The organism is Streptomyces sp. NPDC101191 (assembly GCF_044767915.1).
Classification (GTDB): domain Bacteria; phylum Actinomycetota; class Actinomycetes; order Streptomycetales; family Streptomycetaceae; genus Streptomyces.
Genome location: NZ_JBIWOU010000004.1, coordinates 537,884 through 594,071, shown reverse-complemented (window position 1 = coordinate 594,071; position 56,188 = coordinate 537,884). Strand labels below are relative to the sequence as shown.

Annotated in this window: 51 protein-coding genes, 2 tRNA genes and 1 riboswitch (2 of these 54 cut by a window edge); of the genes, 34 read left to right on the top strand and 19 right to left on the bottom strand. The window is 72.7% G+C overall.

The window, feature by feature from the left end; translation table 11 throughout:
• The 7 genes from ACIRQF_RS19290 to nudC form a co-directional block, all read left to right on the top strand.
• On the top strand, positions 1 to 45 hold the final stretch of the coding sequence (locus ACIRQF_RS19290; RefSeq protein WP_404093516.1) for a hypothetical protein. 87 nt of this gene lie to the left of the window's left edge; only the last 45 of its 132 coding nucleotides appear in the window; its start codon lies off the left edge, out of view; it ends in the stop codon at positions 43 to 45.
• 89 nt (positions 46 to 134) lie between these two features.
• The gene (locus ACIRQF_RS19285) at positions 135 to 476 is read left to right on the top strand and encodes an MGMT family protein (protein WP_389756642.1); all 342 of its coding nucleotides are present in this window, start codon (positions 135 to 137) and stop codon (positions 474 to 476) included.
• A 206-nt stretch (positions 477 to 682) separates the two neighbouring features.
• The gene (locus ACIRQF_RS19280; protein WP_404093513.1) at positions 683 to 4,261 is read left to right on the top strand and encodes an ATP-dependent helicase; all 3,579 of its coding nucleotides are present in this window, start codon (positions 683 to 685) and stop codon (positions 4,259 to 4,261) included.
• A 205-nt stretch (positions 4,262 to 4,466) separates the two neighbouring features.
• Positions 4,467 to 5,327: a hypothetical protein gene (locus ACIRQF_RS19275; RefSeq protein WP_404093511.1), complete on the top strand. Its 861-nt coding sequence runs from the start codon at positions 4,467 to 4,469 to the stop codon at positions 5,325 to 5,327.
• A 52-nt stretch (positions 5,328 to 5,379) separates the two neighbouring features.
• On the top strand, positions 5,380 to 8,973 hold the full coding sequence (locus ACIRQF_RS19270) for a UvrD-helicase domain-containing protein (RefSeq protein ID WP_404093508.1): 3,594 nt from the start codon (positions 5,380 to 5,382) through the stop codon (positions 8,971 to 8,973).
• 10 nt (positions 8,974 to 8,983) lie between these two features.
• A complete protein-coding gene (locus ACIRQF_RS19265; protein WP_376632194.1) occupies positions 8,984 to 10,402 on the top strand; it encodes a dipeptidase in 1,419 nt (472 codons plus the stop codon).
• 65 nt (positions 10,403 to 10,467) lie between these two features.
• The gene (nudC, locus tag ACIRQF_RS19260) at positions 10,468 to 11,415 is read left to right on the top strand and encodes an NAD(+) diphosphatase (protein WP_376632196.1); all 948 of its coding nucleotides are present in this window, start codon (positions 10,468 to 10,470) and stop codon (positions 11,413 to 11,415) included.
• A gap of 142 nt (positions 11,416 to 11,557) precedes the next feature.
• Here the strand turns inward: nudC and ACIRQF_RS19255 are convergent, their stop codons facing one another.
• The gene (locus ACIRQF_RS19255; protein WP_376632198.1) at positions 11,558 to 11,815 is read right to left on the bottom strand and encodes a mycoredoxin; all 258 of its coding nucleotides are present in this window, start codon (positions 11,813 to 11,815) and stop codon (positions 11,558 to 11,560) included.
• A 155-nt stretch (positions 11,816 to 11,970) separates the two neighbouring features.
• On the opposite strand from ACIRQF_RS19255, the gene ACIRQF_RS19250 reads away from it, so the two are divergent.
• The 5 genes from ACIRQF_RS19250 to ACIRQF_RS19230 all read left to right on the top strand — a co-directional run bounded on the left by ACIRQF_RS19250 (position 11,971) and on the right by ACIRQF_RS19230 (position 15,839).
• Positions 11,971 to 14,154: an ATP-dependent DNA helicase UvrD2 gene (locus ACIRQF_RS19250; protein WP_382483443.1), complete on the top strand. Its 2,184-nt coding sequence runs from the start codon at positions 11,971 to 11,973 to the stop codon at positions 14,152 to 14,154.
• A gap of 171 nt (positions 14,155 to 14,325) precedes the next feature.
• Positions 14,326 to 14,670, top strand: a complete 345-nt coding sequence (locus ACIRQF_RS19245; protein ID WP_376632202.1) for a hypothetical protein — start codon at positions 14,326 to 14,328, stop codon at positions 14,668 to 14,670.
• Positions 14,671 to 14,844: 174 nt separating this feature from the next.
• Positions 14,845 to 15,213, top strand: coding sequence for a WhiB family transcriptional regulator (locus tag ACIRQF_RS19240; RefSeq protein WP_376632204.1), 369 nt, complete (start codon positions 14,845 to 14,847; stop codon positions 15,211 to 15,213).
• Positions 15,210 to 15,533 carry a hypothetical protein gene (locus ACIRQF_RS19235; protein ID WP_376632206.1) on the top strand — a complete coding sequence of 108 codons (324 nt, stop codon included), beginning with the start codon at positions 15,210 to 15,212 and terminating at the stop codon, positions 15,531 to 15,533. Before ACIRQF_RS19240 ends, ACIRQF_RS19235 begins: the two co-directional genes overlap by 4 nt.
• A 123-nt stretch (positions 15,534 to 15,656) precedes the next feature.
• On the top strand, positions 15,657 to 15,839 hold the full coding sequence (locus ACIRQF_RS19230; protein WP_376632207.1) for a hypothetical protein: 183 nt from the start codon (positions 15,657 to 15,659) through the stop codon (positions 15,837 to 15,839).
• Between the two features lie 12 nt (positions 15,840 to 15,851).
• Here ACIRQF_RS19230 and ACIRQF_RS19225 read toward each other — a convergent pair whose 3' ends face one another.
• Complete coding sequence (locus ACIRQF_RS19225) at positions 15,852 to 17,198, bottom strand: ABC1 kinase family protein (protein WP_404093502.1); 1,347 nt, start codon at positions 17,196 to 17,198, stop codon at positions 15,852 to 15,854.
• Between the two features lie 40 nt (positions 17,199 to 17,238).
• On the bottom strand, positions 17,239 to 18,396 hold the full coding sequence (locus tag ACIRQF_RS19220) for a TOMM precursor leader peptide-binding protein (RefSeq protein WP_404093499.1): 1,158 nt from the start codon (positions 18,394 to 18,396) through the stop codon (positions 17,239 to 17,241).
• A 158-nt stretch (positions 18,397 to 18,554) separates the two neighbouring features.
• Between ACIRQF_RS19220 and ACIRQF_RS19215 the strand changes: the two genes are divergently transcribed.
• The 4 genes from ACIRQF_RS19215 to ACIRQF_RS19200 all read left to right on the top strand — a co-directional run bounded on the left by ACIRQF_RS19215 (position 18,555) and on the right by ACIRQF_RS19200 (position 22,374).
• On the top strand, positions 18,555 to 19,133 hold the full coding sequence (locus ACIRQF_RS19215; protein WP_382483449.1) for a M48 family metallopeptidase: 579 nt from the start codon (positions 18,555 to 18,557) through the stop codon (positions 19,131 to 19,133).
• A 115-nt stretch (positions 19,134 to 19,248) separates the two neighbouring features.
• Positions 19,249 to 20,907 (top strand): TerD family protein, encoded by a 1,659-nt coding sequence (locus ACIRQF_RS19210; RefSeq protein ID WP_404093496.1) that lies wholly within the window; start codon positions 19,249 to 19,251, stop codon positions 20,905 to 20,907.
• Positions 20,908 to 20,918: 11 nt separating this feature from the next.
• Positions 20,919 to 21,599, top strand: coding sequence for an AIM24 family protein (locus tag ACIRQF_RS19205; RefSeq protein ID WP_376632217.1), 681 nt, complete (start codon positions 20,919 to 20,921; stop codon positions 21,597 to 21,599).
• Positions 21,600 to 21,618: 19 nt separating this feature from the next.
• Entirely contained in the window at positions 21,619 to 22,374 is a 756-nt protein-coding gene (locus ACIRQF_RS19200; RefSeq protein WP_382483451.1) for an AIM24 family protein, read from the top strand.
• A 116-nt stretch (positions 22,375 to 22,490) separates the two neighbouring features.
• Here the strand turns inward: ACIRQF_RS19200 and ACIRQF_RS19195 are convergent, their stop codons facing one another.
• Together ACIRQF_RS19195 and ACIRQF_RS19190 are read right to left on the bottom strand one after the other, a co-directional pair.
• A complete protein-coding gene (locus ACIRQF_RS19195; RefSeq protein ID WP_389756674.1) occupies positions 22,491 to 23,015 on the bottom strand; it encodes an NUDIX hydrolase in 525 nt (174 codons plus the stop codon).
• Complete coding sequence (locus ACIRQF_RS19190; RefSeq protein ID WP_376632223.1) at positions 23,012 to 24,448, bottom strand: zinc-dependent metalloprotease; 1,437 nt, start codon at positions 24,446 to 24,448, stop codon at positions 23,012 to 23,014. The genes ACIRQF_RS19195 and ACIRQF_RS19190 overlap by 4 nt, the downstream gene beginning before the upstream one ends.
• A 210-nt stretch (positions 24,449 to 24,658) precedes the next feature.
• Here ACIRQF_RS19190 and ACIRQF_RS19185 point away from each other — a divergent pair, with 210 nt between their 5' ends.
• The 4 genes from ACIRQF_RS19185 to ACIRQF_RS19170 all read left to right on the top strand — a co-directional run bounded on the left by ACIRQF_RS19185 (position 24,659) and on the right by ACIRQF_RS19170 (position 27,974).
• A complete protein-coding gene (locus ACIRQF_RS19185) occupies positions 24,659 to 25,768 on the top strand; it encodes an SDR family oxidoreductase (RefSeq protein WP_376632224.1) in 1,110 nt (369 codons plus the stop codon).
• Positions 25,769 to 25,847: 79 nt separating this feature from the next.
• Complete coding sequence (locus tag ACIRQF_RS19180) at positions 25,848 to 26,321, top strand: molybdenum cofactor biosynthesis protein MoaE (RefSeq protein ID WP_376632226.1); 474 nt, start codon at positions 25,848 to 25,850, stop codon at positions 26,319 to 26,321.
• 273 nt (positions 26,322 to 26,594) lie between these two features.
• Positions 26,595 to 26,828, top strand: coding sequence for a hypothetical protein (locus ACIRQF_RS19175; RefSeq protein WP_376632228.1), 234 nt, complete (start codon positions 26,595 to 26,597; stop codon positions 26,826 to 26,828).
• 57 nt (positions 26,829 to 26,885) lie between these two features.
• The gene (locus tag ACIRQF_RS19170) at positions 26,886 to 27,974 is read left to right on the top strand and encodes a PDZ domain-containing protein (RefSeq protein ID WP_404093492.1); all 1,089 of its coding nucleotides are present in this window, start codon (positions 26,886 to 26,888) and stop codon (positions 27,972 to 27,974) included.
• 14 nt (positions 27,975 to 27,988) lie between these two features.
• On the opposite strand, the gene ACIRQF_RS19165 is transcribed toward ACIRQF_RS19170, so the two are convergent.
• On the bottom strand, positions 27,989 to 28,543 hold the full coding sequence (locus ACIRQF_RS19165; RefSeq protein ID WP_376632231.1) for a PPA1309 family protein: 555 nt from the start codon (positions 28,541 to 28,543) through the stop codon (positions 27,989 to 27,991).
• A 156-nt stretch (positions 28,544 to 28,699) separates the two neighbouring features.
• On the opposite strand from ACIRQF_RS19165, the gene ACIRQF_RS19160 reads away from it, so the two are divergent.
• The 4 genes from ACIRQF_RS19160 (at position 28,700) to ACIRQF_RS19145 (ending at position 34,079) form a co-directional block, all read left to right on the top strand.
• A complete protein-coding gene (locus ACIRQF_RS19160; RefSeq protein ID WP_376632233.1) occupies positions 28,700 to 31,669 on the top strand; it encodes a UPF0182 family protein in 2,970 nt (989 codons plus the stop codon).
• A gap of 50 nt (positions 31,670 to 31,719) precedes the next feature.
• Positions 31,720 to 31,793: transfer RNA gene (locus tag ACIRQF_RS19155), tRNA-Met, on the top strand.
• Between the two features lie 183 nt (positions 31,794 to 31,976).
• Positions 31,977 to 33,932, top strand: a complete 1,956-nt coding sequence (locus ACIRQF_RS19150; protein ID WP_404093487.1) for a sel1 repeat family protein — start codon at positions 31,977 to 31,979, stop codon at positions 33,930 to 33,932.
• Between the two features lie 73 nt (positions 33,933 to 34,005).
• Positions 34,006 to 34,079: transfer RNA gene (locus ACIRQF_RS19145), tRNA-Met, on the top strand.
• Between the two features lie 159 nt (positions 34,080 to 34,238).
• On the opposite strand, the gene ACIRQF_RS19140 is transcribed toward ACIRQF_RS19145, so the two are convergent.
• On the bottom strand, positions 34,239 to 34,658 hold the full coding sequence (locus ACIRQF_RS19140; protein WP_365338490.1) for a Fur family transcriptional regulator: 420 nt from the start codon (positions 34,656 to 34,658) through the stop codon (positions 34,239 to 34,241).
• Between the two features lie 157 nt (positions 34,659 to 34,815).
• Between ACIRQF_RS19140 and ACIRQF_RS19135 the strand changes: the two genes are divergently transcribed.
• Positions 34,816 to 36,267, top strand: coding sequence for a catalase (locus ACIRQF_RS19135; protein ID WP_404093485.1), 1,452 nt, complete (start codon positions 34,816 to 34,818; stop codon positions 36,265 to 36,267).
• Positions 36,268 to 36,349: 82 nt separating this feature from the next.
• Here ACIRQF_RS19135 and ACIRQF_RS19130 read toward each other — a convergent pair whose 3' ends face one another.
• Positions 36,350 to 36,736, bottom strand: coding sequence for a cyclic nucleotide-binding/CBS domain-containing protein (locus ACIRQF_RS19130; protein ID WP_376632239.1), 387 nt, complete (start codon positions 36,734 to 36,736; stop codon positions 36,350 to 36,352).
• A 160-nt stretch (positions 36,737 to 36,896) separates the two neighbouring features.
• On the bottom strand, positions 36,897 to 37,691 hold the full coding sequence (gene hisN, locus ACIRQF_RS19125; protein WP_382486443.1) for a histidinol-phosphatase: 795 nt from the start codon (positions 37,689 to 37,691) through the stop codon (positions 36,897 to 36,899).
• Positions 37,692 to 37,797: 106 nt separating this feature from the next.
• Between hisN and ACIRQF_RS19120 the strand changes: the two genes are divergently transcribed.
• Entirely contained in the window at positions 37,798 to 38,478 is a 681-nt protein-coding gene (locus ACIRQF_RS19120; protein ID WP_404093481.1) for a TetR/AcrR family transcriptional regulator, read from the top strand.
• Here ACIRQF_RS19120 and ACIRQF_RS19115 read toward each other — a convergent pair.
• The 4 genes from ACIRQF_RS19115 to ACIRQF_RS19100 form a co-directional block, all read right to left on the bottom strand.
• The gene (locus ACIRQF_RS19115; RefSeq protein WP_376632245.1) at positions 38,370 to 38,693 is read right to left on the bottom strand and encodes a DMT family transporter; all 324 of its coding nucleotides are present in this window, start codon (positions 38,691 to 38,693) and stop codon (positions 38,370 to 38,372) included. The genes ACIRQF_RS19120 and ACIRQF_RS19115 overlap by 109 nt on opposite strands.
• A 107-nt stretch (positions 38,694 to 38,800) precedes the next feature.
• Positions 38,801 to 39,811 (bottom strand): ribosome small subunit-dependent GTPase A, encoded by a 1,011-nt coding sequence (rsgA, locus tag ACIRQF_RS19110; RefSeq protein WP_376632247.1) that lies wholly within the window; start codon positions 39,809 to 39,811, stop codon positions 38,801 to 38,803.
• Positions 39,812 to 39,814: 3 nt separating this feature from the next.
• Positions 39,815 to 41,143, bottom strand: a complete 1,329-nt coding sequence (gene aroA / locus ACIRQF_RS19105) for a 3-phosphoshikimate 1-carboxyvinyltransferase (protein ID WP_404093477.1) — start codon at positions 41,141 to 41,143, stop codon at positions 39,815 to 39,817.
• A 42-nt stretch (positions 41,144 to 41,185) separates the two neighbouring features.
• Entirely contained in the window at positions 41,186 to 41,872 is a 687-nt protein-coding gene (locus tag ACIRQF_RS19100) for a M50 family metallopeptidase (protein WP_403517526.1), read from the bottom strand.
• A gap of 50 nt (positions 41,873 to 41,922) precedes the next feature.
• Between ACIRQF_RS19100 and ACIRQF_RS19095 the strand changes: the two genes are divergently transcribed.
• The 8 genes from ACIRQF_RS19095 to def all read left to right on the top strand — a co-directional run bounded on the left by ACIRQF_RS19095 (position 41,923) and on the right by def (position 49,536).
• The gene (locus tag ACIRQF_RS19095) at positions 41,923 to 42,738 is read left to right on the top strand and encodes an SOS response-associated peptidase (protein ID WP_376632253.1); all 816 of its coding nucleotides are present in this window, start codon (positions 41,923 to 41,925) and stop codon (positions 42,736 to 42,738) included.
• Between the two features lie 99 nt (positions 42,739 to 42,837).
• Positions 42,838 to 43,470 carry an alpha/beta family hydrolase gene (locus ACIRQF_RS19090; RefSeq protein ID WP_382486439.1) on the top strand — a complete coding sequence of 211 codons (633 nt, stop codon included), beginning with the start codon at positions 42,838 to 42,840 and terminating at the stop codon, positions 43,468 to 43,470.
• 255 nt (positions 43,471 to 43,725) lie between these two features.
• A complete protein-coding gene (locus ACIRQF_RS19085; RefSeq protein ID WP_376632606.1) occupies positions 43,726 to 44,382 on the top strand; it encodes a sigma-70 family RNA polymerase sigma factor in 657 nt (218 codons plus the stop codon).
• On the top strand, positions 44,379 to 44,690 hold the full coding sequence (rsrA, locus tag ACIRQF_RS19080) for a mycothiol system anti-sigma-R factor (protein WP_404093473.1): 312 nt from the start codon (positions 44,379 to 44,381) through the stop codon (positions 44,688 to 44,690). Before ACIRQF_RS19085 ends, rsrA begins: the two co-directional genes overlap by 4 nt.
• A gap of 168 nt (positions 44,691 to 44,858) precedes the next feature.
• Entirely contained in the window at positions 44,859 to 46,508 is a 1,650-nt protein-coding gene (locus ACIRQF_RS19075; protein ID WP_404093641.1) for an HD-GYP domain-containing protein, read from the top strand.
• The gene (locus ACIRQF_RS19070) at positions 46,505 to 47,776 is read left to right on the top strand and encodes an HD domain-containing protein (protein WP_376632259.1); all 1,272 of its coding nucleotides are present in this window, start codon (positions 46,505 to 46,507) and stop codon (positions 47,774 to 47,776) included. The genes ACIRQF_RS19075 and ACIRQF_RS19070 overlap by 4 nt, the downstream gene beginning before the upstream one ends.
• Before the next feature lie 79 nt (positions 47,777 to 47,855).
• Positions 47,856 to 48,836 carry a hypothetical protein gene (locus ACIRQF_RS19065; RefSeq protein ID WP_132913622.1) on the top strand — a complete coding sequence of 327 codons (981 nt, stop codon included), beginning with the start codon at positions 47,856 to 47,858 and terminating at the stop codon, positions 48,834 to 48,836.
• Positions 48,837 to 48,903: 67 nt separating this feature from the next.
• A complete protein-coding gene (gene def / locus ACIRQF_RS19060; RefSeq protein ID WP_404093470.1) occupies positions 48,904 to 49,536 on the top strand; it encodes a peptide deformylase in 633 nt (210 codons plus the stop codon).
• Positions 49,537 to 49,614: 78 nt separating this feature from the next.
• On the opposite strand, the gene ACIRQF_RS19055 is transcribed toward def, so the two are convergent.
• The 6 genes from ACIRQF_RS19055 to ACIRQF_RS19030 form a co-directional block, all read right to left on the bottom strand.
• Complete coding sequence (locus ACIRQF_RS19055; protein WP_376632263.1) at positions 49,615 to 50,631, bottom strand: ribonucleotide-diphosphate reductase subunit beta; 1,017 nt, start codon at positions 50,629 to 50,631, stop codon at positions 49,615 to 49,617.
• A complete protein-coding gene (locus ACIRQF_RS19050; RefSeq protein ID WP_382486433.1) occupies positions 50,631 to 52,982 on the bottom strand; it encodes a ribonucleoside-diphosphate reductase subunit alpha in 2,352 nt (783 codons plus the stop codon). The genes ACIRQF_RS19055 and ACIRQF_RS19050 overlap by 1 nt, the downstream gene beginning before the upstream one ends.
• 147 nt (positions 52,983 to 53,129) lie before the next feature.
• Positions 53,130 to 53,207, bottom strand: a riboswitch (cobalamin riboswitch).
• 81 nt (positions 53,208 to 53,288) lie between these two features.
• Positions 53,289 to 53,798 carry a GNAT family N-acetyltransferase gene (locus tag ACIRQF_RS19045; RefSeq protein WP_376632267.1) on the bottom strand — a complete coding sequence of 170 codons (510 nt, stop codon included), beginning with the start codon at positions 53,796 to 53,798 and terminating at the stop codon, positions 53,289 to 53,291.
• 120 nt (positions 53,799 to 53,918) lie between these two features.
• A complete protein-coding gene (gene mctP, locus ACIRQF_RS19040; RefSeq protein WP_376632269.1) occupies positions 53,919 to 55,538 on the bottom strand; it encodes a monocarboxylate uptake permease MctP in 1,620 nt (539 codons plus the stop codon).
• The gene (locus ACIRQF_RS19035) at positions 55,535 to 55,789 is read right to left on the bottom strand and encodes a DUF3311 domain-containing protein (protein WP_376632271.1); all 255 of its coding nucleotides are present in this window, start codon (positions 55,787 to 55,789) and stop codon (positions 55,535 to 55,537) included. Before ACIRQF_RS19035 ends, mctP begins: the two co-directional genes overlap by 4 nt.
• Positions 55,790 to 55,910: 121 nt before the next feature.
• Positions 55,911 to 56,188, bottom strand: partial view of a GntR family transcriptional regulator gene (locus tag ACIRQF_RS19030; RefSeq protein WP_365338744.1) — the 3' portion only. It continues 487 nt past the right edge of the window; the window shows 278 of its 765 coding nt (coding positions 488-765); its start codon lies off the right edge, out of view; its stop codon occupies positions 55,911 to 55,913.

Genomic DNA, 56,188 nt, shown 5'->3' with positions numbered 1-56,188 from the left:
GTGGCCGCCGATGCCGTCGTTGCCGTCGTCGTCTCGTGTTCTTGATCTCGTATCACCAGTCACCGCCCGGACGATGGTGGCACGAGAAGGGGCCGTACGGAGGCATCAGGGGGTTGTCGGTGCGGTGCGGCAGGATGGGCCGAATGGAGAACCAGGAGCTGCCCGAGCTGCCCGAGTATGCGGAACGGGTCCTTCAGGTCGCCGAGGAGATCCCGCCCTCGCGGGTGATGACCTACGGCGACGTCGCCGAGTGGCTCGGCGAGGGGGGTCCCCGCCAGGTGGGCCGGGTCATGGCACTGTACGGCAGCTCGGTGCCCTGGTGGCGTGTGGTCCGCGCGGACGGCACCCTGCTCCCCGGCCACGAGCGCCGTGCCCTCGGTCACTACCGGGCCGAGGGCACACCGCTGCGGGAGCCGAAGGGCGGCCCGGTCAGACTCGACATGCGGCGCGCCCGCTGGGACGGTACGGGCGGGTGAGGGCGCGGCGGACCCCGGTGCCACGCCTGACGGCACGACACGTGAGGGACGCGGGCGGGATCGCGTAACGTCGAAGCTCGCGTTTCTCACCGGAGCACCCCGAGCAGCGCGCGCGGCCCGACCGGCGACGCGAGCGACCCCAGCGGCGCGCGCGGCCCGAGCGGTCCGTGAAACCCGCACACCCACCAGCAGGACCGGCGACCCACGTGACTTCCTCCTCGACCCTTCGGCATACGCGGGGCCCCGGCGCGTACCGGCTGGTGCGGGCCGTCCCGGCGCCGGTGCGGCCCCCTGTGCTGGACGCAGCGCAGCGGGCGGTGGTTGAGCACGCGGACGGACCACTTCTCGTCCTCGCCGGACCCGGCACCGGAAAGACGACGACGCTGGTCGAGGCCGTCGCCGCCCGCATGGAACAGGGCGCCGACCCCGAGCGGCTCCTCGTCCTCACCTTCAGCCGCAAGGCCGCCGTCGAACTCCGCGACCGGATGGCGGCCCGGCTCGGCGGGCAGCGGCCCCCACAGGCCACCACCTTCCACTCGTACTGCTACGCCCTCGTCCGCGCCCACCAGGACGCCGACCTCTTCGCGGAACCCCTCCGGCTGCTGTCCGGACCCGAGCAGGACCTGGCCGTACGCGAACTGCTCGCCGGTCACGTCGACCTGGAGAAGCTCGGCCTCGGCCGGCTCCGCTGGCCCGACGAACTGCGCGCCTGCCTCACCACCCGGGGCTTCGCCGACGAGGTGCGCGCGGTGATCGCGCGGTCCCGGGAACTGGGCCTCGGGCCGCGAGCCCTGGACGCCTTCGCCCGCCGCGTCGGCCGCCCGGACTGGCGGGCCGCGGCCGGCTTCCTCGCCGAGTACCTCGACGTCATGGACCTCCAGGGCGTCCTCGACTACACCGAGCTGGTCCACCGGGCGGTGCTGCTCGTGGAGTCCGCCGCGCCCGGCACGCTCCCCGCGTACGACGCGGTCTTCGTCGACGAGTACCAGGACACCGACCCCGCCCAGGTGCGGCTGCTCCGCGGGCTGACCGCCCCCTCGGTCGTCGCCTTCGGCGACCCCGACCAGTCGATCTACGCCTTCCGGGGCGCCGACGTGAACGGCATCCTCGACTTCCCGGCCGCCTTCGGCGGCGGCGTCCGCGTCCTCGGCACCTCGCGCCGCTCCGGCGCGGCGCTGCTCGCCGCGACCCGGCTGGTGACCCAGCGCATGCCGCTGCCCCGCCTTCCCGCCGCCGCGGTACGGGCCCACCGCGCACTCGCACCGGTACGGGAGGGGGGCCGGGCGGAGGTCTACACGTACCCCACCGCCTCCACCGAGACCGACAACATCGCCGACCTCCTCCGCCGCGCGCACCTGGAGGACGGCCTCCCCTGGCACGAGATGGCCGTCCTCACCCGCGCCGCCGCCCACCTGCCCGCCCTCCGCCGCGCCCTCACCTCCGCCGGCGTCCCGGTCGAGACCGACGCCGCGGACACCCCGCTCCGCCACGAACCGGCCGTGGCACCGCTGCTGCTCGCCCTGCGCGCGGCGGCGGGGGGCGTGGCCGCGCACGGCGCGGAGGCGCGGGGCGAGGGCCCGGACGACGGGGAGGCGGGCCCGGGGGGTCGGGCGGACGCCGGTGTCGGTGTCGGTGCCGGTGCCGGTGCCGCTGTCGACACCGAGGGCGCCGAGGCGGACGGGGTGGCTGATGCAGTGGCTGAGGTCGACGCCTCTGCCGATGCCGGTGCCGGGGCGGACCTGGGCGCCGATGCCGGTGCCGGGGCGGACCCGGACGTCGATGCCGGTGCCGCTGCCGGGGCGGACCCGGACGTCGATGCCGGTGCCGGTGCCGGGGCGGACCTGGGCGCCGATGCCGGTGCCGGTGCCGGGGCGGACCCGGGCGCCGATGACCGCGGCGTCGCCGGATCCGGGTGGCTCGACGTCGAGACCGCCGTCGCGCTGCTCGCCTCGCCGCTCGCCGGGATGGACCCCGCCGACCTGCGCCGGCTCGGGCGGGCGCTGCGGGACGAGGAGCGGGCCGGCGGGAACAAGGTGCCGGCGCCGTCGGACGTGCTGCTCGCCCGGGCGCTGGCCGAGCCCGAGCGGCTCGTCGCGCATGACCAGGCGTACGCGCGCGGCGCGAAGCGGCTCGGCGAGCTGCTGCGGTCCGCGCGGAACAAGCTGGCCGCGGGCGGCACCGCCGAAGAGGCCCTGTGGCTGCTCTGGAACGGCACGCCCTGGCCCGGGCGCCTGGAGCGTTCCTCCCTGCGCGGCGGCCCGGCCGGGCGCAACGCCGACCGGGACCTCGACGCCGTGTGCGCCCTGTTCGAGACGGCCGCCCGCGCCGAGGACCGGGTCGGCGGCCGTGGCGCGCTCAACTTCCTCGAAGAGCTCGACGCGCAGGACATCGCCGCCGACACCCTCACCCGCCGGCACACCCGACCCGACGCCGTCCGGCTGATGACCGCCCACCGCTCCAAGGGCCTCGAATGGAGCCTCGTCGTCGTCGCCGGCGTGCAGGAGGGGCTGTGGCCCGACCTGCGCCGCCGCGGCTCCCTCCTGGAGGCCGACCGCATCGGCCGCGACGGCCTCGCGGAGCCGCTCACCCCCGGCGCCCTCCTCGCCGAGGAGCGCCGGCTCTTCTACGTCGCCGCCACCCGCGCCCGGGACCGGCTCGTCGTCACCGCCGTGAAGGCCCCCGCCGAGGACGGCGACCAGCCCTCCCGCTTCCTCACCGAGCTCGGCGAGGAGCCCAAGGAGGTGGCCGGCCGGCCCCGGCGCCCGCTCGCCGTCGCCGCCCTCGTCGCCGAGCTGCGCGCCACCACCGTCGACCCCGAGGCCTCGCCCGGGCTGCGCGCCGCCGCCGCCGAACGCCTCGCCCGGCTCGCCGCCCTCGCCGACGAGGACGGGCACCCGCTCGTGCCCGCCGCCCACCCGGACCGCTGGTGGGGTCTCGCCGAGCCGACCCGCAGCGAGGTACCGCTGCGCGACCGCGACCGCCCCGTGGCGCTCTCCGGCTCTGCCCTCGACCAGCTCGCCAACACCTGCGCCCTCCAGTGGTTCCTGGGCCGCGAGGTGAAGGCCGACGCCCCCGCGACCGCCGCCCAGGGCTTCGGCAACGTCGTCCACGTGCTCGCCGACGAGGTCGCCTCCGGCCGTACCCCCGCCGACCTCGACGTCCTCATGGCCCGCCTGGACTCCGTCTGGGACGCGCTCGCCTTCGACGCGCCCTGGAAGTCCGCGCAGGAGAAGGAGAACGCCCGGGTCGCCCTGGAGCGCTTCCTGCACTGGCACGTCATGGACCGGGCCGGACGCACCCCGGCCGCCACCGAGCACGACTTCGACGTCACCCTGGGCGCGGGGGCGTACGAGGTCCGCATCCGCGGCTCCATGGACCGCGTCGAGGCCGACGAACAGGGCCGCGCCTACGTCGTCGACTTCAAGACCGGCAAGGCCGCCCCCACGAAGGACGAGGTCGCGCACCACCCGCAGCTCGCCGTCTACCAGCTCGCCGTCCGCGAGGGCGCCGTCGACGAGGTCTTCGGCGGCCGCACCCCCGAGCCGGGCGGCGCCGAACTCGTCCACCTCCGCCAGGCCGCCCCCAAGAAGGAGGGCGGCGACGCCCTGCCCAAGGTCCAGGCGCAGCAGCCGCTCGAAGGGGAGTGGGTCGGCGACCTCCTCGCCACCGCCGCCGGCCGCGTCCTCGACGAGCGCTTCACCCCGACCGCCGGGCAGCACTGCACGACCTGCAGCTTCCGCGCCTCGTGCAGCGCCCGCCCCGAGGGCCGTCACATCGTGGAGTAGGCAGGCGGAGGGCTCGCGGGGCGGTGCGGGCGCGGGGCGGTGCGGCGTGGGCCGCCGCGGGCGCGGGCGCCGCGGGCACGGAGGGCGCCGGCGCCGCGGTCGCGGGGCGCGGGGAGCCCCGCCCGGCCGCGAAGTCGCGACGACCGCCCCGCTCCGGCACCCTGGAAAGCCGGGGGTCTCGGGGAGAGTCCGCGAGGAGGCTCGCATGGCGTACCGCACCACCAAGCTCCGCGTCGCCACCGCCGTCGCCACCGCCCTGATCGCGGGCGCCGCGCCCGCCACCCTTGCCCAGGCCCGGGCCCCACAGACGCAGGCTCCGGCGGCACAGGCCGGGGTAGCACAGGGACCGGCGGCGGACGTGCGGGCGCCCAGCCCGTCTCCCGACCCCTTCCGGGGCCTGACCGCCGACCAGATCGGCGACAAGGCCGTCGCCGCCACCCAGTCCGCGACCTCACTGCGCATGGCCGGCCGGGTCACCACCGGCGGACAGCCCCTGGACGTCGACTTCTCCGTCAACGACAAGAAGCAGTGCACCGGGCGGATCAAGCTCCAGGGCGGCGCCGCGGAGCTCCGCCAGACCGGCGGGCTCACGTACATGAAGGGCGACGAGAAGTTCTGGCGGGCCTCCATGGCCTCCCAGGGCATGCCCGAACCGCAGATCGAGGCGACCATCGAGCTCCTCAAGGGCCGCTGGCTGAAGATCGCCCCCGGGCAGGCCGGCAGCGGTGACCTCGGCGGCGTCTGCGACCTGAAGGCGCTCCTCTCCGACCTCGGCAGGAACAAGGCCGAACGCACCGGACTGGTCCGCGGCCCCGACGCCGAGGTGAAGGGCACCCCGGTCGCCACCCTGGTGAAGCGGAAGCCCCACGGCGAGACCACGACCGTGTCCGTCTCGCAGCGCGGCAAGCCGTACATCCTCAAGATGGTCAAGACGGGCGGCGCCGAGCCCGGCAGCGTGGTGCTCTCCGACTACGACAAGCCCGTGAAGGTCGTCGTCCCGCCCGAGGACGAGACGGTCGACCTGACCAAGCTGGACCAGGGCAGTACCGCGGAGCGGCCGGTGTGACGGACGTCGCGAAGGGGCGGGACTGTCAGCGGGTCCCGTTAGCCTCTTTGGGGTGACCGCACTCCTCACCGACCCCGAGCAGCTCAAGGAGCTCCTCGGCATCCCGTTCACCCCGGAGCAGACGGCCTGCATCACCGCGCCGCCCGCCCCGCAGGTCATCGTGGCCGGCGCCGGTTCCGGCAAGACGACGGTGATGGCCGCCCGGGTGGTCTGGCTGGTCGGCACGGGCCAGGTCGCCCCCGAGCAGGTCCTCGGTCTCACGTTCACCAACAAGGCCGCCGGGGAGCTCGCCGAGCGCGTCCGCACCGCCCTCGTCCGCGCGGGCGTCACCGACCCCGACGTCATCGACCCGGACAACCCCCCGGGCGAGCCCCGCATCTCGACGTACCACGCCTTCGCCGGGCAGCTCCTCACCGACCACGGCCTGCGCATCGGCCTGGAGCCCACCTCGCGGCTGCTCGCCGACGCCACCCGCTACCAGCTCGCCGCCCGGGTGCTGCGCGAGTCCCCGGGCCCGTATCCGGCGCTCACCCGCTCCTTCCCGACCCTCGTCGGCGATCTCCTCGCCCTCGACGCCGAGCTCGCCGAGCACCTCGTCCGGCCCGAGCGTCTCCTCGCCCACGACACCGAGCTCCTCGCCGAGCTCGCCGGCGTCAAGCTCACCAACGCCGACCTGCGCAAACTCCCCGAGACCGGCGCCGCTCGGCGCGAGCTCCTCGACCTCGTCGTGCGCTACCGCGCGGCCAAGCGCTCCCGGGACCTGCTCGACTTCGGCGACCAGATCGCCCTCTCCGCCGAGCTCGCCACCACCCGCCCCGAGGTCGGCGCGATCCTGAGGGACGAGTTCCGGGTCGTCCTCCTCGACGAGTACCAGGACACCTCCGTCGCCCAGCGCCTGCTCCTGTCCGGCCTCTTCGGGCACGGCACCGGGCACGCCGTCACCGCCGTCGGCGACCCCTGCCAGGCCATCTACGGCTGGCGCGGCGCCTCCGTCGCCAACCTCGACGACTTCCCCGAACACTTCCCGTACGCGGACGGCAGCCCCGCGACCCGCTTCGCCCTCTCCGAGAACCGGCGCAGCGGCGGGCGCCTGCTCGACCTCGCCAACGGCCTCGCCGCGCCCCTGCGCGCCATGCACGAGGGCGTGGAGGCGCTGCGTCCCGCCCCCGGAGCCGAGCACGACGGCAGCGTCCGCATCGCCCTCCTCCCCACCCACGCGGAGGAGATCGACTGGCTCGCCGACTCCCTCGCCCACCTCGTCCGCACCGGCACCGCCCCCGGCGAGATCGCCGTCCTGTGCCGCACGGCCACCGACTTCCCGGCGATCCAGGCCGCGCTCGTCGCGCGTGACGTCCCGGTCGAGGTCGTCGGCCTCTCCGGCCTGCTCCACCTGCCCGAGATCGCCGACCTCGTCGCCGTCTGCGAGGTCCTCCAGGACCCCGGCGCCAACGCCTCCCTCGTACGCCTGCTCACCGGCCCCCGCTGGCGGATCGGCCCCCGCGACCTGGCCCTCCTCGGGCGCCGCGCACGGCTGCTGGTGCACCGGCCCGGCGAGGGGTCCGCCGACGCCGACCAGCGGCTCGCCGCCGCCGTCGAGGGCGTCGACCCGGCCGAGGTGATCTCCCTCGCCGACGCGCTCGACACCTTCCTGGACTCCGGCGGCGAGGACGACGGCCTGCCCTTCTCCAGCGAGGCCCGGGTCCGCTTCGCCCGCCTCGCCACCGAGCTGCGCGCCCTGCGCTCCTCGCTCGCCGACCCGCTGATGGACGTCCTGCACCGGGTGCTCGCCGCCACCGGCCTGGAGGTCGAGCTGTCGGCCTCCCCGCACGCCCTCGCCGCCCGCCGCCGCGAGACCCTCGGCAACTTCCTCGACATCGCCGCCGGCTTCGCCTCCCTCGACGGCGAGGCCACGCTGCTCGCCTTCCTCGGCTTCCTGCGGACGGCCGCGCAGTACGAGAAGGGCCTCGACAACGCCCTCCCCGGGGGCGAGAACACCGTCAAGGTGATGACCGCCCACAAGTCCAAGGGCCTCGAGTGGGACGTGGTCGCGGTACCCGGCCTGGTCACCGGCCAGTTCCCGTCCACCCGTGCCCGGGAGTCCTGGACCGCCCAGCCCCAGGTCCTCCCGCACGCCCTGCGCGGCGACGCGGCCACCCTGCCGCGGCTCGACACCTGGGACGCGAAGTCCCTCACGGCCTTCAAGAACGGCATGCGGGACCACCAGCACACCGAGGAACTCCGCCTCGGCTACGTCACCTTCACCCGCCCCCGCTCCCTCCTCCTCGGCTCCGCCCACTGGTGGGGACCCTCCCAGAAGAAGCCGCGGGGCCCCTCGGACTTCCTCCACGCCCTGTACGAGCACTGCGCCACCGGCCACGGCGAGATCGAGGCGTGGGCGGACGAACCGGAAGAGGGCGACACGAACCCCCTGCTGGCCGCGGACCTCGCCGACCAGGCCTGGCCGCTGCCCCTGGACAAGGACTCCCTGGAGCGGCGGCGAGAGGCGGCGGAGGCCGTCACGGCCCGGCTGTGGGCCCTCGCCCCGCAGCACGCGGGGGAGGCCGCCCACGGCGCCGCGGCGGCGCCGCGGGTCTCCGCGACCCCGGCCGACGGCGGCCTCTGGCTCCCGGAGGACCTGGAGGACGCGGAGATCCCGGAGGACCCGGAGGACCCGGCGGAGATCCCTCCGTACGAGGAGGACCCCTGGGCCGAGGAGCCCCACGCTCCCGCGCCACGGGCCGAGGAGCGGCCCATGCCCCGGCCCGAGGATCCCCACGCTCCCGCACCGCGGGCCGAGGAGCAGCCCATGCCACGGCCCGAGGAGCCCCACGCTCCCGCGCCACGGGCCGAGGAGCCCCATGTGCCCGCGCCCCGGGCCGAGGCCCGGCCGCTCACGCCCGAGGACGCCAGGACGATCGCCTCCTGGGACCGCGACCTCACGGCCCTCACCACCGAACTCCACCGCACCCGCTCCACCACCCGGGACGTCCTGCTCCCCGGCTACCTCTCCGCCTCCCAGGTGCTCCGCCTCGCCGCCGATCCCGACGGCTTCGCCAAGGAGCTGGCCCGGCCGATGCCCAAGCCGCCGCAGCCGGCGGCCCGGCGCGGCACGCGGTTCCACGCGTGGGTGGAGTCGCGCTTCGAGGAGCTGCCGCTGCCCATGCTCGGACCGGACGAGCTGCCCGGCGGCGAGGAGTTCGCGGGCGAGCCGGAGATCCTCGACGAGCGCGACCTGGAGACGCTCAAGGAGGCCTTCGACCGCACGCCGTACGCCCGCCGAACCCCGTACCGGGTGGAGGTCCCCGTCCACCTGTCCCTCGCGGGCCGGGTGGTCCGGGGCCGGATCGACGCCGTCTACCGGGACCCGGACACCGGTGCGTACGAGATCGTCGACTGGAAGACGAGCCACCTGCGCACCGCGGATCCGATGCAGCTGGCGATCTACCGGCTCGCCTGGGCCGAGCAGCACGGCCTCGACCCGGAGGAGGTGGCCACCGCGTTCGTGTACGTACGGACCGGGGAGGTGGTCCGTCCCGCCCGGCTGCCGGGCCGGGCGGAACTGGAAGCGGTGCTGCGCGGCGAACCGGCCGAGGGCACCGCGTTCCCCGAGGAAGCCGAGGACGGAGCGCACTCCGGCGCCGGATAGGCTCGGGGCCATGAGCGAGACCCCGGACAACGCCGTCCACGCCGTGCGCACGTACATCGAGCAGCACCGATCCGCCTTCCTCGGCGACCTCGTCGAGTGGCTGCGGATCCCCTCCGTGTCGGCGCAGCCGGACCGGGCCGGGGACGTGCGGCGCAGTGCCGAGTGGCTCGCCGCCAAGCTCGTGGAGACCGGTTTCGCGACGGTCGAGGTGTGGGAGACCGACGGGGCCCCGGCCGTGTTCGCCGAGTGGCCCTCGGACGATCCGGACGCGCCCACCGTGCTCGTCTACGGCCACCACGACGTCCAGCCCGCCGCCCGCGAGGACGGCTGGCACACGGACCCGTTCGAGCCGGCGCTCGTCGACGGCCGGTTGTACGCCCGGGGCGCCGCCGACGACAAGGGCCAGGTGTTCTTCCACACCCTCGGCGTCCGCGCGCACCTCGCCGCGACCGGCCGGACCGCCCCCGCCGTTCATCTGAAGCTGGTGGTGGAAGGCGAGGAGGAGTCGGGGTCGCCGCACTTCCGCGAGCTGGTGGAGAAGCACGCCGACCGGCTGGCCGCCGACGTCGTGATCGTCTCCGACACGGGCATGTGGTCCGAGACCACTCCGACCGTGTGCACCGGGATGCGCGGGGTCGCGGACTGCGAGATCGACCTCTTCGGCCCCGACCAGGACATCCACTCGGGTTCGTTCGGCGGCGCCGTGCCGAACCCGGCCACCGTCGCCGGCCGGATCGTCGCGGCCCTGCACGACGCCGACGAGCGGGTCGCGATCCCGGGCTTCTACGAGGGTGTCACCGAGCTCTCCGACGCCGAGCGGGCCCTCGTCGCCGAGCTGCCCTTCGACGAGAGCGGCTGGCTGGCCACCGCCAAGTCGCACGGGACCCTCGGCGAAGCCGGCTTCTCCACCCTGGAGCGCGTCTGGGCCCGTCCGACGGCCGAGGTCAACGGCATCGGCGGTGGCTACCAGGGCCCTGGCGGCAAGACGATCGTCCCCGCCTCCGCCCACCTGAAGCTGTCCTTCCGGCTCGTCGCCGGCCAGGACCCGGACCGCATCGAGGCCGCCGTCCGCGCGTGGCTCGACGGACTGGTCCCGGCGGGCATCCGCCACGAGATCGTCTTCGGCGCCCCGACCCGGCCGTGTCTCACCCCGCTCGACCACCCCGCCCTCAAGGCGGTGGCCGGCGCGATGAGCCGTGCCTTCGACGGCGCCAAGATCCGCTACACGCGCGAGGGCGGCTCGGGGCCGGCCGCCGACCTCCAGGACGTCCTGGGCGCGCCGGTACTGTTCCTGGGCATCTCCGTCCCGTCCGACGGCTGGCACGCCCCGAACGAGAAGATCGAGCTCGATCTCCTCATGAAGGGTGTCGAGACGACCGCTCATCTCTGGGGGGACCTGCCCGCCGCCCTCACCGACGCCGGGCGCTGAGCCGCACACCGCAGCGCGCCGAACGTCGCACCACTGACACCGATCCGGGGGAGTTGGAAGCACCTGTGAGCACCTTGAACAACGCGTCCGCGGACCGCCCGATCTCGCTCACCGCCCCGAGCGGGATCGACCGCGCCGCCCATCACCGCCTCGACGAGGCGTGGCTCGCGGCCGCCTGGAGCCACCCGACGACCCGTGTCTTCGTGGTCTCCGGCGGCCAGGTGCTGATCGACGACACGCCCGACGGGCGGACGGAGCTGGTGATGACCCCGGCCTTCGAGGCCCCGGTCACCGAGACCCACCGCTACTTCCTGGGCACGGACGCCGACGGCGTCTCCTACTTCGCGCTCCAGAAGGACAGCCTGCCGGGGCGGATGGACCAGTCCGCGCGGCCCGCGGGGCTGCGCGAGGCGGGGCTGCTGCTGTCCCCGCGCGACGCCGGCCTGATGGTGCACGCGGTGGCCCTGGAGAACTGGCAGCGGCTGCACCGCTTCTGCTCCCGCTGCGGCGAGCGCACGGTGGTCGCGGCGGCCGGCCACATCCGCCGCTGCCAGGCCTGCGGCGCCGAGCACTACCCGCGCACGGACCCGGCGGTGATCATGCTGGTCACCGACGACCAGGACCGGGCGCTGCTGGGCCGCCAGGTGCACTGGCCCGAGGGTCGCTTCTCCACGCTCGCGGGCTTCGTCGAGCCGGGCGAGTCCATCGAGCAGTCGGTGGTCCGGGAGGTCTTCGAGGAGGCGGGCGTCACGGTCGGCGAGGTCGAGTACGTGGCCAGCCAGCCCTGGCCGTTCCCGTCCAGCCTGATGCTGGGCTTCCTCGCCAGGGCGACGTCCTCGGAGATAAACGTGGACGGCGAGGAGATCCACGAGGCCCGCTGGTTCTCCCGCGAGGACCTGGCCGCCGGTTTCGAGTCGGGCGAGGTGCTGCCGCCGTACGGGATCTCGATCGCCTCCCGGCTCATCGAGCTCTGGTACGGCAAGCCGCTGCCGAAGCCGGGCGACGTGATCTGAGCCGCTGCCCCGGGAGCCCGGGGAGCGGAACGGAACGGCCCCCGGCTCGGCGCCCCCGGCCCCGCAAGGGAAGCGGAAGCGGAACAGCCCCCTCCTGGTCTCCCGGGAGGGGGCTGTTTCCGGTCACCGCCGTGGTGTCAGGTCAGACGGCGAGAGCCTGCTTGACCTGGGCCAGGCTGGGGTTGGTCATGACGACCTCGTCGCCACCGGCCGTCGGAAGGACGCGGACGGTCGGAACGGTCTGGTTCCCGCCGTTGACCTTCTCCACGAAGTCCGCCGACTCCGGGTCCTGCTCGATGTTGATCTCCGTGTACGCGATGCCCTCGCGGTCCAGCTGGCTCTTCAGCCGGCGGCAGTAGCCGCACCACGTGGTGCTGTACATCGTCACAGTGCCCTGCATGGCCAGGCGCTCCTCTAGTCTCGCGGTGCTCGGGGTCGGTGCCGAGAAGAAGAACGTACGTCGTCTACCGGCCATTCCCGGAATTCGTATGACCACGGTCTCCCCCCTGTGGACAAGGCTCCGCACCGCTCCCGCGGACCTGGCAGCATGGCGGGGTGACAGCAGCAACGCACTCCACTCTCTTCCCGCAGGTCCCGGAGACGGCCGACGCGGTGCTCGACGGGCTCGACCCGGAGCAGCGCGAGGTCGCCCTGGCCCTGCACGGTCCGGTGTGCGTCCTGGCCGGTGCCGGTACGGGCAAGACCCGCGCCCTCACCCACCGCATCGCCTACGGGGTGCGGGCGGGCGTCTTCGTCCCCTCCAGTGTGCTGGCCGTCACGTTCACCAACCGCGCCGCCGGCGAGATGCGCGGCCGGCTCAGGCAGCTCGGCGCGGGCGGGGTGCAGGCCCGCACGTTCCACTCCGCCGCCCTCCGCCAGCTCCAGTACTTCTGGCCGAAAGCGATCGGTGGCGAGCTGCCCCGGCTCCTGGAGCGGAAGGTCCAGCTGGTCGCCGACGCGGCCGCGCGCTGCCGGATCCGGCTCGACCGGAACGAGCTGCGGGACGTCACGAGCGAGATCGAGTGGGCCAAGGTCACCCAGACCGTGCCCGCCGACTATCCGGCCGCCGTCGCCAAGGCGCTGCGCGACGCCCCGCGCGATCCCGCCGAGATCGGTCAGATCTACGCGACGTACGAGCAGCTCAAGCGCGACCGCGACGTGATCGACTTCGAGGACGTGCTGCTGCTCACGGTCGGCATCCTGCAGGACCGCCACGACATCGCCGACCAGATCCGCCGGCAGTACCACCACTTCGTGGTGGACGAGTACCAGGACGTGTCGCCGCTCCAGCAGCGGCTGCTCGACCTGTGGCTCGGCGACCGCGACAGCCTGTGCGTGGTCGGCGACGCCAGCCAGACGATCTACTCGTTCACCGGTGCCACCCCGGACCACCTGCTGAACTTCCGCACCCGCCACGCCGGCGCGACCGTCATCAAGCTGATCCGGGACTACCGCTCCACCCCCCAGGTCGTCCACCTGGCCAACGGGCTGCTCAGCCAGGCGAGCGGCCGGGCCGCCGAGCACCGCCTGGAGCTGGTCTCCCAGCGCGACCCCGGCCCCGAGCCCCGCTACACCGAGTACGGAGACGAGCCCACCGAGGCCGAGGGCACCGCGCGCCGCATCCGCGACCTGATCGCGGCCGGCGTGCCGGCCGGCGAGATCGCCGTGCTGTACCGGATCAACGCCCAGTCCGAGGTCTACGAGCAGGCCCTCGCCGACGCCGGCGTGCCCTACCAGCTGCGCGGCGCCGAGCGCTTCTTCGACCGCAAAGAGGTGCGAGAGGCGGGCGCGGCGCTGCGCGGCGCGGCCCGCTTCGGGGCGAACGACTCCCTCCTCGACGGCGCCGAGGACCTGCCCGCCCAGGTCCGGGCCGTGCTCTCCGGGCAGGGCTGGACCGGCGATCCCCCGGCCGGCTCCGGCGCCGTCCGGGACCGCTGGGAGTCCCTGGCCGCGCTGGTCCGGCTGGCCGAGGACTTCGCCCGGGCCAAGCCCGGCGCGACCCTCTCCGACCTGGTCGCCGAGCTCGACGAGCGGGCCGTCGCCCAGCACGCCCCCACCGTCCAGGGCGTCACGCTCGCCTCCCTCCACGCCGCCAAGGGCCTGGAGTGGGACGCCGTCTTCCTGGTCGGCCTCACCGAGGGCATGATGCCGATCACGTACGCCAGGACGGACGAGCAGATCGAGGAGGAGCGGCGTCTGCTCTATGTGGGCGTCACCCGGGCCCGGCAGCACCTGTCGCTGTCCTGGGCGCTCTCGCGCTCCCCGGGCGGCCGTCCCTCCCGGCGCCCCACCCGCTTCCTCAAGGGGCTGCGGCCCGGCTCGGGGTCCCTCGGCACGGTCACCACGAGCGGCGGCGCGGGAGCGGCCGTCGAGCGGGGCGCCCTCGCCGCCCGGCGCAGGCAGCGCGGGCCGGTGCGCTGCCGGGTCTGCGGCACCACGCTCACCGAGGCCGGCGAGATGAAGCTGCTGCGCTGCGAGGACTGCCCCTCGGACATGGACGAGGGTCTCTACGAGCGCCTGCGCGAGTGGCGCGCGGAGCAGGCCAGGGAGCTCGGCCAGCCGCCCTATTGCGTCTTCACCGACAAGACGCTCATGGCGATCGCCGAGCGCGTGCCCGACTCCGACGGTGAGCTCGCCGCGATCTCCGGCGTGGGCGTGCGCAAGCTGAACCGCTTCGGCGCCGACGTGCTGGCCATCTGCGCAGGTGAGGTGCGTGGAGGAAGCGACGACGAGGTCTGAGGAAAACTCGTCGGAAAAATAGTTTGCGCCCGCCCCGTCAAGCCCCATAGGTTCTTAACCACGGACACGGCGGCTTCTTCGAAGCCCTGTCTTCGTGCTGTACTTGTCCAAATGAACATGAGGGCCCGGCTCACCCCGAGCCCTCCGAGACGCCGAGAGGAGGCGATTCCAGTGATCAGCATCAAGAACATCAAGACCAGCACCGCCAAAATGACCGATCGCTCGGTCGTCTCCGCCTGCTCGCTCGGCCTCTCCGCCGTCGCTTCCCACGCTCTCCGGGGCACCGGTCTGTCCGGCGCCGGCCTGCCGCTCGGCATGCCCGCCATCCTGATGGATCGCCTCGAGCGCAATGAGCGACCGACCAAGGCACTGGAAGCAGGAGTAGTGGGCAAGGCCCAGGCCACGGCCTATGGCTTTGCGGCCACCGCGACCGGTGCCGGTATTGAGCAGCAGACGACGCAGCACCACACGATGTGGGCCTTCCGTGGGCTCGAACCCTGGAGTGATCCAGCCTGATCGACGATCAGGCCGGCGCCTTCAGGGCCGCGGAACCCCATCAGGGATCCGCGGCCCTTCTGTTTGTCCCCGAACGGGGCTGACGGAACGAGGGGGCCTCGGGACCAGCAGGACCTGGTACCAGCCGAAACCCCGGCCCAACAGGCCGGAACGACCAGACGAGGAAGAAAACCCGTGCAACTCGAAGCGCACGCCCCGTCCGTACCGCCTTCCGAATCGATCACCCCGCCCGGCCTCACGAAGGACTCCGCCTTGACCCCCCTCACCGCGCTCACCGCGCTCGACGACGCCATCGAGAACCTCGGCGTACCCGTCCCGTGTCGCTCGTACGACCCCGAGGTCTTCTTCGCCGAGTCCCCGGCCGACGTCGAGTACGCCAAGTCGCTCTGCCGGACCTGCCCGCTCATGGCGGCCTGCCTCGAAGGCGCCAAGGAGCGCCGCGAGCCCTGGGGCGTCTGGGGTGGCGAGCTCTTCGTCCAGGGCGTGGTCGTCGCCCGCAAGCGGCCCCGTGGCCGCCCGCGCAAGAACCCGGTCGCGGCATGAACGCCACCGGAACCGTCGACCGCCCCCTCACGCACGATCCCCAGAAGCAGGCCCCGATGACCTCGTCCGCCTTCGAGCCCTCCGGCTCCGCGACTCCCAACGTTTCGATCAGTGGCGCGAACCGCTCGCGTCAGAACAGGACCCGAGCCATGCAACTCATTCCAGAAGCCCTGGCCCGTGCTCATATGCACGACCGCCTGCGGGAAGCCGAAGCGGAACGCCAGGCCGTGCGCCTGGTCGCCGCCCGGCGCATGCAGCGACGCGCCGAGCGCGTGTCGATGCGCGCCCGCCGCGCGCTCGCCATGGCCGTCATGCACTGACCCGCCGCCCAGGCGCCAGGCACTGACCCAGGCACACCTCACACACGGGGGTCGGTCCGAACGGACCGGCCCCCGCGGTGCGTTGCCCGGTTCGCGGGCGCTCGTCGGGTTATCGTCACCAAGGTGAACGACGCCCCCACGAACGAGAGCCCCTTCGTGTGCGCCCGCTGCGGCAGGACCGCCCAGGAGCTGCCCCTCACCTGGACCTGCTCGGTGGAGAACGGCACTCGGCAGTACTTCTGCGAGGACTGCGCCCGGGCCAACATCAGGGCCATCGAGGGTCGCCTCGATTCCTCCTGGTGGTGACCGCGGCCCGGTCTAGTCCGCGGTTGCGAAGCCGGGCAACCACGCCTCCAGCTCGTCCCGCAGTCGAACCGTCGCGCCCAGCTGGCACAGCACACCGATCGTGCTCAAGGTCACACGGTGTATCAGCAGATACGAGGGCGGCAGGTTCAGCTGCCTGCCCAACTGATGGGCGGGGGAGCGGGGGTCGGCGACGCGGCCCGCCTGGGCGCGCATCCAGCCACGGGTGAATCCGAAGGCCTCCACCTCCGCCGGCTCGATGATCGGCAGCAGGTACTCCAGGACCGCGTCCGGGTCGAGCGCGACGGACTTCCGCACGAAGCCCTCCGCGCACAGCAGCCCGTAGACCGTCTCCGCCTCGCCGGCGAGGGTCATCCGCAGACAGGTGCCGATCGTCTCCGGCAGCCCGCCCGGCAGCCGGTCGACCGTGCCGAAGTCGAGCACTCCGAGCCGCCACGCGCCCGCCGCGTCGTCCGCACCCGCCGGCCCGGGCAGCAGCCGGAAGTTGCCCGGGTGCGGGTCCGCGTGCAGCAGACCGGTGCGCGCCGGCCCGGAGAAGAGGAACCGGGCGAGCAACTGCCCGGCCCGGTCGCGCTGCTCCGGCGTACCGTCCGCGATCACCTCCGAGAGCGGGACGCCGTCCATCCACTCCGTGACCAGGACCTGCTCCGACTGGTGCACCACCGCCGGGACCACCACGTCCGGATCGCCCGCGAACTCCTCCGCGTGCGCCCGCTGCGCCGCGGCCTCCAGGCCGTAGTCCAGCTCCTCCGACACCCGGTCGCGCAGCTCCGTGATCAGCGGCTTGATGTCCATGCCGGGGATCAGCGGGCCCAGCAGCCGGGCGAACCGGCTCAGCTGCGTGAGATCCGAGAGCAGCGCGTCGCCCGCCCCGGGATACTGCACCTTCACCGCGACCTCGCGCCCGTCGTGCCACACCGCGCGGTGCACCTGCCCGATCGAGGCGGCCGCCGCCGGCTTGTCCTCGAACTCCAGGAACAGCTCCCGCCACCCCGCGCCGAGCCGCTCCTCCAGCACCCCGTGCACGGTCCGGGCAGGCATCGGCGGCGCGGCCTCCTGGAGCTTGGTGAGCGCCGCCCGGTAGGGCCCGGCCACCTCCTCGGGGAGCGCCGACTCGAAGACGGACAGGGCCTGTCCGAACTTCATGGCCCCGCCCTTCAGCTCGCCGAGCACCTTGAACAGCTGCTCGGCCGTGCGCTGCTGGAGCTCACGGGCGACGATCTCCGCCGACTTCCCGCCGATCCGCTTGCCCAGGCCCCACGTGGCCCGTCCGGCGAAGCCGAGCGGCAACGCGGCCAACTTGGCGGTCCGGGTGACCGCCTTCCGGGGAAGATCAGACATGCGCCCTCCAGATCCCAGACTGCCGTGCCGCGCGGGGCCGTTACCCCGCCATTGTGTCCTGCGGTCCCCGGGCGGCCGAGGCATGCTGCCCTTCCGCGTCGCGGCGCGCCCCGCACGGGCACGCCGGGTGTGCCCGGACCGGCGCCGAGCGCCACTCGAGCAACGGCAGCGACACCTCCCAGCGCGCCCCGGTGCTGGACGGCAGGTCGCCGTCGAGAAAGGCCAGGGCATGCGCGGCGGCGAGCCCGGCGACCGCCTGGGCGAGACCCACGTCGCAGGCCGGCAGCGGATGCGGCGCGCCGGAGCGCCACTGGGCCGGAAGCCGCGGCCAGACGGGCTCCCGGTCGACCCGCTCCCGCTGCATGCAGCCCGCGCAGGCCGTCCCGCCGGGAAGGACCAACGGGCCCACCACACCCGTCGCTTCGAGCACCCCCGCGTAGAGGTGCGGCGTGCCCGTCGTGAGCCAGGCCTCGGCCGGCAGCGGGTCGGGCACATAGGCGCCCAGGCCGTCCCGCGGTGTCACCACGACGAGTGAGAGTCCCGGCTCGGCGGTCCCGTCACCCGGTCGGCGCCGCGCGTCGTGGGGCGGCCGCCCACCCGGTGCCGTCCGCCCCACGAGCCGCCGGGCCGCCACCGCCCGGCGCTCGCCGACCGCCTCGGCCGGCAGCCCGCCCGGCGAGACCTCCCACGGTGTGACCGTGCCGGAGTCCAGCACCTCGACCCGCCCTACGCCCGCCGCGGACAGCAGCGCCGCGACGGCCGCGCCCACCCGGCCCGCGCCCCGCACCTGGACCCGGAGGTCCCGGCGCGCGGCCAGCGCCCGTGCCGCGCCGTCCGGGGCCTGGTGCACCACGGACAGCGAGGCCAGGTCGGCACGCACCGCGTCGAGCTCAGGGTCCGCCCGGCCAGGCCGCGCACCCGGTGGTCCGCCCGGCGGCCGCACCGAGGCGTCCGCGAGCAGTCCCGCCTCGGCGAGCCGCCCGAGCAGCGCCTCCAGGCGTCCCTCGCGCAGACCGAGGGCCGCGGCCTCCGCCCGCAGCAGCTCCATTCCGCGCGTCCCGTCGAGAAGACCCAGCAGGCTGCCCGTGGCCGGGTCGACCGGCCCCAGGACCACCGCGTGCGCGGGCGTCACCCCGAACTGCACGCACGACAGATTCCGCCAGGCGCGCCGCAGCGCGGGTTTCACCATCGGATGCATGACCTCGACCCCCTAAAACGATCTTTCCTCGTCCTTCGTCGTCCGAGGTCAGATTGCCCGGCCCGGGGGAGCGGTGCGGAAAGTTGTCCACAGGGGGAGGCATTAATCATTCGAATGGTGCGGGACTTCCGCCGCACACAGCGGGTAACGTCGTGGCCGTGCCGGCCGACCCACAGCGCAGTACGACGAGCGGGCCGCCCCGCGGCGGCTCGGGGCCGAGTGCGGTCGAGGTCCGCAGAAGTTCCCGCCGGAGCCGAACGGTCTCCGCCTACCGCGAGGGCGACCGGACCATCGTGCTCATCCCCGCCCGGATGTCCGAGGCCGAGGAGCAGCGCTGGGTCGGGGTCATGCTCGACAAGCTGGCGGCCCAGGAGAGCAAGAAGGTCCTCGGCGACCGCGAGCTGACCGAGCGGGCCGAGCGCCTGTCGACCCAGTACTTCGGCGGCCGCGCCCGCCCCGCGTCCGTCCGCTGGGTGACCAACCAGAACACCCGCTGGGGCTCCTGCACCCCCTCCGAGGGCAGCATCCGGCTCTCCCACCGGCTCCAGGGCATGCCCGAGTACGTCGTCGACTACGTCCTGTGCCACGAGCTCGCCCACCTCCTCGTGCCCGGGCACGGGCCCCGCTTCTGGCGGCTCCTGGAGGCCTATCCGCGCACCGAGCGGGCCCGTGGCTATCTGGAGGGCGTGGTGGCCGCCGCCCGGCTGCCGCACCTGCCGGACCCCCGCGGAGAGTGATACCGCTCGTGCTCCGGTTCTGTACCGAACGGGTACGCGCTTGCCCCGATCTCACGAACAGCCGTTAGCCTGGCGCGACGCATTCGTATTTCGGGATGGGGGACGGTCGTCACATATGGCCAGGGAATTCCAACGCGGCCACAAGGCCAAGATCAGTGATCTCACGGCGGGGACCGATCTGTACGTGGGTGTGCAGATCGCGGCGCCCGGCCTGACCTTCGACATCAGCTGCTTCGGCCTCGACGCGGACGAGCGCCTCTCCGACGACCGGTACTTCGTCTTCTTCAACCAGCCGAAGTCGCCCGAGGAGTCCATCCAGCTGCTCGGCACGCAGGCCGGCGACACCGAGTCCTTCCGCGTCACGCTGGACCGCATCCCCGCACACATCCACAAGCTGTCCTTCACGGCGACCATCGACGGTGCCGGACAGATGTCGCAGGTCGGCCCCGGCTGGATCCGGATCGTCGCGGGCGGTGAGGAGGTCGCCCGCTACGCGTTCACCGGTGCGGAGTTCACGACCGAGCGCGCGGTCATGCTCGGCGACTTCTACCTGAAGGACGTCTGGCGGTTCGCCGCCGTCGGTCAGGGCTTCGACGGCGGCCTCGAAGCGCTGCTGAAGAACTTCGGTGGCGAGGTCGCCGAGGAGGAGCCCGCGGCGCCGCAGCAGCCACAGGGCGCCGGCCCCGGCTTCGCCCCGCCGGCACAGGCCTCCGCGCCGCCGGCCTTCGGTGCCCCCGCGGCGCCCCAGGCGCCCGCGCCCGCCCCGGCGTTCGGCGCCCCGCCCGTCCCCGCGCCGGCCCCGGCGCCGGTGCACTCCCAGCCGACCATGGCCGCGCCGCTCGCGCCCCCGGCCCCTGCCCCGGCGCCCGCACCCGCGCCGCCCGGGCCCGCCCCGGCGCCGTACGGACAGCCCCCGCAGCCCCCGCAGTACGGGCAGGTCGCCGGCCAGACCCCGCCGCACGGCGCGCCCGCCCCCTACGGCCACCCGGCCCCGGCTCCCTACGGCCAGCAGCCGCCGTACGGCCAGCAGCCGCAGTACGGGCAGCCGCAGTTCGGCCAGGTCCCGCAGCAGGGCGTGCCGCAGGGGGCGCCCCAGGGTGTGCCCGCCGTCGGCGCCGGCCTCGCAGGCGCGCTCGCGCCGTACAAGGAGACCGCGACCGGCGCCCGCTGGACCCCGCAGAACCAGCAGCTCATGCGGGTCGACCTCGCCATGGGCGGCGCCCCCGTGCTCGCCCGGCAGGGCTCCATGGTCATGTACCAGGGCAAGGTCGACTTCGCCTACAAGGGAGCCGGCTTCGCCGGCCGCATCGTCGGCAACGCCACCGGCCAGGAGATGCAGCTCATGCGCTGCACCGGCCGCGGCCAGGTCTTCCTCGCCGAGGACGGCGCCCACCTGCACCCGATCGAGCTCCAGGGCGACGCCATCTGCGTGTCCGCGGAGAACGTGCTGGCCTTCGACGAGTCGCTGCAGCACGAGGTCCGGCGCATCGAGGGCCACGGCATCCCTGGTGGAGCCCTGTTCACCATGCAGTTCCAGGGCACCGGCACCGTCATCGTGAAGACGCACGGCATCCCCGTCGTGCTGCCCGTGACGCCGACCACCTTCGCCGACTGCAACGCCGTCGTCGCCTGGTCCGCCGCGTCCCAGGTCGTCCTCTCCAGCCAGGTCCGGCTGCGGCGCAACGCCTACCCGGGCCACAGCGGGGAGACCGTGAACCTGCAGTTCCGGGGCGCCCCCGGCAACTTCATCGTCGTCCAGCCCTACGAGGTCTGAGGGAGCCCGGAATGAACCAGCAACTCGCGGGCTACGCCCCGACCCCGGTCACGGCCCGCATGGAGAACCACGGCCGCTCCATGCTCAAGGTCGCCATGGCCGCCGGCCAGGACCTCTACGCGCGCACCGGCTCGATGGTCGCCTACGAGGGCTTCGTCTCCTACGAGCCCAACCCGCCCGCCGTCCGGCAGTTCGCCCAGCAGTGGCTCACCGGCGAGGGCGCGCCGATCATGAAGTGCTCCGGCGACGGGCTGCTCTACCTCGCCGACTACGGCGCCGACGTCGTCGTGATCAACCTCCAGAACGACTCGCTCTCCGTCAACGGCTCCAACGTGCTCGCCTTCGACGCGCACCTCCAGTGGGGCGTCGAGCGGGTCAAGGGCCTCGCCAAGTTCGCCGGCCAGGGCCTGTTCAACGTCGAGATCGCCGGCACGGGCTGGGTCGCCATCACCTCCCGCGGCACGCCGATCGTCGTCGACTGCGGCCGCGGCGAGGACGAGACGTACGTCGACCCCGACGCACTCGTCGCCTGGTCGCCCGCGCTCAAGGTGAAGGGCAAGCGCAGCTTCAAGGCCTCCTCCCTCATCGGGCGGGGCAGCGGCGAGGCCTATCAGATGGCCTTCTCCGGCCAGGGCATCGTCGTCGTACAGCCGAGCGAGGACAGCACCGACCGCCTCCGGGCCCGGGGCTGAGGGGGAGCGAGAACACATCATGCAGAGCCCGCTTTTCAACCACGCCGAACAGCAGAGCCAGGAGCGCTACGTCGTCCAGAACCCGCAGCTGCTGCGGGTCACCCTGGCCGGCTCGGACGACATCCTGGCACGCAAGGGCGCGATGGTCGCCTACCAGGGTCTCGTCGACTTCGACGGCGAGTACCAGACCCAGGGCCAGCGTCGGGCCCGCGCCCGCACGGGTGAGGGCCTCGACCTCATGCGCTGCTCGGGGCAGGGCACGGTCTACTTCGCCAACCTGGCCCAGTACGTCCACGTCGTCGACGTCGACCAGGACGGTCTGACCGTCGACAGCTCCTATGTGCTGGCGCTCGACTCCACGCTGCACACCGAGGTCATCGCGGTGGACAGCCAGTACGGCGTCTCCGGCACCGGCAAGTACCAGCTGAACATCACCGGCCGCGGCAAGGTCGCCCTGATGACCTCCGGTCAGCCGCTGATGATGCAGGTCACGCCGGACAAGTACGTCAGCGTCGACGCGGACGCGATCGTCGCCTGGTCCACCGGCCTGCGCGTCCAGATGCAGGCGCAGACGGTCAACAGCAGCGTCATGCGCCGCCGCGGCAACACCGGCGAGGGCTGGGAGCTCAGCTTCCTCGGCCAGGGCTTCGCCCTGGTCCAGCCGAGCGAGGTCATGCCGCCGCAGAACGCCGCCCTCGGACAGGGCGTCGCAGCCCAGTTCGGCGTCGGCCAGCACGGGTCGCGCGCCCAGAACCAGAACAACGCCTGGAACTGACACCGGGCGCCAGGGCCCGGGTGCCGCGGCGCCCGGGTCCACCAGGGCACGACGTAAGGGGCGGTCGCCACGGCGACCGCCCCTTACGTCGTTCGGATGCGCTCCGCCGTACGGCCCTACAGCCGCTTCAGCGTGTTCTCCAGGAGCCTGACCACCGAGGTGTCCGCCACGCCCGCCACCTCGTCGTACGCGAACCAGCGCAGGTCAAGCGACTCCTCGCTGATCTCCGCCACCGCGTCCGCCGGGGCCAGCGCGGCGTACTGCACGTCCAGGTGCCAGTGGCACGGCGCCGGGATCGGATGCCGGTCGAGCCGCACCGGGCCGCCCGGCAGCAGCGTCAGACCGGTCTCGATCCCGGACTCCTCACGGGCCTCGCGCAGCGCCGCCGCCTCCAGCGTCGCGTCGCCCGCCTCGCAGTGGCCACCCATCTGCAGCCACATGCCCAGCTTCCTGTGCAGGGTCAGCAGCACCCGCCCCCGTGAGGGGTCGATCACCAGCGCGCTGCTGGTGAGGTGACCGGCCTGGCAGGGCTTGTACATACCGTCCGGATGCGCCGCGAGGTGCTCCAGGTAGACGTCACGCAGTTCCGGCTGGTCCCCGTACTCCTTGAGCACGAGGACCGCGTCGTCGTACAGGCTCACTCCTTGTCGCCCTCGCCGTCGCCCTTGTCCCCGGAGTTCCCGGAGTCACCCTTGGCCGCCTCGCCGAGCATCTTGTCGAGCTCGGAGAAGTCCATGTGCTCGCGGTGGACGAAACCGTCCGGGTCGTCCAGGTCGGTCGCCGTCGGCAGCATGTCCGGGTGCTCCCACAGGCCGTCCCGGCCGTCCACGCCGCGCGCGTCCGTCAGCGAGGCCCACAGCCGCGAGGCGTCCCGCAGCCGGCGCGGACGCAGCTCCAGGCCGATCAGGGTGGCGAAGGTCTGCTCCGCGGGGCCGCCCGTAGCCCGGCGCCGCCGCAGCGTCTCGCGCAGCGCGTCCGCCGAGGTCAGGCGGGACTTCGCGGCCTCGTGCACCACCGCGTCGACCCAGCCCTCGACGAGGGCGAGCGCCGTCTCCAGACGGGCCAGGGCCGCCTTCTGCTCCGGCGTGTCCTCCGGCTGGAACATGCCCTGCTGGAGTGCCTCCTGCAGCTGCTCCGGATGCGTCGGGTCCAGCTGGCCCACCGCCTCCTCCAACTTGGAGGTGTCGACCTTGATGCCCCGGGCGTAGCCCTCGACCGCGCCGAACAGATGCGAGCGCAGCCACGGCACGTGCGCGAAGAGGCGCTGGTGAGCGGCCTCACGCAGGGCCAGGTACAGCCGCACCTCGTCCGCGGGGACGCCCAGGTCCTTGCCGAAGGCGGCCACGTTCAGCGGCAGCAGCGCCGCCTTGCCGGCCGGGCCCAGCGGCAGACCCACGTCCGTCGAGCCGACGACCTCACCCGCGAGCACGCCCACGGCCTGCCCGATCTGCTGGCCGAACATGGCGCCGCCCATGGAGCGCATCATGCCGATCAGCGGGCCCGCCATGGCCTGCATCTCCTGCGGCAGCACGTCGCCCATCGCCGCGCCGACCCGCTCCGCGACCGGGTCGACCAGCTGCTGCCAGGCCGGCAGCGTCGCCTCGACCCACTCGGCGCGGCTCCACGCCACGGAGGTGCTCGCGCCCGAGGGCAGCGAGGTCGCCTGGTCCAGCCACAGGTCGGCCAGGCGCACCGCCTCGTCGACCGCCGCGCGCTCGGCCGGGCCGACGCTGGCGTCCTTGGTGCCGTCGGACGTGCCCTGGGCCACGACCTGGCGGGCGATCTGCTTGGCCATGTCCCAGTTGACCGGCCCGCCCTCGTAGCTGAGCATCTGGCCGAGCTGCTGGAAGGCGGCCCCCAGGTCCTGGGGGTTCAGTGAGCCGAACATCGCCGCGAACGGGTTGTCCGCGCCGCCCGGTCCGCCCATGCCGGGCAGCCCGCCGAAGCCGAACGGATCGCCGCCGCCCTGGCCACCGGACCCCTGGCCACCTCCGGCGGGGTCCTTCTTCTTGCCCTCGTCGCCGTTCTCCGGCTCCTCCGGCGGAAGGCCGAATCCGAATGGGGTGTCACTCACAGGTTTCCTCGGCTCGTAGGGCCGCCGGCGTGATGCCGACGGCGGGTTATCGGCTCGGCTCGCCTCCCCGACTCCACACCACCAGCGTAGACATCCGCACCGGATACGGGCTCGGTGCTCCGCCGGGCCGTGGCCTGCGGCAGGATGGACGCCACCTGGTACGTACGCGTCATTCGGGTACGTACTGAAGACAACCGCTGGAGACGCCCGGTGAGTTCCCCAGATCCTCAGGTTCGCGCAGCGCGAAACCACTCGACCAGGTCCGCCGCGCGCGGCCCCGTGGTCGCGGTCACCGGTGCCGCGTCCGGCATCGGCGACCTGCTGACCCGGCGCCTCGCCGCGTCGGACGAGGTCAAGCAGGTCATCGCCATCGACGAGCGCCGCGGCGAGGTGGCCGAGGCGCAGTGGCACATCCTCGACGTGCGCGACCCGGCCATCGCCGAGAAGCTGCGCGGCGCGGACGTCGTCGTGCACCTCGCGGTCGATCTCGACCTGGAGACCGACCCGGCCGCGCGGACGGCCTTCAACGTGCGCGGCACCCAGACCGTCCTGACGGCCGCCGCCGCGGCCGGGGTGCACCGGGTGGTGCTGTGCACCTCCGCGATGGTCTACGGCGCGCTGCCGGACAACGACATCCCGCTCTCCGAGGACGCCGAGCTGCGCGCCACCGCCGAGGCCACCGGCGTCGGCGACCTCCTGGAGATCGAGCGGCTCGCCCGGCGCGCCCCGCGCGCCCACCCCGGGCTCAACGTGACCGTGGTCCGGCCGGCCGTGCTGGTGGGCGGCACGGACACGGCACTGACCCGCTACTTCGAGTCGCCGCGCCTGCTCGTCGTCGCCGGTTCGCGCCCCACCTGGCAGTTCTGCCACGTCGACGACCTGGTCAGCGCCCTGGAGTACGCGGCCCTGGAGAAGGTCGACGGCGAGTTCGCGGTCGGCTGCGACGGCTGGCTGGAGCAGGAGGAGGTCGAGGAGCTGTCCGGCATCCGGCGCATGGAGCTGCCTTCGGCCGTCGCCCTCGGCGCCGCGGCCCGGCTGCACCGGATCGGCCTCACACCGTCCCCGGCGGGCGACCTCGCGTACACGATGCACCCCTGGGTGGTCAGCGTCGGGCGGCTGCACGACGCGGGCTGGCGACCGCAGTGGACCAACGAGGAGGTGCTCGCCGCGCTCCTGGAGGAGGTCCAGGGCCGGCACACCGTCGCGGGCCGCCGGCTGGGCCGCAAGGACGCGACGGCGGCGGGCGCGGCCGGTGCCACGGTGGCACTGCTCGGCACGGCGGCCCTGGTCCGGCAGATGCGGAAGCGGCGCGGCCTGTAGGAGCCTCCGACGGAGGGTCCGGCCCGCCGGTGGAAAACGCTATTCCGCGCCGTCGGTGCCGTACGGCACGATGGAGGGCATGGCAGACAAGCACGTCCACGCGAGTGACCACCCCGGCGAGCGGGCCGCGGACGACCCGATCAGGCTCCTCGCGATCCGTGACACGCCGCTCTCGGTCGACGAGGTCTTCCGCGCCGTCGGCGACGACGCGGCGGGCGGTACGACGCTGTTCGTGGGTACCGTGCGCAACCACGACGGCGGCGCCGACGTCGACGCGCTCGGCTACTCCTGCCACCCGTCCGCCGAGGCCGAGCTCCGCCGCGTCGCGGAGAAGGTCGTCGCGAACCACCCGGTCCGTGCCCTGGCCGCGGTACACCGGGTGGGCGACCTCCATGTGGGTGACATCGCGGTGGTCGTCGCCGTCTCCTGCCCGCACCGCGGCGACGCTTTCGAGGCCTGCCGCAAGCTGATCGACGACCTGAAGCACGAGGTCCCGATCTGGAAGCACCAGAAGTTCTCGGACGGCACCGAGGAGTGGGTGGGGGCCTGCTGAGGGGCGGCGCCACGGCCTGCGGGCCGCCCGTCGAAGGCCGGGGGAGGGCCGGCGAGGGCAGGCTTCCGCCGAGGACCTGCCCCGGGCCAGGAAGGAGGCGGAGAGCCTCCAGGGTCCCTTGCGGGGATTCTCCGGGTCGGCAAGGAGCCACGCCGACGACGTGTAGTCGAACGCCCCGATTTGCGTAACCGCACCCCAGGCGTGAGCGTTGGTCACGCGGATGAATAATCTGCTGATCAACTCACTGGGGACCCTTGGGGATGGGAGGTCGGGATGGCAGCGCTCGCGTGGTTGCTGATTCCGGTTTTCGCAGTCGTCGGCGCGGCGATATGGGGAAGCTGGGCTTCACGCAACAAGACCATCGGGGATGTCGCCGAGCTGGCGGGCTACGCGCGCTTCCGGGACGCCATGGAGCGATCCCACACCATCACGACCACCTCCGTCGGCACCGCTTCCGCTTCGGCCCTTCCGGAGCGTGAGACGTCCCCCGCGGCGACCACCGGCTGATCCTCGTACGGACCGCCCCGGGGGTGCACTCACAGGCCGGTCCCGTACTGTCGTTCCATGCCACGCCGCACCGCGACGATGCTCGCCTCCACCCTGGTCCTGATCACGCTGCTCTGTGTCGGCGTCCTCATTCCGGTGCCGTACTCGGAGATGAGCCCCGGCCCCACGGTGAACACCCTCGGTGAGGCGCGCGGCGAGCCGGTCCTCCAGATCTCCGGTCGTCAGACCTACCCGACGACCGGCAACCTCAACATGACGACGGTCAGGGTCACCGGCGCGGACTACAGGATGAACGCCGTGGAGGCCGTCTACGGCTGGCTCGCCCACGACAGCGTGGTGGTCCCGCACGACACGCTCTACCCGGACGGCAAGACCGAGGAGCAGTCGAGCCAGGAGAACGCCGAGGAGTTCAGCCAGTCCCAGGAGAGCGCCAAGGTCGCCGCCCTCAAGGAGCTGGGCATCCCGGTCACCACCCGTGTGGTCGTGGCCACCGTCGTCAAGGGCACCCCCGCCGAGGGGAAGCTCCATGCCGGCGACGTCATCCGGGCCGTGGACGGCACCGCCGTCAGGGAGCCGGGCGACGTGGCGAAGCTGGTCACCCGGCGCAAGCCCGGCCAGGACGTCGTCTTCACGATCGTCCCGGCCCAGGAGGCCGCCGCCGCGGAGAAGGCCCACAAGGACGCCACGACCACGCGGAAGGTGGTCATCACGACGAAGAAGTCGGACGAGGGCGACCGCGCCATCGTCGGCATCCAGGCCGGCACCGACCACGTCTTCCCGTTCACCATCGACATCAAGCTGGCCGACGTCGGCGGCCCCAGTGCGGGCCTGATGTTCGCGCTCGGCATCGTCGACAAGCTCACGCCGGGGTCGCTCACCGGCGGCACGTTCATCGCCGGTACCGGCACCATCGACGACAAGGGCAAGGTCGGCCCGATCGGCGGCATCGAGATGAAGCTGGTCGGCGCCCGCAAGGCCGGCGCCCGCTACTTCCTCACCCCCGCCGAGAACTGCGCCGCGGCCGCGGCCGACACGCCGGACGGTCTCACCCTCGTCAAGGTCGACACCATCGACGACGCGACGAAGTCGCTGGAGAAGCTGCGCAAGGGCGACACGGCGGCCCTGCCCAGCTGCTCCAGCAGCTGACTCCGGCGGGCGGCCTACGACGCGAAGGTCGCCGCCAGCGCGTCCGCGAGCCCCGGCACCAGGTCGGGGCCGGTGAGGACCTCGTTCGGCGAGTCCTTCTCGCGCAGCCGGATCGCCGCCTCGCGCGCCCCGTCCCGGAGCACGGCGACGGTCATCCGGACCTCCTGGCGGTCCGGGTGTGAGGCGACCCACTTGGCGAGCCCGGCCTCGTTCAGGCCCTTCGGCACGGCGGCCTCGGCCGACGGCGGCAGCATCAGGCGCTCCACCGTGAGCGCGCAGCCGGCCACCGCGTCGGGCCAGGCGATGGTGCCGAGGAACTCGTCGAGGGGCTTGCCGGCCGGCAGCTCCTCCTGCTCGATCGGGGTGTACGTGGTGGTGTCGGCGCCGCCGGCACCCAGCTGGGCGGCGAGCTTGGGCTCCTGCAGACGCAGCTTGGCGGTGTCGACCAGGGCGAACAGCCGGGCCGGCCGGTCCCAGCCGAGGCCCGACGCGTAGTCGTCGATCTCGAGCACGGCACGGGTGAGGGGGCTCGCGGCCATCGGGGGACCGGAGGGGGAAACGTTGGACATGACCAATATCCTGCCTCCTCTTCCCGCCCGGACGGGAACTAGGTAAAGCCTCAGTAAGTTGCATCAGTGGGCTCTACGATCGCGGAGCCTGCTTCAGACGCACTGAACGCACCGTTCTCACGCATCAACCTCGAGGGGCGTACGTTGGCTTTCCAGATGCCGGACCGCGGAGGCGGCACAGGTCCGTCCGGGCCAAGGATCAGAGTCGGCCGGCCGTCCCGGCGCGCCCGTACGCTGCTGATGACGCTGGGCGTCCTCGCCGTCCTCGCCATGGCGTTCGTGATGTTCGCCGGGTTCTGGACGGACTGGCTGTGGTTCCGCTCGGTCCACTACTCGTCCGTGTTCACCACCACGCTGTGGACCAAGATCGGTCTCTTCCTGGTCTTCGGTCTGCTCATGGCGCTCGCCGTCGGCCTGAACATCTGGCTGGCGTACCGGCTGCGGCCGCCGCTGAGCGCGATGTCGGTGGAGCAGCAGAGCCTCGACCGGTACCGGATGGGCCTCGCACCCTTCAAGAAGTGGGTGCTGCTCGCCGTCACCGCCCTGGTGGGCCTGATCGCCGGCGCCTCCGCCTCCGGGCAGTGGCGCACCTGGCTGATGTGGGTGAACGGGGTCTCGTTCGGCGAGAAGGACCCGCAGTTCCAGCTGGACGTGTCGTTCTACGCGTTCGACCTGCCCTGGTACCGCTTCCTGCTGGCCTTCGGCTTCGCCGCCACGATCCTGTCGCTGATCGCCGCCGCGCTCACGCACTACCTGTACGGCGGCCTGCGGGTCACCAGCCCGGGCGCCCGCGCGACCGCCGCCGCGACCGGACACCTGTCGGTGCTGCTCGGCGTCTTCGTCTCGCTCAAGGCCGTGGCGTACTGGCTCGATCGGTACGGCCTCGCCGTGAAGTCCAGCGACTTCAAGGCGACGGGCAACTGGACCGGCCTGCGGTACGTGGACGCGAACGCCTATCTGCCGGCGAAGACGATCCTCTTCTGCATCGCCGTGATCTGCGCGCTGCTGTTCTTCGCGACGCTGTGGCGGCGCACCTGGCAGCTGCCGGTGATCGGCTTCGGCCTGATGGTGCTCTCGGCCATCCTGATCGGCGGCCTGTACCCGGCCATCGTGCAGAAGTTCCAGGTGCAGCCGAACGAGCAGGCCAAGGAAGCGCCGTACATCAAGAAGAACATCGACGCGACCCGCAAGGCCTACGCCATCGACTCCACCAAGCCGGAGGAGTACTCGGGCAAGTCGACGGTCAAGGCCAAGGACCAGCTCAGGGCCGACGCCGACACGGCCGCCAGCTACCGGCTCGTCGACCCGAACATCGTGTCGCCGACCTTCCAGCAGCTGGAGCAGAAGCGGAAGTACTACCAGTTCCCGCTGACCCTCGACGTCGACCGCTACAAGGGCCAGGACACCGTGGTCGGTCTGCGCGAGCTCAACATCCGGGGCATCCCGAAGCGGAACTGGATCAACGACCACTTCACCTACACCCACGGCTACGGCGCCATCATGGCCAAGGGCACCCAGACGGACGCCAACGGCTCCCCGGTCTTCACCGAGCAGGGCCTCCCGACGACGGGCCAGCTCGGGCCGTACGAGCAGCGCGTCTACTACGGCGAGAAGACTGACCAGTACTCGATCGTGGGCGGCCCCCAGAAGGAGCTCGACTACGAGGAGAACGGCGAGAAGACCACCAGCTACGCGGGCAAGAGCGGGGTCAACCTCTCCAACGCCTTCAACCGGGCGGCGTACGCGGTCGCGTTCAGCGAGCCGCAGATCCTCTACTCGGGGGCGATCGGCGACGGCTCGCGGATCCTCTACAACCGCACCCCCAAGGAGCGGGTCGAGGCCGTCGCGCCCTGGCTGACCATCGACGGCGACGCCTACCCGGCGGTCGTGAACGGGCGCATCCAGTGGATCGTCGACGCGTACACCACCACCAACGGCTACCCGTACGCCTCCCGCACGACGCTGGGCGAGAGCACGGCCGACGCGCTGACCGTCGGCAACCAGCAGCGCGCGGTGGTCGCCCAGCAGAACCAGGTCAACTACATCCGCAATTCGGTGAAGGCCACCGTCGACGCCTACGACGGCACGGTGAACCTCTACCAGTGGGACACGGAGGACCCGGTCCTCAAGACCTGGATGAAGGCCTTCCCGGACACGGTCAAGCCGCGCTCCGAGATCGCCCCGGATCTGATGCAGCACCTGCGCTACCCGCAGGACATGTTCAAGGTCCAGCGTGAGCTGCTCACCCGCTACCACGTGCAGGACCCGGCGCAGTTCTACAGCGGCTCGGACGCCTGGCAGGTGCCGGACGACCCGACCAACAAGGACGGCAACGCGGTCCCGCCGTACTACCTGAGCATCGAGATGCCCGGGGACCAGTCGCAGCGGTTCTCGCTGACGACGACGTTCACGCCGAACGGCCGGCCCAACCTGGGCGGGTTCATGGCGGTGGACGCCGACGCCACCAGCAAGGACTACGGCAGGATCAGGCTGCTGAGAGTCGGGGAGGACGTGCCGGGTCCCCAGCAGGTCCAGAACAAGCTCAACAGCCTCCCGTCGGTGGCCACGTTCGTCCGTGACATGAAGGGCGCCGACTCCGACATCCTCTACGGCAACCTGCTCACGGTGCCGCTGGACGGCGGCTTCCTGTACGTGGAGCCGGTCTACGCCCAGGGCCGCAACCTGCCGTACCCGCTGCTCAAGAAGGTCGCGGTGTCGTACGTGGACGCGGACCAGCCGGCCGGGGACACGACCAAGGACACCACGGTGTTCGAGGACAACCTCACGGCGGCGCTGAACGCGGTGTTCGGGGTCGAGGGCTCCACGCCGCCGACGACCCAGCCGCCGGGCACCAAGCCCCCGACCACCACCCCGACGACGAACGACGCCGCGCTGAAGCAGGCCATCGCGGACGCGCAGAAGGCGTACGACGACGGTGAGGCGGCGCTGCAGAAGGGCGACTGGGCGGCGTACGGCAAGTCCCAGGAGGCCCTGCAGGACGCCCTCAAGCGGGCCGCCGACGCCGGAGCGAAGCTCCAGAGCGGCACGGGAGCCGGCGGGGGCAAGCCCGCCCCCGGGGCCACCCCGAGCACCTCGGCGAGTCCGCCGGCCGCCCCGGGGAGCTGATAACCGGTAAGAGCGCCACTCCGCGTCGTGATAGGTTGTGAACACAACGACGCGGGGTGGAGCAGCTCGGTAGCTCGCTGGGCTCATAACCCAGAGGTCGCAGGTTCAAATCCTGTCCCCGCTACTGCGGACAAGGCCCGGATCCAATGGATCCGGGCCTTCGTCATGCCCCGAAGAGCGGTATGGATGGGGTGAGTTGAGGCGGGACGTGTTTGACTTGTCACTCTGTGGGCATGTCGACAAAACGCTGAAGTGACCTCACTGGCTGCGGTATACGAGGTGTACGCGGGTTGCAGGTGGTGCGACGATGGTATTTATGGGGGACAGGGCAACTCTGTTGGAGACAGGGCGGTTTGTGCAGCGGCATTCGGGAAACGCCGCAGACGAGATCATCGAGGCCGCAGGGGTCGTCGATGCCGCCGTCGACACCACCGCCGAGCACGAGACCGAGGCCGAGACCGAGGCCCGTCACCGGCGTGCCGCCGAGAACGGCGACGCGGCGGCCATGAGTGTCCTCGGCGCGCTGCTGCTGCGCCGGGGCGACCTGGACGGCGCCGAGCCGTATCTGCGCGGGGCCACCGGCCAGGGTGACCGCGCCGCCGCCAACAACCTGGGCGTCCTGCTGCACCAGCGCGGGTACCCGGACGAGGCCGCCGGCTGGTGGCGGGTCGCCGCCGTCGCCGGCTCCGCGCCTGCCGCGCACGCCCTCGGCCGACACCACCGCGAGCGCGGGGACGAGCCCGGCGCCGAGTACTGGCTGCGCCAGTCCGCCGAGCAGGGCCACGCCCTCGGCGCGTACGCCCTCGCCGATCTCCTGGAGCACCGCAGCGACGTCGGCGCCGAGCGCTGGCTGCGCGCCGCCGCCGAGCAGGGCCACCGCGAGGCGGCCTACCGGCTCGCCCTCGCCCTGGAGCGGCGCGCGGAGCCGGACCGCGGCCCGCACGCGTACGACACGGCCACCGGCCTGCGCACCTCGGCGACCGGACCGGCCGAGGCCGGCAAGGCCGCTGTCGCGTCCCGGACCGCCGCGCCCCGGCCCACCGCGCCCAAGGACGGGCTCGCCGAGGCCGAGCAGTGGTTCCGGCAGGCCGCCGCCCGCGGCCACCGCCGGGCCGCCCTGCACCTGGGCGCGCTCCTGGAGAAGCGCGGCGAGCTGAAGGAGGCGGGCCGCTGGTACCTGACCTCCGCCAAGGACGGCGAGGCCAAGGCCGCCTGCGCGCTCGGCTTCCTGCTGCGCGACGCGGGCGACGAGGAGAGCGCCGCCGTGTGGTGGCTGCGCGCCGCCCAGGACGGCGACGGCAACGCCGCCAATGCGCTCGGCGCGCTGCACGCCGCCCGCGGCGAGCAGCAGACCGCCGAGCGCTGGTACCGCGCCGCCATGGACGCGGGCGACGTGAACGGCGCCTACAACCTCGGGCTGCTCTGCGCCGCCCAGGAGCGCACCACGCAGGCCGAGCAGTGGTACCGCCGGGCCGCCTACGCCGGCCACCGGGAAGCCGCCAACGCGCTCGCCGTCCTGCTGCTCCAGGCCGGGGACGCCAACGGCGCCGAGCCGTGGTTCTCCAAGGCCGCCGAGGCCGGCAGCGTCGACGCCGCGTTCAACCTGGGCATCCTGCACGCCGGCCGCGACGACGACCGCACCGCGCTGAGCTGGTACGAGCGGGCCGCGGCCGCCGGGCACACCGAGGCCGCCCTCCAGGTCGGCATCGCCTGCCTGCGTGACGGCGACGAGCAGGCGGCCGAGCGGCATCTGCGGTGCGCCGCGGGCGGCGGCAGCGCCGAGGCGGCCTTCCGGCTCGCCTCCGTGCTCGACGCGCGTCGGCCGCCCCCCGGGCCGCCGGCCCTCGGCGCCCCGCGCGAGGAGAAGAGCGAGTGCGAGGAGTGGTACGAGCGCGCCGCCGAGCAGGGGCACCGGCGTGCCCAGGTGCGGGTCGGGATGCTCGCCGCCGGCCGCGGTGACGTGGCGGAGGCGGCCCGCTGGTACCGGGAGGCGGCCGAGGCCGGCTCCCGCAACGGCGCTTTCAACCTGGGGCTGCTGCTCGCCCGTGAGGGCGGCGAGCGGGAGGCGGCCCTGTGGTGGACCCGCGCCGCCCACGCGGGGCACGGCCGGGCCGCGCTCCGACTCGCCCTGCTCGCCGCTCGCCGCGGGGAGCTCACCGAGGGGCGCCGCTGGTGCGCCCGTGCGGTGGAGCTCGGTCCGGCCGAGGTGGCGGAGCGGGCCGCGCGGCTGAGCGAGGCGCTGCACCAGGAGCTCACGGCGTAACGCGGCTCACACGTCTCACCCGTCCCACTGATTTGCCCTGCTCCGAACGGTCCCGTAAGGTGGTGTTCACCGACGCGGGGTGGAGCAGCTCGGTAGCTCGCTGGGCTCATAACCCAGAGGTCGCAGGTTCAAATCCTGTCCCCGCTACTCAGTAGCACGAAGGCCCGGATCCGGAAACGGATCCGGGCCTTCGTCGTTCCCCGGCCCCCTCGTGAGGGCGCCCGGAAAGGGCTGTGTGCACGGAGAAGGCACCTGCGCACGGGAAAGCCCCCGCCGGTCGGCGGGGGCTTCGCGTCGTTCAGGGGGTCACGCCGTGGTGGCGCAGCTCGGGCAGATGCCCCGGTAGGTGACCTCGACGTCCGAGATCGTGAAGCCGAAGCGCTCCGAGTCGGGGAGGTCGGCCAGCGGGTTGCCCGCCGGGTGGACGTCGCGGATCGCGCCGCAGCGGGCGCAGACCAGGTGCTGGTGCGGCCGGTGGGCGTTCGGGTCGTACCGCTTGGCGCGGCCGTCCGTCGCGACCTCGAGGACCTCGCCGAGCGTGACCATCTCGCCCAGCGTGTTGTAGACGGTCGCCCGGGAGATCTCGGGCAGGCGCTCCACGGCGCGGGCGTGGACCTCGTCGGCGGTCAGGTGTACGTGATCGCCGTCGAGTACCTCGGCCACGACACGACGCTGCGCGGTCATCCGCCAGCCGCGGCCGCGCAGTCGTTCCAACAGGTCACTCATGGGGTCAGGGTAACAGTCGCCGCCGTGAGTCCCGAACCGGTGTGAGTTTGGATGTGAGCTTGACTTAGACAATGTCCATTATAAGATCGTGTACGGAAAGGCCGGGACAGGCACAGGACGGGCTCGCGGCAGCAGGGCCGGGCATCAGGAGGCGCACATGACGCAGGGACCGCTCACCACGGAGGCCGGCGCGCCGGTCGCGGACAACCAGAACAGCGAGACGGCGGGCGTCGGCGGACCGGTCCTCGTCCAGGACCAGCTGCTTCTGGAGAAGCTCGCCCACTTCAACCGCGAGCGCATCCCGGAGCGCGTGGTGCACGCTCGCGGCGCCGGCGCCTACGGCACCTTCACGGTGACCGCCGACGTCACGCCCTACACCCGGGCCGCCTTCCTCTCCGAGGTCGGCAAGCAGACCGAGACGTTCCTGCGCTTCTCCACCGTGGCGGGCAACCTCGGTGCGGCCGACGCCGTGCGCGACCCCCGCGGCTGGGCGCTGAAGTTCTACACCGAGGAGGGCAACTACGACCTCGTCGGGAACAACACGCCCGTCTTCTTCATCAGGGACGCCATCAAGTTCCCCGACTTCATCCACACCCAGAAGCGCGACCCGTACACGGGCTCGCAGGAGGCGGACAACGTCTGGGACTTCTGGGGCCTCAGCCCGGAGTCCACGCACCAGGTGACCTGGCTCTTCGGCGACCGCGGCATCCCCGCCTCGTACCGTCACATGAACGGCTACGGCTCGCACACCTACCAGTGGAACAACGAGGCCGGCGAGGTCTTCTGGGTCAAGTACCACTTCAAGACCGACCAGGGGATCAGGAACCTCACCCAGGCCGAGGCCAACCGCCTGGCCGGCGAGGACCCGGACAGCCACCAGCGCGACCTGCGCGAGTCGATCGAGCGCGGCGACTTCCCGACCTGGACCGTGCAGGTCCAGATCATGCCGGCGGCCGACGCGGCCGCCTACCGCTTCAACCCCTTCGACCTCACCAAGGTGTGGCCGCACGCGGACTACCCGCCGATCGAGATCGGCAAGCTGGAGCTCAACCGCAATCCGCGGAACGTCTTCGCCGAGGTCGAGCAGTCGATCTTCAGCCCGGCCCACTTCGTGCCCGGCATCGGCCCGTCCCCGGACAAGATGCTCCAGGGCCGTCTCTTCGCCTATGGCGACGCCCATCGCTACCGCGTCGGCATCAACGCCGACCACCTGCCGGTGAACCGCCCGCACGCCACCGAGGCGCGGACGAACTCCCGCGACGGCCTCCTCTACGACGGCCGCCACGCGGGCGCGAAGAACTACGAGCCGAACAGCTTCGGCGGCCCGCAGCAGACCGGCCGCCCGCTGTGGCAGCCGCTCCCGGTCACCGGGGTCACCGGCGACCACGCGGCCCCGGCGCACGCCGAGGACGACGACTTCACGCAGGCGGGTGACCTCTACCGCCTGATGTCCGAGGACGAGAAGGGCCGTCTGGTCGAGAACCTGGCCGGCTTCATCGCCAAGGTCTCCCGTGACGACATCGCCGAGCGCGCCATCGGCAACTTCCGCAACGCGAACGAGGACTTCGGCAAGCGGCTCGACGCCACGGTCCAGGCCCTGCGCGGCTGAGGGCGCCTGCCGTAGGAGAAGAGGGCCGGACTTCCCGTAGCCGTACGGGAGTCCGGCCCTCCCGCTCGTCCTGGAGCCGTCGTCAGACGGCCAGGCGGGCCGGTGTCCAGCAGCGGATGATGTCGCGTACGGAGACGATGCCGACCGGCCCGTGGTCGTCGAGGACCACCAGATGGCGGAATCCGCCGCGGGTCATCGCGTCCGCGGCCTCCTCCAGCGTCCAGGTCGGGGCGGCGAAGACGACGTCGCGGGTGGTGTGGGCGTCGGCGGTCTCGTGGTCGGGATTCCGGTCGCTTCCGATGGCGTTGAGGATGTCGCGCTCGGTCAGGATGCCGAGTCCGCTGGTGTCGGTGTCGAGGACGATCGCCGCGCCGACGCGTCGCGCCGACATCAGGCGGGCCGCCTGGCGGAGGGTATGGGCCGGGCCGATGGTGAGGACCATCGAGCTCATGGCGTCACGGACGAGCATGAAGGGGACCACCTCCTGTTCGAGAACTCTTTCACAAGTTCACAAGTGGGGGGAGTCTCAGAGTGACACCGGGAAGGGCGGTCAACAAGGGGGCGTGCGTGGTGCGCCGGGGTGCACACGCGTCCCGCGAGCGCACGTTCGTGGCGGACCTCCGGAGGGGTCAGCCGCCCAGGTAGCTGAGCAGCTCGCCGTGCAGCAGACCGTTCGACGCCGCCGCGTTGCCGCTGTGCGGGCCGTGCCGACCGTCGAGGCCCGTGAAGGTGCCGCCGGCCTCCTGGACCACGATCGCCGTGGCCGCCATGTCCCACAGGGACAGCTCCGGCTCCGCGCAGATGTCCACCGAGCCCTCGGCGACCAACATGTACGGCCAGAAGTCGCCGTACGCCCGGGTCCGCCACACCGCGCGGCCGAGGTCGAGGAAGCCGTCGAGCCGGCCCCGCTCCTCCCAGCCGGTCAGGCTGGAGTACGCGAACGACGCGTCCTCCAGGCGGCCGACCTTCGACACCCCGAGGCGGGTCGCCGAGGCGAGGCTGCGGCCGGTGTACGCGCCGAGCCCCTTCGCCGCCCACCAGCGGCGGCCGAGCGCGGGCGCCGACACGACGCCCACCACCGGCTGGAAGCCGGTCTCGCCGGCCTCCATCAGCGCGATCAGCGTCGCCCACACGGGCACCCCGCGCACGTAGTTCTTGGTGCCGTCGATCGGGTCGATCACCCAGCGACGCGGACCCGTGCCCTCGACGCCGTACTCCTCGCCGAGGATCGCGTCGCGCGGCCTGGCGCGCTGCAGCTGACCGCGGATCAGCTCCTCGGCGGCACGGTCGGCCTCGCTGACCGGGGTCATGTCGGGCTTCGTCTCGACCTTCAGGTCGAGCGCCTGGAACCGGTCCATCGTGGCCGCGTCCGCGGCATCCGCGAGGACGTGGGCGAGACGCAGATCGTCGTGGTAGTCGGCCATGGTCGAAACTCTATCCCCCGGACAGGGGTCGGTCGGCGGCGGCCCTTGACAGTGCGTGGTCGCGCGTCAACGCTGAGCGCAGTACCGACCTGGCCGGGAGGCGACGATGCCGACTGCCCGTAAGCCGCCGAAGGCGCCGAGCGCCCGCGAGGCGCTGCTCGACGCGGCCCTCGCGGCCCTCCGTACGCTGCCCTGGTCCGCCGTGCGGATGGTGGACGTCGCCACCGCCGCGCGGGTCTCCCGGCAGACCCTCTACAACGAGTTCGGCAGCAAGGAGGGGCTGGCCCGCGCGCTGGTGCGGCGCGAGGCCGACCACTACCTGCGCGGCGTCGAGACCGTCCTCGCCGAGCCGGGACCGCCGGGCCGCCGCCTGGTCGCCGTCGCCGAGTGGACCGTCGCCACGGCCGCCGCCCGGCCCGTCCTCCGCGCCCTGCTCACCGGTGCCTGGGGCGAGCGGCTGCCCGTGCCGCGGCCCGTGCGCACCGGGGCCCGGACCGCCGCCGTGCCGGAGCAGCGGCGTGCCGACGCGGGGGTGCCGTCGCCGGGGGAGCTGCTGCTGCAGGCCAGGGACCGGGCGGCCGCGCTGCTCGCGGAGGATCCCGGGGCCGCCGCCCGCTCCTGCGAGCTGGCGCTGCGGCTCGCCCTGTCGTACGTCGTGGCCTCGGCGCAGGCGATGGCTCAGTGCGCGGAGCCCGACAGCTGGAGGCCGATGACCCCCACGATCACCAGCGTGATCGAGACGATCTTGAGCGTGGACACCAGGTCGCCGAGGAACACCATCCCGTAGATCGCCGTTCCCGCGGCCCCGATCCCCGTCCACACCGCGTACGCGGGGCCGACGTCGAGCTTGCGCAGGGCGATGGTCAGCAGACCGAAGCTGCCCAGGGCGAAACAGGCGAACGCGATCGTCGGCCACAGGCGCGTGAAGCCGTGCGAGAGCTTCAGGCAGACCGCGAACCCCGTCTCCAGGAGCCCGGCGACCACCACCAGCAGCCACGCCATCGTCAGTGCCTCCCACGCCGTCGGTGACTGCTTCGTCTCACTTGGTGCGATTATGCACTTACCAGGAGTCCCCGCCCGCAAACGTGAGCGACAGGAGTGACGCGTCGTCAGTCGCCCTCGCGCCGCTCCCGCGTGGCGAGCAGCCGCCGCAGCGAGAACAGCCGCGCCGGATCGGCGTGGCCCTCCTCGACCCAGGCGTCGAGCGCGCAGTCCGCCTCGTCGTGCGAGCAGGCCCGCGGGCAGTTCTCCGTGCCCGGCTCCAGGTCCGGGAAGGCGTGGATGACCCGGGACGGGTCGACGTGGTGGAGCCCGAACGAGCGCACGCCGGGCGTGTCGATGACCCAGCCGTCGGCCTTGGCGAGCGGCAGGGCGAGCGCCGAGGTCGTGGTGTGGCGGCCGCGGCCGGTCACCGCGTTCACGTGGCCGGTGATGCGGCGCCGCTCCTCCGGCACCAGCGCGTTGACCAGGGTCGTCTTGCCCACGCCGGAGTGCCCGACGAAGGCGGTCACGCGGTCGCCCAGGTGCTCGCGCACCCGGTCCGCCGCCCCGCCGTCGTACAGCTCCTCGCGGTTGACCACGACGTACGGGATGTCGAGGTCGCCGTACAGCTCCAGGATCTTCTCCGGCGGCGCCAGGTCCGACTTCGTCAGCACCAGGAAGGGGTCGAGCCCGCCGTCGTAGGCCGCGACCAGGCAGCGGTCGATCAGACGCGGGCGCGGCTCGGGGTCGGCGAGGGCCGTCACGATCGCCAGCTGGTCGGCGTTGGCGACGACTACCCGCTCGTACGGATCGTCGTCGTCGGCCGTACGGCGGAGCACCGAGCCGCGCTCACCGATCCGCACGATCCGCGCCAGGGTGTCCTTCTCGCCGGACAGGTCGCCCACCAGGGAGACCCGGTCGCCGACCACGGCCGCCTTGCGGCCCAGCTCGCGGGCCTTCATGGCCAGGATCACCCGGTCGTCGACCAGGCAGGTCAGCCGGCCCCGGTCCACGGTGAGGACCATGCCCTCGACGGCGTCCTCGTGCTTGGGGCGGATGTTCGTCCGGGGACGGTTGCCCTTGCGGTTGGGCCGCTGGCGGATGTCGTCCTCGTCGGTGCGCTTGCCGTAGTGCCGCATGGCTCAGGCTCCGAGCATTTCGGTCCACATCCTCGGGAAGTCGGGCAAGGTCTTCTCCGTCGTGCTCACGTTCTCGATCTCCACGCCCTTCACGACGAGGCCGAGCAGCGCGCCCGCGGTCGCCATCCGGTGGTCGTGGTACGTGTGGAAGACCCCGCCGCGCAGCGGACGCGGGCGGATGTGCAGTCCGTCCCCGGTCTCCGTGACGTCGCCGCCGAGCCCGTTGATCTCCTTGGTGAGCGCCGCGAGCCGGTCGGTCTCGTGCAGCCGCAGGTGGGCCACGCCCCGCAGGGTGGACGGCGAGTCGGCGAGGGCCGCGACGGCCGCGATGCCCGGGGTCAGCTCACCGACCTCGCCCAGGTCGATGTCGATGCCGTGGATCCGGCCCGAGCCGGTGAAGGTCAGACCGCGCTCGGTCAGCTCGCAGGAGCCACCCATGGCGGTGAAGATCTCCCGCAGCGCGTCACCCGGCTGGGTGGTCCGCTCCGGCCAGTCCGGCACCGTGACCCGGCCGCCGGTGACCAGGGCCGCGGCCAGGAACGGCTGGGCGTTCGACAGGTCCGGCTCCACGACCAGGTCGCGACCGAGCAGCGCGGAGGGCGCGACCCGCCACACGTCGGGCTCCCCGCCGTGCTCCGGCTCGTCCACCTGCGCGCCGACCGCGCGCAGCATGTCGACGGTCATCCGGATGTGCGGGAGCGACGGCAGCCGGTCGCCGACGTGCCGCACCTCGACCCCGTGGTTGAAGCGCGCGCCCGAGAGCAGCAGGGCGCTCACGAACTGGGAGGACGAGGAGGCGTCGATCTCCACGACGCCGCCCTGCAGACCGCCGGCGCCGTGCACGGTCATCGGCAGCGCGCCGCGCGCGTCGTCGTCGATCCGGGCGCCGAGCGCGCGCAGCGCGTCGATCACCCCGTGCAGCGGGCGCTCGTGGGAGCGCGGGTCGCCGTCGAAGCGGACCGGGCCGTCGGCCAGGGCCGCGACCGGCGGCAGGAAACGCATGACCGTGCCGGCGTTGCCGACGTCCACGGTCGCGGGGCCGCGCAGCCCCGCCGGGATGACCCGCCAGGCCTCGCCGGAGCCGTCCGGGCCCACGCCTTCCTCGATCTTCACACCGAGGGTGCGCAGCGCCTCCGCCATGAGCAGGGTGTCGCGCGAGCGCAGCGGCCGGCGCACCCAGCCGGGCTCGGCGGCCAGGGCGGCGAGCACGAGCGCCCGGTTGGTGACCGACTTCGATCCGGGCACGGTGACGGTGGCGTCGACGGCGCCGTCGGCATACGGGGCGGGCCAGAGGCCGGTGAGCGGATCGATGGGCGCGGAGCTTTCGGTCATGCCCTCACTGTACGGGGGTACGGCAGGCCCGCTACACGCCCGCTACAGGCCGAGGAGCCAGCGTCCGCCGCCGATCAGGGAGCAGATCGAGACCGCGTGGAAGAAGAACAGCCACAGCGTCGGCGGCACGTGGGTGAGCCGGCCGAGCTGATCCGCGTCGGAGTCGCCGGCCCCGCCGTGCCGCCGCTTGGCCTGCAGCTCGAAGGCCGGCCGTACGCCGCCGAGCAGCAGGAACCACACCGCCGCGTACGCGAAGACGGACTGCACGTCCGGGGAGGTCAGCCAGGACACCAAGAGGAAGACCGCGCCGGTGAGCAGCACGATGAAGATCCCGTACGCGTTGCGGACCATCACCAGCAGCGCCACGAGCAGCGCCGTGGCCAGCCAGAGCAGCAGCGTGACCCGGTGCGAGGAGAGCAGCGCGGCACCGCCGAGGCCGAGCAGCGGGGCCGCGGTGTAGCCCGCGGCGGCCGTGAGGATCATGCCGAGGCCGGTGGGACGGCCGCGCGAGACGGTCAGCCCGCTGGTGTCCGAGTGCAGCCGGATGGACTGCAGCCGGCGCCGGGTGAGGAGCGCGACCAGCCCGTGGCCGCCCTCGTGCGCGATGGTGATCGCGTTCCGGGACAGGCGCCATATGGAGCGCGGCACGACCGCGGCGAGGGCGGCGACCGCCGTGGCGATCACGATCCATTCCGTGGGCGCGGGCTGGGTGCCGAGGACTTCGGTCATTTCTCGGACGGCTCCTCGGTCGGGGGACGGGACCTGGCAGTGTGGCACTTATGTGCGGACGGTATGCAGCGAGTCGGCGGCCCGAGGATCTCGTGGACGTCTTCGAGGTCGAGAAGTGGGAGCCGGAGGAGACCCTGGCCCCCGACTGGAACGTGGCCCCGACCAAGGAGGTCCACGTGATCCTGGAGCGTCCTCTCAAAGACGCGGGATCGCGGCGGCCGGTTCGCCAGATGCGCACACTGAAGTGGGGCCTGGTGCCGTCCTGGGCGAAGAGCCCGGAGGGCGCCGCCCGGATGATCAACGCCAGGTCCGAGACCCTGCACGAGAAGCCCTCCTTCAAGCAGGCCTTCTCCGCCCGCCGCTGCATCGTGCCCGCCGACGGCTATTACGAGTGGGTGACCGGCGCCGCCGAGCGCGACCTGGAGGTCGAGGGGAAGCGGAAGCGGCCCCGCAAGCAGCCCTACTTCGTGACCCCCGCCGACGGCTCGGTCTTCGCCATGGCCGGCCTGTACGAGTTCTGGCGGGACCGCACCCTGCCCGACGACCACCCGCAGGCCTGGTGGGTGACCTGCTCGGTGGTCACCACGGAGGCGGAGACCGCCCCCCTGGGCGTGGCCCCCGCCGAGGGGCCCCGTTCGCTCGCCGACATCCACCCCCGGATGCCGCTGATGCTCACGCCGGACCGCTGGGACGCCTGGCTGGACCCGGCCCGCACCGGGCTCGACGAGCTGAGCGGACTGCTCGCCCCGCCGCCGGAGGGCCTGATGCGGGCCTACCCGGTGTCGACGGCGGTCAGCAACGTACGGAACAACGGGGCCGAGCTGCTCAAGGAACTGGAGGGCCCGGAGGAGGGGACCCTCTTCTGAGAGCCACTCCCGTGACCGGTCGGCGGACGTCTCCGGGAACCTCCCCCGAAGACCGTTTCCGCGGGCCTCCCGCGCTGCCCGCCGGTGCAGGATGGAGACGTGACGAAGAGCGAGATCGTTCCGACCGACGCCGGGGACGCCCGGATCACCTGGTCCGCCGCCCGGAAGCCGTGGACCGTGCTTGCCGTGAGCCACGGTGCCGGCGGCGGCATCGAGGCCCGCGACCTCCAGGCCCTCGCCGCCGCGCTGCCCGCCGAAGGGGTGACCGTGGCCCTCGTCGAGCAACCCTGGCGGGTGGCCGGCAAGAAGGTCGCCCCCGCGCCGAAGACCCTGGACACCGGCTGGCGCGGACTCTGGCCCGCGCTCGCCGCCCCCGGCCTGCCGGTGATCGCCGGTGGGCGCAGTGCGGGCGCCCGGGTCGCCTGCCGGACCGCCGGCGAGCTCGGGGCGAGCGCCGTGCTCGCGCTGAGCTTCCCGCTGCACCCGCCGGGCCGCCCGGAGAAGTCGCGAGGTGACGAACTCCTGGGGGCCGGCGTGCCCACGCTCGTCGTGCAGGGCGGCAACGACCCCTTCGGGAGGCCCGCCGAGTTCCCCGACGGCCCGTACACCCTCGCCGAGGTCCCGTTCGGCGACCACGGCTTCGCCGTGCCCAAGCGCGCGACGCTCACCCAGGAAGAGGCGGTGGACATGATCGTCCGCGAGGTCTCGGGGTGGATCGCGTCACTTCGGTGACCGCGCGGTCGCTCCGGGAATGCGGAACGGGGGACTGCTGTTGTCAGGGACGTCGGTACCGGAGAGACCAAGGAAGAGGGAGTCCGTCGTATGGGTTCGACCATCTGCCCGGAGCGCCCGCAGGCCGCTGACCTCGACTGGACGGTGCTGCCCGGGCCCAGGACCGCCCCTATTCGGGCGGCGGGCGGAGCGGTTCCTCGTCTATCCTCCGAAGCGAGCGGGTCCGCGTTCGGATTCGACGCAGCGCTGGAGGAGGTGGGTCCGGTCACTGGGACCGACACAGGGACCGACGACGGCCCCGAGGAGACGACCGGGGAGCGCAACGCGCGCTTCGAGCGGGACGCCCTCGGCTACCTCGACCAGATGTACTCGGCCGCGCTGCGCATGACGCGCAATCCCGCGGACGCGGAGGACCTGGTGCAGGAGACCTACGCCAAGGCGTACGGATCCTTCCACCAGTTCCGTGAGGGCACGAACCTCAAGGCGTGGCTGTACCGCATCCTCACGAACACCTTCATCAACTCGTATCGCAAGAAGCAGCGTGAGCCCCAGCGCTCCGCTGCCGAGGAGATCGAGGACTGGCAGCTCGCCCGCGCCGAGTCGCACATGTCGACCGGGCTGCGGTCCGCCGAGTCGCAGGCCCTCGACCACCTTCCCGACTCCGACGTGAAGGAAGCGCTGCAGGCGATCCCCGAGGAGTTCCGCATCGCCGTCTACCTCGCCGACGTAGAGGGCTTTGCGTACAAGGAGATCGCGGACATCATGGGGACACCCATCGGTACGGTGATGTCCCGACTGCACCGGGGCCGCCGCCAGCTGCGCGGCATGCTCGAGGACTACGCCCGTGAGCGCGGGCTGGTTCCCGCGGGCGCCGGAGAGTCGACGCACGATCTGAAAGGCTCGGGCTCATGAGCTGCGGAGAGCCGCACGAGACGGACTGCTCTGAGGTCCTGGACCACCTCTACGAGTTCCTCGACCGGGAGATGCCCGACGGTGAATGCACCAAGTTCGAGGTGCACTTCGAGGAGTGCTCCCCGTGCCTGGAGAAGTACGGCCTGGAGCAGGCGGTCAAGAAGCTCGTCAAGCGCTGCTGCGGCAGCGACGACGTGCCGATCGACCTGCGTGCCAAGGTGATGGGCCGGATCGAGCTGATCCGCGAGGGTCACGTGCTCCCCGAACAGGACGTCACCCCCGCTCCGGTGACCTCGCAGGAGCAGTAGCCGCACACGGGCCGAAGGCCGGGCGAGCCTCTCGCCCGGCCTTCGGCGTACCCCGCCCCGCCCCGGCTCCGGTGTGCCCGTCGGCTGATCGGCTTGTATCACCCGATGGTGCGAATCGGTCCGGGCCGCCCGTCCCCGCCGCGCCGAATCGCTAGCGTGACGGGCGTGATGGGCGCGAAGGTCATTCCGCGGTCGCGGACCGCTCGGTCGCAGGCCGCCGCACGGTCGAAGCCCGCCCAGCGGCCGCGGGCCGTTCCCCGGGCGGCACGGGCCTACGTCGGCTGCGTCCTGCTCGCCGCGGTCGCGCTGGGCCTGCCCGCGTTACGCCCCGGCGCCGCCACCCCCTGGCGGACCGTGCTGCTGCTCGCCGCCCTCTACGCGGTGTGCGAACTGCCCGCCCGCTGCCGGCTCATCGGCCGCGCCTTCCGCGGCGCCCCGGGGTCCGCCCCCGTGTCCCCGGGCGCCGGCTCCTTCTTCCCCGTCCTGCTCGCCGCCGCGCTGCTCCTGCCTCCGTCCGCCGCCGCGCTCGCCGCCGTGCCCGGCGCCCTGCTCTCCCGGGTCGAGCGGCCGCCCTTCGCCCTGCGCCGCACCTGGCGGGCCGCGCAGCTCGCCCTGGCCGTGTGGGCCGCGGCCGTGGTCGGGCAGGCCCTCCAGCGCCCGGGCGCCCTCGGACGCGGGCCCGACACCCCGGACTTCCCGTACGTGCTGCTGCCGGCCGGTGGTGCCGCGCTCGCCTTCTGCCTGGTGCTCACCGCCCTCGACGGCGGCATCCGCGCCACGGCCGAGCAGCTACCGCCGCGCACCGCCTGGCGCGGACTGCTCGGCCGGTCCGTCGCCCCGCACGCCGTGCACGGGCTCGCCGGACTGATGATGGCCGTGCTCTGGCGCAGCAGCTACGGGCCGCTGGCCGCTCTCTTCGTGCTGCTGCCCATGTACATCTCCTGCTGGAGCTTCGCCCAGTATCACCGCGAACGTGCCGCGCACCAGGCCACCATCCGGGCCCTCGTCCAGGCCGTCGACATCAAGGACCGCTACACCCGCGGTCACAGCGAGCGGGTCGGCCACGCCTCCGTCCTGATCGCCCGTGAGCTCGGCATGGACGAGCCGCGCCTGGAGGTCGTCCGCTTCGCCGGCATCCTGCACGACGTCGGCAAGCTGGGCGTGCCGACCCGGGTGCTCCGCAAGGACGGGCCGCTCACCCCGGAGGAACGCCGGGTCATCGAGCTCCACCCCGAGTACGGCCACGAGATGGTCCGAGGCATCGGCTTCCTCGGCGAGGCCCGCACGGCGATCCTGCACCACCACGAACGCATGGACGGCAGCGGCTACCCGTACGGCCTCAAGGGCCGGCAGATCCCCGAGTACGCACGCGTGGTCGCCGTCGCCGACGCCTTCGACGCCATGACTTCCACCCGCTCGTACAGCCGGGCCCGCCCCGTCGGGACGGCCCTCGCCGAGCTGGAGCGGTGCGCCGGCACCCAGTTCGACCCGCGCATGGTCGACGCCCTGGCGCGCGCCCTGCACCGGCACGGCTGGCAGACCGAGGTCACCGCCGACGAGCCCTCCGTCCCTACCCCCCGCACGGGGCAGGCCGGCCCGGACCGAACCGGCGCCGGGGGAGCCCGCGCCCCCGGTGGCGGCGCGCGCGAGCCCGGCACCGAGCGGCCCGGCACCAGCGAGTCCGGCACCGAGCGGCCCGGCACCGTGCGGCCCGGCACCAGCGAGTCCGGCACCGAGCGGCCCGGCACCAGTGAGTCCGGTGCGGTGAACGCCACCGCCGAGGCGTCCGCCGCCGCGTCCCCGAAGGATCCGTCGTGAGGCCGCACGGGCGCGCCGGGCGCGCCACCGTCGGCGCCGTCCACGGGGCCGCTCTGCTGCTGACCCTCGCCGGCCTCGGCGCCACCCTCTGGCAGGGGGTCGACGAACCGGGCAGCGCCCTCGCCTTCGGCCTCCTCATCGCCCTCGGCGAGCTCGCCCGCCGGGGCGCCCAGCCCGGCGAGCGCGAACCGGCCCCGCTGGCCGCCGCCGGGGCCCTCGCGTACGCCCTGCTCGGGCAGAACGGCGGCCAGGCCAGCACCCACGGCGTCCTCCAGACCGTCGCCGTCGTCGTGGCGGCCGGCCTCGCCGGGATCGTGCCCCACGTGGCCCGCGGCCGCGGCCCCGACCGCGACCAGCTGGCCCGGCGCACCCTCACCGTCGGCTTCGCCGCCCTGTGCTTCCAGCCCCTCTACAACGCGGGCACCGTCACCGCCCACCTCGGCCGCGGCCCGTCCTACGCCCTCTTCCTGCTCCTGCTGCTCCTGCTCACCGCGCTGTGCGACGCCGTCCTGGCCGCCCTGCTGCACCGCGCCCGCACCGGTCACCCCTACGGGCCGCTGCTCCGCGACGAGCTGCGCGCCCTGCTCGGCATCGGCTCCGCCGTCTGCGCCACCGGGACCGTGATGGCGCTCGGCGTGGCGGTCGCCGGGCTGTGGGCCCTGCCCGTCTTCGCCGTACCGCTGCTGCTCACCCAGGTCTCCTTCCGGCGGTACGCGGCCGTGCGCACCACCAACCGCCAGACCATCGCCTCGCTCGCCCGGGCCACCGAGATCGCCGGCTGCACCCCGCCCGGCCACGCCCACCGGGTCGCCGCGCTCAGCCGGGCCGTGGGCCGGGAGCTCGGCCTGTCCGGGACCGAGCTGACCGTCCTCGAACACGCTGCGCTCATGCACGACATCGGACAGCTCTCGCTCGTCGACCCCGTCGACGGCGGCGCCACCGCCTCACTGCCCGCCGAGGAGCAGCGCAGGATCGCCCTGCTCGGCGGCGCCGTGGTCCGCCAGACCGGCGTCCCGGAGGCCGTCGCCGTCGTCGTCGAGCGGCAGGCCGACCCGTACCGGGAGCAGCCGCTGCCCGCCCGGATCGTCCGTACCGTCAACGCCTACGACGACCTCGCCGCCGGCAGCGCAGGCGGCGGCCTGGGCGCCCTGGAGCGGCTGCGGCTCGGCACCGCGCGCGACTACCACCCCGACGTGGTCGAATCCCTCGCGAGGGTCCTGGCACGCGGAGGTGTCAAGAGGGGCGTCGCCCCCGCTCCACCGGGGTAACCCATGGGTAATGAGCGCGCGTCCGACCGGGCATGGTTGGATGCGAACAAGAGGGTGAAGCGACCGGCAGGCGGGAATCGTGAGGATCTTCGGGAAGGTACGGCATCGGCCCTCCGCCTCGTGGCGGCAGGCCACCGACCGCGCGTTCACGCTGATCGGCGACGGCCGGTACGAGGACGCGGGCGCGCTCCTCACGCGCGCGGCGGACCTGGAGCCCTGGCTCTCCGAGTCCTGGTTCAACCTGGCCCTGCTGCACAAGTTCCGGCACGACTGGGAGCAGGCCCGGGCCGCCGGGCTGCGCGCCGTCGCGCTGCTCGACAAGGAGACCGGCGCCCCCGACTGGTGGAACGTGGGCATCGCCGCCACCGCCCTGCAGGACTGGCCGCTGGCCCGCCGCGCCTGGCAGGCCTACGGGCTCAAGGTCCCGGGGGCCTCCGCCGGCACCGGTGAGCCGGCCGGCATGGAGCTGGGCAGCGCGGCCGTGCGGCTCTCCCCGGAGGGCGAGGCCGAGGTCGTGTGGGGCCGCCGGCTGGACCCGGCCCGGATCGAGGTGCTGTCCATCCCGCTGCCGTCCTCCGGCCGCCGCTGGGGCGAGGTCGTCCTCCACGACGGTGTGCCGAACGGCGAGCGCACCACCAGCGCGGGCCCCTCGTACCCGGTCTTCGACGAGATCGAGCTGTGGGCGCCGTCGCCGGTGCCCACCTGGGTGGTCCTCCTGGAGGCCGCCACCGAGGCCGACCGGGACGCCCTGGAGCAGCTCGCCGCCGACGCGGGCTTCGCCGCCGAGGACTGGTCGTCCTCCGTACGGCTGCTCTGCCGGGCCTGCTCCGAGTCGACCATGCCCAGCGCCGAGGGCGAGGGCGAGCACCTGGACCCGCACGACCACAGCGAGCCCGGACACCCCGGCCCGCTCGGTCACCGCTCGCCCGGCGAGCTGTGGGTGCCGGAGCGCGAGTGCGGCATCGCCGCGCCCGCGGGCCTCGTCCGCGGCCTCCTCGACGGCTGGGTCGCGGACAGTCCGGACAGCCGGGAGTGGCGTGATCTCGAAGAGGTCTGCTGAGCAGGCATGTCCGGGCCCGTAGGCTGTCCTCTGACGGAATCGGGTTTTCAGAAGGGCGCGGCCGGACATGGCGCAGCAGGAGACGGACCAGCAGGTCGAGAACGACGGCTTCGTCGTGGACACGGAGGACTGCGAGGAGCGTGAGCTCGCGCACCGCGAGCGGGGCACCTCGCGTCCGATCACGGTCTTCGGCAACCCCGTGCTCCACCGGGAGTGCAAGGACGTCACCGAGTTCGGTGACGAGCTGGCCCAGCTGATCGACGACATGTTCGCCAGCCAGAAGACTGCCGAGGGCGTCGGCCTGGCCGCCAACCAGATCGGCGTGGACCAGAAGGTCTTCGTCTACGACTGCATGGACGACGAGGGCGTCCGTCACGTCGGCCACGTGGTCAACCCGGTCCTCCAGGAGCTGCCGGCCGAGCGTCGCGTCCTCGACGAGTCCAACGAGGGCTGCCTCTCGGTGCCGACCGCGTACGCCGAGCTGGCCCGTCCGGACTACGCCGAGGTGCACGGACAGGACGTCCAGGGCAACCCGATCAAGGTGCGGGGCACCGGCTACTTCGCCCGCTGCCTCCAGCACGAGACGGACCACCTGTACGGCTACCTGTACATCGACCGCCTCTCCAAGCGCGACCGCAAGGACGCCCTGCGCCAGATGGAAGAGGGCACCCCGCGCTACCCGGTCGTCGCGAACGACTGACGCTGCGCCGACACGCCGAAGGGCCCCGCTCCCCCCGTGGAGCGGGGCCCTTCGGCGTGTCCGTGCGGACCGGGAGGGCTAGAAGTCCTCGTCCAGGTCCACCGAGCCCTCGACCGCCACCTGGTAGGCGGACGGGCGGCGCTCGAAGAAGTTGGTCAGCTCCTGCACGCCCTGGAGCTCCATGAAGCCGAACGGGTTCTCCGAGCCGTACACCGGAGCGAAGCCCAGGCGGGTCAGGCGCTGGTCGGCGACGCACTGGAGGTACGCGCGCATCGACTCGGTGTTCATCCCCGGCAGGCCGTCGCCGCACAGGTCGCGGCCGAACTGCAGTTCCGCCTCGACGGCCTCCTTCAGCATGTCCGTGACCTGCTGCCGGAGCTCGTCGTCGAAGAGCTCGGGCTCCTCCTTGCGGACGGTGTCCACGACCTCGAAGGCGAAGTTCATGTGCATCGTCTCGTCGCGGAACACCCAGTTGGTGCCGGTGGCCAGGCCGTGCAGCAGGCCGCGCGACCGGAACCAGTACACGTAGGCGAAGGCGCCGTAGAAGAACAGGCCCTCGATGCACGCGGCGAAGCAGATCAGGTTCAGCAGGAAGCGACGGCGGTCGGCCTGGGTCTCCAGGCGGTCGATCTTCTCGACCGAGTCCATCCACTTGAAGCAGAACTGCGCCTTCTCGCGGATCGACGGGATGTTCTCGACGGCCGCGAAGGCCGCGGCACGGTCGTCCGGGTCGGGCAGGTAGGTGTCGAGCAGCGTCAGATAGAACTGGACGTGCACGGCTTCCTCGAAGAGCTGGCGCGACAGGTACAGGCGCGCCTCCGGGGAGTTGATGTGCTTGTACAGCGTCAGGACCAGGTTGTTGGCCACGATCGAGTCGCCGGTCGCGAAGAAGGCGACCAGGCGGCCGATCATGTGCTGCTCACCGGGGGTGAGCTTGGCGAGGTCGGCGACGTCCGAGTGGAGGTCGACCTCCTCCACGGTCCAGGTGTTCTTGATCGCGTCCCGGTAGCGCTCGTAGAAGTCCGGGTAGCGCATCGGACGGAGGGTCAGTTCGAAGCCCGGGTCCAGCAGGTTCTTCGTGGCGGGAGTACTCATTACTGGCAGGCCTCGCAGGACTCGGGGTTCTCAAGGGAGCAGGCGATGGCGTCGGCGTCGGGCGTCGCCTGCTGGACGGGGATGGTGGTGGCCTGGGCGGCACGGGCGATCCGGGTCGCCGGGCGCGAGCGCAGGTAGTACGTGGTCTTCAGACCCTGCTTCCAGGCGTACGCGTACATCGACGACAGCTTGCCGATGGTCGGCGTCTCCATGAACAGGTTCAGGGACTGCGACTGGTCCAGGAACGGCGTACGGGCCGCCGCCATGTCGATCAGACCGCGCTGCGGGATCTCCCAGGCCGTGCGGTACAGCTCGCGCACCTCGGCCGGCACCCAGCCGAAGCCGGCCACCGAGCCGTTGGAGTCGCGCAGCGCCTCGCGGGTCTGCGCGTCCCACACGCCCAGCCGCTTGAGCTCGTCGACCAGGTACGAGTTGACCTGGAGGAACTCACCGGACAGCGTCTCGCGCTTGAACAGGTTGGAGACCTGGGGCTCGATGCACTCGTACACGCCGGCGATCGAGGCGATCGTGGCGGTCGGGGCGATGGCCAGCAGCAGGCTGTTGCGCATGCCGACGGCGGCGATCCGCTCGCGCAGCGCGGCCCAGCGCTCGGGCCAGTTCAGCGCCACGTCGTAGTGGTCGGGGTGCAGCACGCCGCGGGCGGTGCGGGTCTGCTCCCAGGCCGGCAGCGGGCCGTTGCGCTCGGCCAGGTCGGCGGAGGCCTCGTAGGCGGCGAGCATGATGCGCTCGGCGATCCGGGTGGAGAGCGCCCGCGCCGCGGGGGAGTCGAAGGGCAGCTTCAGCTGGAAGAAGACGTCCTGGAGACCCATCGCGCCGAGGCCCACCGGGCGCCAGCGGGCGTTGGAGCGCCCGGCCTGCTCGGTCGGGTAGAAGTTGATGTCGACGACCCGGTCGAGGAAGGTGACGGCCGTGCGGACGGTCTCGTCGAGGCGCTCCCAGTCCAGGTCCGAACCGACCACGAAGGCGCCCAGGTTGACCGAGCCGAGGTTGCAGACGGCCGTCTCGCCGTCGTCGGTGACCTCGATGATCTCGGTGCAGAGGTTCGAGGAGTGGACGACCGAGCCGGGCTCGGCGGTCTGGTTCGCGGTGCGGTTGGAGGCGTCCTTGAAGGTCATCCAGCCGTTGCCGGTCTGCGCGAGGGTGCGCATCATCCGGCCGTACAGGTCGCGGGCCGGCATGGTCTTCCGGGCCAGGCCCCTGGCCTCGGCGGCGCGGTAGGCGGCGTCGAACTCCTCGCCGTACAGGTCGACCAGCTCGGGCACGTCGGCCGGGGAGAACAGCGACCACTCGGCGTCCGCGTTGACCCGGCGCATGAACTCGTCCGGGATCCAGTGCGCCAGGTTCAGGTTGTGGGTGCGGCGGGCGTCCTCGCCGGTGTTGTCGCGGAGCTCCAGGAACTCCTCGATGTCCGCGTGCCAGGTCTCCAGGTAGACCGCGGCGGCGCCCTTGCGGCGGCCGCCCTGGTTCACGGCGGCGACGGAGGCGTCGAGGGTCTTCAGGAACGGGACGATGCCGTTGGAGTGCCCGTTGGTGCCGCGGATCAGCGAACCGCGGGCGCGGATCCGGGAGTAGGACAGGCCGATGCCGCCCGCGTGCTTCGACAGGCGCGCGACCTGGTGGTAGCGGTCGTAGATGGAGTCCAGCTCGTCCTGCGGGGAGTCGAGCAGGTAGCAGGACGACATCTGCGGGTGGCGGGTGCCGGAGTTGAACAGGGTGGGGGAGGACGGCAGGTAGTCGAGCCGGCTCATCAGCCCGTACAGCGCCGCCACTTCGTCCAGGGCGCGGACGGAGTCGTCCTCGGCGAGGCCGGCGGCGACGCGGAGCATGAAGTGCTGCGGGGTCTCGATCACCTTGCGGGTGATCGGGTGGCGCAGCAGGTAGCGCGAGTAGAGGGTGCGCAGACCGAAGTAGCCGAAGCGGTCGTCGGCGGCGAGGTCGATCGTCGCGTCGAGCCGGGCGGCGTGCAGGGCGACGAACTCGGCGGTGCGGTCGGCGATCAGGCCCTCGCGGTGACCGACGGCGACGGAGGCGGAGAAGCAGACCGCGCCCTGGCCGGCGGCCTCCTCGGCGATGGTGAGCGTCAGGAGCCGGGCGGCGAGCCGGGAGTAGGCCGGGTCCTCGGCGATCAGGCCCGCGGCGGCCTCGGTGGCCAGCTCGCGCAGCTCCGCCTCGTCCGAGCCGGCGTGCCGGCCGCGCAGGGCGGCGGCGGCGACCTTGCCGGGGTCGGTGTCCGGGAGATCGGCGGTGAGATCGGTCAGGGTCCGCAGGAGTACGGTCCCGGGGCCGTCGTTCTCGATCGCTGCGGCCGGATCGGCGGGCGCGATGGTCACGTGGGGGCTCTCCCTCGCTCGGCTCGGGGCCAGGGCGGGAGGCGGGAACGGGCGGCCGTACGCAGGGCGGCGCCGCGTCCACCGGCCCTCCGCGAGGCCCGGACGTCTGTGGCACCCGGAACGGACGGACCGGGCGCACTGTCGGCAGGTCCTCGGACTCGCTCGTACGACGAAATGCACGAAGCACACCGTTGCGGGACAGTTCCGGATTTCCACCGGATTCCCCTGCGGCGACAGCGAGGATGAGCATACATGTGGGGGGCGCCTCTCATGGCACCCCCCACATGTTGTGTGTCGTGCGTCCCCCTACAACTCCAGGGCGTAGCAGAGAAGTACGAATTCGGGCTGCTCCGGGATGGGGGCCCAGTCCCGTTCCGGGACACGGTGGAAGCCCAGGCGCTCGTAGATGCGGTGGGCGGTGCGCATCCCGGTCTGGGTCGACAGGACGATCCGCACACAGCCCGGGACGGCCCGCGCGCGCTCGACACAGGCCCGGACGAGCGCTTCGCCGACGCCGCGGCCGCGGGCGGCGGGGGAGACGGCCAGCATCCGGATCTCGGTCTCGCCGGGCTTGGCGCGGTCGCCCATCACGCCGGGGGCCGGCACGAAGGTCACGCCGCCGAGGAGGGCGCCCTCCTCGGTCACGGCCACCAGCACCTCGGCCACCGCGGCCCGCCCGGCCACGTTCCGCAGATGGCCCAGGTACCAGTCGTCCTCGCCGCGCAGGAGGTGCCCGTCGTCCAGGTAGGCCCGGCCGGTGATCTCGCCGAGGGTCTCGTACTCCTCCGGCCGTACAGCTCTGATCGTGAAGTCCATGCCCCAGTCTCCCGCGGGGCGTTCCCGCCGCGGGCGGCGGTCCCCCGGACTTCGCGCGTCCGCAACACACGGCCGCCGGGACCCCTGGCAGGGGCCCCGGCGGACGGACGTGCGGCGGGCTCAGTGCCCGGCGCCGACCTTCGGCAGCTCGGTGGAGACGCCCGCGTCGCCGGCGTCGGCGGTGTAGTCCTCGGGCGAGGTCTCGTCGACGCCGTCCGGCGTGCCCACGGCCCGCAGCACGAGGGTCAGCACGACGGTGACGAGGACGTTGAGCACGAAGGCGGTGAGACCGATGTAGCCGATCTCGCCGATGCCCGGGATCTCGGCCGAGGAGCCGCCGAAGTGCTTCTGGGTGGGGCTCGCGACCCCGTACGCGGCGGCCGTGCCGTAGACCATGCCGACGGCCCAGCCGGCGAGCAGCGCCCAGCGGTGCATCCAGCGGGTGAACAGACCGCCGACCAGGGCCGGGAAGGTCTGCAGGATCCAGATGCCGCCGAGCAGCTGGAAGTTGATGGCGACCGTCTTGTCCATCGTGAGGACGAAGACCAGGGCGCCGACCTTCACCAGGAGCGAGACCAGCTTGGAGACCTTGGTCTCCTGGGCGGGCGTCGCGTCGGGCTTGATGAAGTCCTTGTAGATGTTGCGGGTGAACAGGTTGGCCGCGGCGATCGACATGATCGCGGCGGGTACCAGGGCGCCGATGCCGATGGCGGCGAAGGCCACGCCCGCGAACCAGTCCGGGAACATGTTCTCGAACAGCTGGGGGATGGCGAGCTGGCCGTTCTTCACCTTGACGCCGGCCGCGATGGCCATGAAGCCGAGCAGCGCGAGCAGGCCCAGCATCAGCGAGTACAGCGGCAGGATCGTGGTGTTGCGGCGGATCACCTCACGGCTCTTCGAGGAGAGCGTCGCGGTGATCGAGTGCGGGTACATGAACAGCGCGAGCGCCGAGCCGAGCGCCAGCGTGGCGTAGGTCCACTGGCCGGCGTCGCCGGGCACGAGCGCGCCCTTGGGCTTGCCGGTGGCCGGGTTGACCGTCGCGTAGGCCTCGCCGGCCTTGGCGAAGATCTCGTCGAAGCCGCCCAGCTTGATCGGGATGTAGATGATCGCCACCGCGATGACGATGTAGATCAGCGTGTCCTTGACGAACGCGATCAGCGCGGGCGCGCGCAGACCCGACGAGTACGTGTACGCGGCCAGGACGCCGAAGGCGATCAGCAGCGGCAGGTCCTTGACGAACCAGTTGGTGTTCTCGCCGCCGCCGACGCCCATCACGTCCAGGACGGCCTGGATGCCGACGAGCTGGAGCGCGATGTACGGCATGGTGGCGAGGATGCCGGTGACGGCGACCGCCAGCGACAGGCCCTTGGAGCCGAAGCGCCCGCGGACGAAGTCGGAGGTGGTGACGTAGCCGTGCTTGTGGGAGACCGACCACAGGCGGGGCAGGAAGGTGAAGATCAGCGGGTAGACCAGGATGGTGTACGGCACCGCGAAGAAGCCGGCCGCGCCCGCCGCGTAGATGGCCGCGGGGACCGCGACGAAGGTGTACGCCGTGTAGAGGTCGCCGCCGAGCAGGAACCAGGTGACCCAGGTGCCGAAGGAGCGGCCGCCCAGACCCCATTCGTCGAGGGTGTCGCTCTCGGCCCGGCGCCAGCGCGCGGCCAGGAAGCCCATGACCGTGACGGCCAGGAAGAAGAACACGAAGACGCCGAGCGCGACGCCGTTCACGCCGTCCTTCATCGCGCGTCACCCCCCTTGCGGGCGCGCTGGTCGCGCTGCCACAGCTTGTACGCGATCACGGTGAGGGTGGTGGAGACCAGCACCCAGAGCATCTGGTACCAGTAGAAGAACGGGACGCCGATCAGGATCGGGTCCACCTTCGCGTACGAACTCACCCAGAGCATCGCGACGAACGGCGCGAAGAGGCAGAGCGCGATGACCACCCTCAACGGCGTGATGACCGGTTGTTTCCCTTGTGTCGCTTCTGACATGGCGAAACCGTCCCCTCACTGATCACCTCGTAATGACGGGGAAATCTAGGGGACGGTCTCGCTGTTAGGAACCCCTGTCCGTATAACGGATCAGGTGTCATGACGGGCGGTCAGCCGCCGGTCAGCCGTTGGGGCGCTGCAGACGGGCCACGAACTTGTAGCGGTCGCCGCGGTAGACCGAGCGCACCCACTCGACCGGCTCGCCCTGCTCGTCGAAGGAGTGCCGGGACAGCATCAGCATCGGCAGGCCCACGTCGGTGCCGAGCAGGCCGGCCTCGCGGGGGGTCGCCAGCGAGGTCTCGATGGTCTCCTCGGCCTCGGCAAGCCGCACGTCGTACACCTCCGCGAGGGCGGTGTAGAGGGAGGTGTACTTCACCAGGGAGCGCCGCAGCGCGGGGA

What these genes read in the sequence shown, in the direction of transcription:
- ACIRQF_RS19285 (WP_389756642.1), top strand. Translation starts at nt 135, where the DNA reads ATGGGCCGAATGGAGAACCAGGAGCTGCCCGAGCTGCCCGAGTATGCG.
- ACIRQF_RS19275 (WP_404093511.1), top strand. Translation starts at nt 4,467, where the DNA reads ATGGCGTACCGCACCACCAAGCTCCGCGTCGCCACCGCCGTCGCCACC.
- ACIRQF_RS19265 (WP_376632194.1), top strand. Translation starts at nt 8,984, where the DNA reads ATGAGCGAGACCCCGGACAACGCCGTCCACGCCGTGCGCACGTACATC.
- ACIRQF_RS19255 (WP_376632198.1), bottom strand. Translation starts at nt 11,815, where the DNA reads ATGCAGGGCACTGTGACGATGTACAGCACCACGTGGTGCGGCTACTGC.
- ACIRQF_RS19235 (WP_376632206.1), top strand. Translation starts at nt 15,210, where the DNA reads ATGAACGCCACCGGAACCGTCGACCGCCCCCTCACGCACGATCCCCAG.
- ACIRQF_RS19225 (WP_404093502.1), bottom strand. Translation starts at nt 17,198, where the DNA reads ATGTCTGATCTTCCCCGGAAGGCGGTCACCCGGACCGCCAAGTTGGCC.
- ACIRQF_RS19220 (WP_404093499.1), bottom strand. Translation starts at nt 18,396, where the DNA reads ATGCATCCGATGGTGAAACCCGCGCTGCGGCGCGCCTGGCGGAATCTG.
- ACIRQF_RS19210 (WP_404093496.1), top strand. Translation starts at nt 19,249, where the DNA reads ATGGCCAGGGAATTCCAACGCGGCCACAAGGCCAAGATCAGTGATCTC.
- ACIRQF_RS19205 (WP_376632217.1), top strand. Translation starts at nt 20,919, where the DNA reads ATGAACCAGCAACTCGCGGGCTACGCCCCGACCCCGGTCACGGCCCGC.
- ACIRQF_RS19200 (WP_382483451.1), top strand. Translation starts at nt 21,619, where the DNA reads ATGCAGAGCCCGCTTTTCAACCACGCCGAACAGCAGAGCCAGGAGCGC.
- ACIRQF_RS19180 (WP_376632226.1), top strand. Translation starts at nt 25,848, where the DNA reads ATGGCAGACAAGCACGTCCACGCGAGTGACCACCCCGGCGAGCGGGCC.
- ACIRQF_RS19175 (WP_376632228.1), top strand. Translation starts at nt 26,595, where the DNA reads ATGGCAGCGCTCGCGTGGTTGCTGATTCCGGTTTTCGCAGTCGTCGGC.
- ACIRQF_RS19170 (WP_404093492.1), top strand. Translation starts at nt 26,886, where the DNA reads ATGCCACGCCGCACCGCGACGATGCTCGCCTCCACCCTGGTCCTGATC.
- ACIRQF_RS19165 (WP_376632231.1), bottom strand. Translation starts at nt 28,543, where the DNA reads ATGTCCAACGTTTCCCCCTCCGGTCCCCCGATGGCCGCGAGCCCCCTC.
- ACIRQF_RS19160 (WP_376632233.1), top strand. Translation starts at nt 28,700, where the DNA reads ATGCCGGACCGCGGAGGCGGCACAGGTCCGTCCGGGCCAAGGATCAGA.
- ACIRQF_RS19150 (WP_404093487.1), top strand. Translation starts at nt 31,977, where the DNA reads ATGGTATTTATGGGGGACAGGGCAACTCTGTTGGAGACAGGGCGGTTT.
- ACIRQF_RS19140 (WP_365338490.1), bottom strand. Translation starts at nt 34,658, where the DNA reads ATGAGTGACCTGTTGGAACGACTGCGCGGCCGCGGCTGGCGGATGACC.
- ACIRQF_RS19135 (WP_404093485.1), top strand. Translation starts at nt 34,816, where the DNA reads ATGACGCAGGGACCGCTCACCACGGAGGCCGGCGCGCCGGTCGCGGAC.
- ACIRQF_RS19130 (WP_376632239.1), bottom strand. Translation starts at nt 36,736, where the DNA reads ATGCTCGTCCGTGACGCCATGAGCTCGATGGTCCTCACCATCGGCCCG.
- hisN (WP_382486443.1), bottom strand. Translation starts at nt 37,691, where the DNA reads ATGGCCGACTACCACGACGATCTGCGTCTCGCCCACGTCCTCGCGGAT.
- ACIRQF_RS19120 (WP_404093481.1), top strand. Translation starts at nt 37,798, where the DNA reads ATGCCGACTGCCCGTAAGCCGCCGAAGGCGCCGAGCGCCCGCGAGGCG.
- ACIRQF_RS19115 (WP_376632245.1), bottom strand. Translation starts at nt 38,693, where the DNA reads ATGGCGTGGCTGCTGGTGGTGGTCGCCGGGCTCCTGGAGACGGGGTTC.
- rsgA (WP_376632247.1), bottom strand. Translation starts at nt 39,811, where the DNA reads ATGCGGCACTACGGCAAGCGCACCGACGAGGACGACATCCGCCAGCGG.
- aroA (WP_404093477.1), bottom strand. Translation starts at nt 41,143, where the DNA reads ATGACCGAAAGCTCCGCGCCCATCGATCCGCTCACCGGCCTCTGGCCC.
- ACIRQF_RS19100 (WP_403517526.1), bottom strand. Translation starts at nt 41,872, where the DNA reads ATGACCGAAGTCCTCGGCACCCAGCCCGCGCCCACGGAATGGATCGTG.
- ACIRQF_RS19095 (WP_376632253.1), top strand. Translation starts at nt 41,923, where the DNA reads ATGTGCGGACGGTATGCAGCGAGTCGGCGGCCCGAGGATCTCGTGGAC.
- rsrA (WP_404093473.1), top strand. Translation starts at nt 44,379, where the DNA reads ATGAGCTGCGGAGAGCCGCACGAGACGGACTGCTCTGAGGTCCTGGAC.
- ACIRQF_RS19075 (WP_404093641.1), top strand. Translation starts at nt 44,859, where the DNA reads ATGGGCGCGAAGGTCATTCCGCGGTCGCGGACCGCTCGGTCGCAGGCC.
- def (WP_404093470.1), top strand. Translation starts at nt 48,904, where the DNA reads ATGGCGCAGCAGGAGACGGACCAGCAGGTCGAGAACGACGGCTTCGTC.
- ACIRQF_RS19055 (WP_376632263.1), bottom strand. Translation starts at nt 50,631, where the DNA reads ATGAGTACTCCCGCCACGAAGAACCTGCTGGACCCGGGCTTCGAACTG.
- ACIRQF_RS19045 (WP_376632267.1), bottom strand. Translation starts at nt 53,798, where the DNA reads ATGGACTTCACGATCAGAGCTGTACGGCCGGAGGAGTACGAGACCCTC.
- mctP (WP_376632269.1), bottom strand. Translation starts at nt 55,538, where the DNA reads ATGAAGGACGGCGTGAACGGCGTCGCGCTCGGCGTCTTCGTGTTCTTC.
- ACIRQF_RS19035 (WP_376632271.1), bottom strand. Translation starts at nt 55,789, where the DNA reads ATGTCAGAAGCGACACAAGGGAAACAACCGGTCATCACGCCGTTGAGG.